The organism is Enterococcus sp. OL5, assembly GCF_006491895.1.
GTDB classification, from domain to species: domain Bacteria; phylum Bacillota; class Bacilli; order Lactobacillales; family Enterococcaceae; genus Enterococcus_D; species Enterococcus_D innesii.
The window spans coordinates 57,672-115,342 of the sequence record NZ_VHIL01000008.1 but is presented as its reverse complement, the minus strand read 5'-3'; the positions used below and the strand labels follow the sequence as shown (position 1 = coordinate 115,342).

50 protein-coding genes and 3 pseudogenes (1 of these 53 only partly in view) are annotated in these 57,671 nt (G+C 36.0%); 50 read left to right on the top strand and 3 right to left on the bottom strand.

Annotated elements, in window-relative coordinates:
• The 23 genes and pseudogenes from FJU10_RS19690 to FJU10_RS10805 form a co-directional block, all read left to right on the top strand.
• Window positions 1-579, top strand: a pseudogene (locus tag FJU10_RS19690) (hypothetical protein) (it extends 279 nt beyond the left edge of the window).
• A complete protein-coding gene (locus tag FJU10_RS10910; protein WP_140965907.1) occupies window positions 560-1,759 on the top strand; it encodes a glycoside hydrolase family 28 protein in 1,200 nt (399 codons plus the stop codon). Before FJU10_RS19690 ends, FJU10_RS10910 begins: the two are co-directional and overlap by 20 nt.
• Window positions 1,760-1,916: 157 nt before the next feature.
• A complete protein-coding gene (gene kduI, locus FJU10_RS10905) occupies window positions 1,917-2,705 on the top strand; it encodes a 5-dehydro-4-deoxy-D-glucuronate isomerase (protein WP_140965906.1) in 789 nt (262 codons plus the stop codon).
• Window positions 2,706-2,728: 23 nt separating this feature from the next.
• Window positions 2,729-3,532 (top strand): gluconate 5-dehydrogenase, encoded by an 804-nt coding sequence (locus FJU10_RS10900; protein ID WP_140965905.1) that lies wholly within the window; start codon window positions 2,729-2,731, stop codon window positions 3,530-3,532.
• 364 nt (window positions 3,533-3,896) lie between these two features.
• Window positions 3,897-5,030, top strand: a complete 1,134-nt coding sequence (locus FJU10_RS10895) for a glycoside hydrolase family 88 protein (RefSeq protein WP_140965904.1) — start codon at window positions 3,897-3,899, stop codon at window positions 5,028-5,030.
• A gap of 120 nt (window positions 5,031-5,150) precedes the next feature.
• Entirely contained in the window at window positions 5,151-5,969 is an 819-nt protein-coding gene (locus FJU10_RS10890; RefSeq protein ID WP_189372299.1) for a PTS sugar transporter subunit IIC, read from the top strand.
• Window positions 5,970-5,986: 17 nt separating this feature from the next.
• Window positions 5,987-6,820 carry a PTS system mannose/fructose/sorbose family transporter subunit IID gene (locus tag FJU10_RS10885; RefSeq protein WP_140965902.1) on the top strand — a complete coding sequence of 278 codons (834 nt, stop codon included), beginning with the start codon at window positions 5,987-5,989 and terminating at the stop codon, window positions 6,818-6,820.
• The gene (locus tag FJU10_RS10880) at window positions 6,820-7,752 is read left to right on the top strand and encodes a glycoside hydrolase family 43 protein (RefSeq protein ID WP_223273025.1); all 933 of its coding nucleotides are present in this window, start codon (window positions 6,820-6,822) and stop codon (window positions 7,750-7,752) included. The genes FJU10_RS10885 and FJU10_RS10880 overlap by 1 nt, the downstream gene beginning before the upstream one ends.
• A 281-nt stretch (window positions 7,753-8,033) precedes the next feature.
• Entirely contained in the window at window positions 8,034-8,960 is a 927-nt protein-coding gene (locus FJU10_RS10875; protein WP_140965901.1) for a carbohydrate ABC transporter permease, read from the top strand.
• Window positions 8,961-8,969: 9 nt separating this feature from the next.
• Window positions 8,970-9,770: a carbohydrate ABC transporter permease gene (locus FJU10_RS10870; RefSeq protein ID WP_140965900.1), complete on the top strand. Its 801-nt coding sequence runs from the start codon at window positions 8,970-8,972 to the stop codon at window positions 9,768-9,770.
• Window positions 9,771-9,797: 27 nt separating this feature from the next.
• Window positions 9,798-11,321, top strand: a complete 1,524-nt coding sequence (locus tag FJU10_RS10865; RefSeq protein ID WP_140965899.1) for a glycoside hydrolase family 43 protein — start codon at window positions 9,798-9,800, stop codon at window positions 11,319-11,321.
• A gap of 26 nt (window positions 11,322-11,347) precedes the next feature.
• Complete coding sequence (locus FJU10_RS10860; RefSeq protein ID WP_140965898.1) at window positions 11,348-11,713, top strand: hypothetical protein; 366 nt, start codon at window positions 11,348-11,350, stop codon at window positions 11,711-11,713.
• A 10-nt stretch (window positions 11,714-11,723) separates the two neighbouring features.
• Window positions 11,724-13,043, top strand: a complete 1,320-nt coding sequence (locus FJU10_RS10855; protein WP_140965897.1) for an ABC transporter substrate-binding protein — start codon at window positions 11,724-11,726, stop codon at window positions 13,041-13,043.
• Between the two features lie 26 nt (window positions 13,044-13,069).
• On the top strand, window positions 13,070-13,654 hold the full coding sequence (locus FJU10_RS10850; protein ID WP_140965896.1) for a hypothetical protein: 585 nt from the start codon (window positions 13,070-13,072) through the stop codon (window positions 13,652-13,654).
• Between the two features lie 163 nt (window positions 13,655-13,817).
• Entirely contained in the window at window positions 13,818-15,440 is a 1,623-nt protein-coding gene (locus FJU10_RS10845; protein WP_140965895.1) for a sensor histidine kinase, read from the top strand.
• A 24-nt stretch (window positions 15,441-15,464) separates the two neighbouring features.
• Window positions 15,465-17,087, top strand: a complete 1,623-nt coding sequence (locus FJU10_RS10840) for a response regulator (RefSeq protein ID WP_140965894.1) — start codon at window positions 15,465-15,467, stop codon at window positions 17,085-17,087.
• Window positions 17,084-17,368 carry a fibronectin type III domain-containing protein gene (locus tag FJU10_RS10835; protein WP_140965893.1) on the top strand — a complete coding sequence of 95 codons (285 nt, stop codon included), beginning with the start codon at window positions 17,084-17,086 and terminating at the stop codon, window positions 17,366-17,368. The genes FJU10_RS10840 and FJU10_RS10835 overlap by 4 nt, the downstream gene beginning before the upstream one ends.
• A gap of 284 nt (window positions 17,369-17,652) precedes the next feature.
• Window positions 17,653-20,178, top strand: a complete 2,526-nt coding sequence (locus tag FJU10_RS10830) for a sigma 54-interacting transcriptional regulator (protein ID WP_140965892.1) — start codon at window positions 17,653-17,655, stop codon at window positions 20,176-20,178.
• A 163-nt stretch (window positions 20,179-20,341) separates the two neighbouring features.
• Window positions 20,342-20,749 carry a PTS sugar transporter subunit IIA gene (locus FJU10_RS10825; RefSeq protein ID WP_140965891.1) on the top strand — a complete coding sequence of 136 codons (408 nt, stop codon included), beginning with the start codon at window positions 20,342-20,344 and terminating at the stop codon, window positions 20,747-20,749.
• Between the two features lie 15 nt (window positions 20,750-20,764).
• On the top strand, window positions 20,765-21,583 hold the full coding sequence (locus FJU10_RS10820; RefSeq protein WP_140965890.1) for a PTS mannose/fructose/sorbose/N-acetylgalactosamine transporter subunit IIC: 819 nt from the start codon (window positions 20,765-20,767) through the stop codon (window positions 21,581-21,583).
• A complete protein-coding gene (locus tag FJU10_RS10815) occupies window positions 21,573-22,382 on the top strand; it encodes a PTS system mannose/fructose/sorbose family transporter subunit IID (RefSeq protein WP_223273024.1) in 810 nt (269 codons plus the stop codon). The genes FJU10_RS10820 and FJU10_RS10815 overlap by 11 nt, the downstream gene beginning before the upstream one ends.
• A 34-nt stretch (window positions 22,383-22,416) precedes the next feature.
• Window positions 22,417-22,899 (top strand): PTS system mannose/fructose/N-acetylgalactosamine-transporter subunit IIB, encoded by a 483-nt coding sequence (locus FJU10_RS10810; protein ID WP_140965888.1) that lies wholly within the window; start codon window positions 22,417-22,419, stop codon window positions 22,897-22,899.
• A gap of 91 nt (window positions 22,900-22,990) precedes the next feature.
• The gene (locus tag FJU10_RS10805) at window positions 22,991-25,081 is read left to right on the top strand and encodes a glycoside hydrolase family 36 protein (RefSeq protein ID WP_140965887.1); all 2,091 of its coding nucleotides are present in this window, start codon (window positions 22,991-22,993) and stop codon (window positions 25,079-25,081) included.
• A 263-nt stretch (window positions 25,082-25,344) separates the two neighbouring features.
• Here the strand turns inward: FJU10_RS10805 and FJU10_RS10800 are convergent, their stop codons facing one another.
• Window positions 25,345-26,343 (bottom strand): AraC family transcriptional regulator, encoded by a 999-nt coding sequence (locus FJU10_RS10800; RefSeq protein ID WP_223273023.1) that lies wholly within the window; start codon window positions 26,341-26,343, stop codon window positions 25,345-25,347.
• Between the two features lie 224 nt (window positions 26,344-26,567).
• Between FJU10_RS10800 and FJU10_RS10795 the strand changes: the two are divergent.
• Window positions 26,568-28,553 (top strand): annotated as a pseudogene (locus tag FJU10_RS10795) (beta-galactosidase).
• Window positions 28,554-28,743: 190 nt separating this feature from the next.
• Here FJU10_RS10795 and FJU10_RS10790 read toward each other — a convergent pair.
• The gene (locus FJU10_RS10790) at window positions 28,744-29,415 is read right to left on the bottom strand and encodes a GntR family transcriptional regulator (protein WP_140965886.1); all 672 of its coding nucleotides are present in this window, start codon (window positions 29,413-29,415) and stop codon (window positions 28,744-28,746) included.
• Window positions 29,416-29,591: 176 nt separating this feature from the next.
• On the opposite strand from FJU10_RS10790, the gene uxaC reads away from it, so the two are divergent.
• The 21 genes from uxaC (at window position 29,592) to FJU10_RS10685 (ending at window position 52,295) form a co-directional block, all read left to right on the top strand.
• The gene (gene uxaC / locus FJU10_RS10785) at window positions 29,592-31,013 is read left to right on the top strand and encodes a glucuronate isomerase (protein ID WP_223273022.1); all 1,422 of its coding nucleotides are present in this window, start codon (window positions 29,592-29,594) and stop codon (window positions 31,011-31,013) included.
• The gene (locus FJU10_RS10780; RefSeq protein WP_140965885.1) at window positions 31,010-32,608 is read left to right on the top strand and encodes a mannitol dehydrogenase family protein; all 1,599 of its coding nucleotides are present in this window, start codon (window positions 31,010-31,012) and stop codon (window positions 32,606-32,608) included. The genes uxaC and FJU10_RS10780 overlap by 4 nt, the downstream gene beginning before the upstream one ends.
• Before the next feature lie 15 nt (window positions 32,609-32,623).
• Entirely contained in the window at window positions 32,624-33,700 is a 1,077-nt protein-coding gene (gene uxuA / locus FJU10_RS10775) for a mannonate dehydratase (protein WP_140965884.1), read from the top strand.
• Window positions 33,701-33,934: 234 nt separating this feature from the next.
• Window positions 33,935-35,734 carry a sensor histidine kinase gene (locus FJU10_RS10770; protein ID WP_189372297.1) on the top strand — a complete coding sequence of 600 codons (1,800 nt, stop codon included), beginning with the start codon at window positions 33,935-33,937 and terminating at the stop codon, window positions 35,732-35,734.
• Window positions 35,721-37,142, top strand: a complete 1,422-nt coding sequence (locus FJU10_RS10765; protein WP_140965882.1) for a response regulator transcription factor — start codon at window positions 35,721-35,723, stop codon at window positions 37,140-37,142. The genes FJU10_RS10770 and FJU10_RS10765 overlap by 14 nt, the downstream gene beginning before the upstream one ends.
• Window positions 37,143-37,221: 79 nt before the next feature.
• Window positions 37,222-37,911 carry an SGNH/GDSL hydrolase family protein gene (locus FJU10_RS10760; protein WP_140965881.1) on the top strand — a complete coding sequence of 230 codons (690 nt, stop codon included), beginning with the start codon at window positions 37,222-37,224 and terminating at the stop codon, window positions 37,909-37,911.
• A gap of 69 nt (window positions 37,912-37,980) precedes the next feature.
• Complete coding sequence (locus tag FJU10_RS10755; protein WP_140965880.1) at window positions 37,981-38,421, top strand: sialate O-acetylesterase; 441 nt, start codon at window positions 37,981-37,983, stop codon at window positions 38,419-38,421.
• 499 nt (window positions 38,422-38,920) lie between these two features.
• Window positions 38,921-40,228, top strand: a complete 1,308-nt coding sequence (locus FJU10_RS10750) for an ABC transporter substrate-binding protein (RefSeq protein ID WP_140965879.1) — start codon at window positions 38,921-38,923, stop codon at window positions 40,226-40,228.
• A gap of 130 nt (window positions 40,229-40,358) precedes the next feature.
• Complete coding sequence (locus tag FJU10_RS10745) at window positions 40,359-41,294, top strand: carbohydrate ABC transporter permease (protein ID WP_140965878.1); 936 nt, start codon at window positions 40,359-40,361, stop codon at window positions 41,292-41,294.
• On the top strand, window positions 41,294-42,160 hold the full coding sequence (locus tag FJU10_RS10740) for a carbohydrate ABC transporter permease (RefSeq protein WP_140965877.1): 867 nt from the start codon (window positions 41,294-41,296) through the stop codon (window positions 42,158-42,160). The genes FJU10_RS10745 and FJU10_RS10740 overlap by 1 nt, the downstream gene beginning before the upstream one ends.
• Window positions 42,161-42,235: 75 nt before the next feature.
• The gene (locus FJU10_RS10735; RefSeq protein WP_140965876.1) at window positions 42,236-42,919 is read left to right on the top strand and encodes a hypothetical protein; all 684 of its coding nucleotides are present in this window, start codon (window positions 42,236-42,238) and stop codon (window positions 42,917-42,919) included.
• Window positions 42,920-43,143: 224 nt separating this feature from the next.
• Window positions 43,144-44,637, top strand: a complete 1,494-nt coding sequence (locus tag FJU10_RS10730; protein WP_140965875.1) for an MFS transporter — start codon at window positions 43,144-43,146, stop codon at window positions 44,635-44,637.
• Between the two features lie 11 nt (window positions 44,638-44,648).
• Entirely contained in the window at window positions 44,649-46,673 is a 2,025-nt protein-coding gene (locus FJU10_RS10725) for a glycosyl hydrolase 115 family protein (RefSeq protein ID WP_140965874.1), read from the top strand.
• Window positions 46,674-46,772: 99 nt separating this feature from the next.
• Window positions 46,773-47,768 carry an ABC transporter substrate-binding protein gene (locus FJU10_RS10720; RefSeq protein WP_140965873.1) on the top strand — a complete coding sequence of 332 codons (996 nt, stop codon included), beginning with the start codon at window positions 46,773-46,775 and terminating at the stop codon, window positions 47,766-47,768.
• The gene (locus tag FJU10_RS10715; protein ID WP_140965872.1) at window positions 47,722-48,063 is read left to right on the top strand and encodes a hypothetical protein; all 342 of its coding nucleotides are present in this window, start codon (window positions 47,722-47,724) and stop codon (window positions 48,061-48,063) included. The genes FJU10_RS10720 and FJU10_RS10715 overlap by 47 nt, the downstream gene beginning before the upstream one ends.
• Before the next feature lie 2 nt (window positions 48,064-48,065).
• Window positions 48,066-48,836 carry a hypothetical protein gene (locus FJU10_RS10710; protein ID WP_140965871.1) on the top strand — a complete coding sequence of 257 codons (771 nt, stop codon included), beginning with the start codon at window positions 48,066-48,068 and terminating at the stop codon, window positions 48,834-48,836.
• Between the two features lie 116 nt (window positions 48,837-48,952).
• Window positions 48,953-49,795 carry a sensor histidine kinase gene (locus FJU10_RS10705; RefSeq protein ID WP_223273035.1) on the top strand — a complete coding sequence of 281 codons (843 nt, stop codon included), beginning with the start codon at window positions 48,953-48,955 and terminating at the stop codon, window positions 49,793-49,795.
• Window positions 49,792-50,601 (top strand): response regulator, encoded by an 810-nt coding sequence (locus FJU10_RS10700; RefSeq protein ID WP_140965869.1) that lies wholly within the window; start codon window positions 49,792-49,794, stop codon window positions 50,599-50,601. Before FJU10_RS10705 ends, FJU10_RS10700 begins: the two co-directional genes overlap by 4 nt.
• 159 nt (window positions 50,602-50,760) lie before the next feature.
• The gene (locus FJU10_RS10695; RefSeq protein WP_189372295.1) at window positions 50,761-51,228 is read left to right on the top strand and encodes a helix-turn-helix transcriptional regulator; all 468 of its coding nucleotides are present in this window, start codon (window positions 50,761-50,763) and stop codon (window positions 51,226-51,228) included.
• Window positions 51,229-51,637: 409 nt separating this feature from the next.
• On the top strand, window positions 51,638-52,060 hold the full coding sequence (locus FJU10_RS10690; protein ID WP_140965867.1) for an RNA polymerase sigma factor: 423 nt from the start codon (window positions 51,638-51,640) through the stop codon (window positions 52,058-52,060).
• Complete coding sequence (locus tag FJU10_RS10685; protein WP_140965866.1) at window positions 52,053-52,295, top strand: helix-turn-helix domain-containing protein; 243 nt, start codon at window positions 52,053-52,055, stop codon at window positions 52,293-52,295. Before FJU10_RS10690 ends, FJU10_RS10685 begins: the two co-directional genes overlap by 8 nt.
• A gap of 297 nt (window positions 52,296-52,592) precedes the next feature.
• Here FJU10_RS10685 and FJU10_RS10680 read toward each other — a convergent pair.
• Window positions 52,593-52,806, bottom strand: a pseudogene (locus FJU10_RS10680) (hypothetical protein).
• Window positions 52,807-52,915: 109 nt separating this feature from the next.
• On the opposite strand from FJU10_RS10680, the gene FJU10_RS10675 reads away from it, so the two are divergent.
• The 5 genes from FJU10_RS10675 (at window position 52,916) to FJU10_RS10655 (ending at window position 57,613) form a co-directional block, all read left to right on the top strand.
• Window positions 52,916-53,230: a helix-turn-helix domain-containing protein gene (locus FJU10_RS10675; protein WP_140965865.1), complete on the top strand. Its 315-nt coding sequence runs from the start codon at window positions 52,916-52,918 to the stop codon at window positions 53,228-53,230.
• 103 nt (window positions 53,231-53,333) lie between these two features.
• Window positions 53,334-54,512 (top strand): site-specific integrase, encoded by a 1,179-nt coding sequence (locus FJU10_RS10670; protein ID WP_140965864.1) that lies wholly within the window; start codon window positions 53,334-53,336, stop codon window positions 54,510-54,512.
• A gap of 271 nt (window positions 54,513-54,783) precedes the next feature.
• Window positions 54,784-55,392: an aminoglycoside phosphotransferase family protein gene (locus tag FJU10_RS10665; protein ID WP_223273021.1), complete on the top strand. Its 609-nt coding sequence runs from the start codon at window positions 54,784-54,786 to the stop codon at window positions 55,390-55,392.
• Window positions 55,393-55,778: 386 nt separating this feature from the next.
• Window positions 55,779-56,792: an alcohol dehydrogenase AdhP gene (gene adhP / locus FJU10_RS10660; RefSeq protein WP_077454243.1), complete on the top strand. Its 1,014-nt coding sequence runs from the start codon at window positions 55,779-55,781 to the stop codon at window positions 56,790-56,792.
• A 101-nt stretch (window positions 56,793-56,893) separates the two neighbouring features.
• Window positions 56,894-57,613 (top strand): helix-turn-helix domain-containing protein, encoded by a 720-nt coding sequence (locus tag FJU10_RS10655; protein WP_170920132.1) that lies wholly within the window; start codon window positions 56,894-56,896, stop codon window positions 57,611-57,613.
• The last annotated feature ends 58 nt before the right edge of the window (window positions 57,614-57,671 follow it).

Here is a 57,671-nt window from a genome sequence, read left to right as displayed (position 1 = left end):
TGGTTGAGAATTTATGGGGAACAAAGTATCAGCAGTTTGCATCGGCAAAGTTTAATCGCCAGACGTTGGCAACATTTTGCTTTTCGGGCAGAAACTTTATTAGACTTTTCACCAAAGAGTTTTCAGCAATTAGCAGGTTTGACTTTATTTTATGACACCGATAATTGGCACTATTTACATGTTTCTTGGGATGAAGAAAAAGAGCAACCTTATCTTCAAGTGGAAGTAGCTGATTTAAATCAAATGAGCTACACTTCTGAGCGAATTTGGCTTGATAAAACACGACCAGTCTATTTGGCAGTAGAAGTCAATTACGATCAAGCTCAATTTTATTACGCCCTTGAACCAAATCAATGGCAAGCGATTGGAGAAGTTTTGCCAACAGATCACTTATCAGATGATTAGATTAAAAATCATGGGAAATTAGCGTTCGCTGGAGCAATGGTTGGTCTTTGTGCCCAAGATATGGACGATCATAGTTCTTATGCTGATTTTGCTTATTTTATCTATCAAGAAAAGCACACACCAGTTAGTGGAAATGTACAGATGGAGAAAACAAATGACAGAACAAACTTTTAATATTCGTGATTACGGAGCAGTAATTTCGAAAGACCAATTGCAAACAAAGGCCATTCAAGCCTGTATCGATGCTTGCCATCAAGCTGGTGGTGGGAAGGTCCTAATTCCAGAAGGAACCTATTTAATCGGTAGTTTACGCTTGTATTCAAATATGATTTTGTATTTGGAATCAGGTGCAATCTTGAAAGGTATCGAAAACTATCAAGATTACGAAGATTTTCATGTGCCTAGTAGCATTCAATATCTACAAGATTCTTATTATGTGAAAGCTTGGAATTTACCTGAATATTATTTTTATGGAATGATTACCGCCTTTAATGAAGAAAATGTTCAGATTATTGGGGAGCCAGGTTCTTTGATTGACGGCTCAGATGTCTATGATAAAAATGGAGAAGAAGGCTTCCGTGGACCGATGGGAATTATTATGTCCGGAATCAAGGAGCTTCATTTACAAGGGTATACCTTTGCTAACAGCGCCAACTGGTCCCATACCTTGGATGGTTGTGAAAAAATCGAAGTGCAAAATGTTACGATTAAAGCAGGGCATGATGGGTTCAATTTGCATCACTCAAAAGATATTCTAATTGAAGAATGTCATTTAGAAACGGGGGATGATTGCTTTGCGGGCTATGATATTGAGAACTTATTGGTTCGCCGTTGCCAGTTGAATACCGCATGTAACATGTTACGAATTGGCGGAGTGAATGTCCGCTTTGAAGAATGTACTTGTTTTGGTCCGGGGCATTATCCTCATCTTTCAGAAGACAGTTACTACACCCATGGCATTTTCAAGTTTTACTCGATCGATGGGGATGAAATCAAACAGCCGGCCAATAAGATTGTTTTGTCTAAGTGTACCTTTGCGGATGCAGACCGACTGTTCATTTATGATTTTGGGCGCAAAGATTTAATGCAGAACAACTTACCATTAAAGAGTTTAACTTTGGAAGACTGTCAGATTGCACAACTACGTCGGACTTCTTCGTTTAAAGGGAACGGGGAAGCAGTTACCCTGACATTACGGAATGTTCAGATTGATTATGATAGTGAAGAACCGTTTTTGGAATTTGATGAATCAGTCACGTTAATTCTGGAAAACGTTCACTTTGTGCGTCCAACGAGCTTTAAGGATGGTACCAAAGACTTTGTTTTCTCAAATACAGTATCTATGTCAATGTAAGAAAAATACTTTCAAAAAGTGCAGTAAGGAGAAAGTTCTCGCTCTGGTAAGTAAACTAATTGCCTTTTTTGAAATCCATGTATAATGAAATTGCAATTTCCAATAAGAAAAACACGATTTCTTATTTGGGAAAAACGAAAGAAGGAGTCGTAAAACAATGCAAAATATGGAAACTCGTTACACTCACAGTCCATTAGATATCCGTAGCTATTCAACAGAAGAATTGCGTCGGGAATTTTTGGTGGAGAAAGTTTTTGTTCCTGGTGAAATTAGTCTGACTTATACTCACAACGATCGCATGATCTTTGGTGTGGACTACTTCTTGGAACGCCGTGAATTGGGTGTAATCAACATTGGTGGCCCTGGTTTCATCGAAATCGATGGCGAAAAAGAACCAATGAAAAAACAAGACGGTTACTATATCGGGAAAGAAACCAAACATGTTGTATTCTCATCTGAAGATATTGCGAACCCTGCTAAATTCTACATTAGCTCTGTTCCGGCTCACAAAAAATATCCAAACGTGAAGATTTCCATCGACCAAGTAAAACCGATGGAAACTGGCGAAGGCGTTACTTTGAATGAACGGAAAATTTACCAATACATTCATCCAAATGTTTGCGAAAGCTGCCAATTGCAAATGGGTTACACCATTTTGGAACCGGGCTCTGCTTGGAACACCATGCCGTGTCATACTCACGAACGTCGCATGGAAGCATACGTTTACTTCGGCTATGCAACACCAGACACTCGCGTCTTCCACATGATGGGCAAACCAGATGAAACCAAACACTTGGTAGTAGACGAAGGACAAGCAGTCATCTCTCCAAGCTGGTCAATCCACTCTGGTATTGGTACTTCTAACTACTCCTTCATCTGGGCAATGTGTGGGGAAAACATCACTTATACAGATATGGACATGGTTCCAATGGACGAATTAAAATAATCAAAAGAAAAGAGGAAAAAAATATGGACTTTTCAATGGATATGTTCCGTTTAGACGGAAAAGTTACTTTGATTACTGGTGCATCTTACGGGATCGGTTTTGAAATCGCAAAATCATTAGCAGCAGCAGGTGCAACTATCGTCTTCAACGATATTAAACAAGAATTCGTCGACAAAGGTTTGACGAACTACAAAGAAGCCGGCATCGAAGCACACGGTTACATGGCTGATGTTACCGACGAAAAAGCAATTGAAGAATTAGTTGCAACAATCGAAAAAGAAGTGGGCGTAATCGACATTTTGGTCAACAACGCAGGAATCATCAAACGGATTCCAATGCTTGACATGTCTGCTGAAGACTTCCGTCAAGTAATCGACGTTGACTTGAACGCACCATTCATCGTATCAAAAGCTGTTTTACCAGGCATGATCAAAAAAGGTCATGGGAAAATCATCAACATCTGTTCTATGATGAGTGAACTTGGCCGGGAAACCGTTGCTGGGTACGCCGCAGCTAAGGGCGGTTTGAAAATGTTGACGAAGAATATCTGTTCTGAATTCGGGGAAGCAAACATCCAATGTAATGGGATTGGACCTGGCTACATTGCCACTCCACAAACTGCACCATTGCGGGAATTACAAGCAGACGGCTCTCGTCATCCATTCGACCAATTTATCGTATCTAAAACTCCTGCTGGCCGTTGGGGCGAACCCGTTGACTTGGCTGGTCCAGCTGTTTTCCTAGCTTCTGATGCTTCTGATTTCGTTAACGGACACATCTTGTACGTTGATGGCGGTATCTTGGCTTATATCGGTAAACAACCTTAAATCACTGGTATTTTGTCAATAGTCTTACTTTGATTAGATCTCAAAAAAGGAAATGTTTCGGCATTTCCTTTTTTTGTGTTATGAAGTGATTTCAAGGAGCTTTTGTTGAATTCAGGGCTCTTTGTCAAATGGGATGGAAAATCTAAAAAATAAGCCTCTTTAAATAAATCTAGGTATTCAGGATGTACCATACTTGAGTGTCTTTTTTCGACACGAATTTGGCACACTACTTGCTTGTATTATAGAGCAGACATATAAGCATAGGCCAAAATTGCAAAGTTCAGAACATTTGGTGTGGTTTTTATTTTTTTAGTAGGGTCTATTCACTTATGTTAGCTAAATAACGAAATGGAGGTAAGTGGTTTTGTTTAAGGAAGAGGACAAACAGTGGGCAACAAAGATTCTCGGGAAAATTGATGGGAAACTTACAGTTGAGGCGAATCGTTTAGGAGGTAAAATCCCTTATATTCCGGATGAGAAAACTAAAAAATATGATGAAGATATGGTAAAAAAGGATCCAGTGTGGTGGTGTAATGGTTTTTGGTCTGGAATGATGTGGCAAATGTATCATGCTACCGAAAATGAATTATATAAAAAGACAGCAGAAATGAATGAAGAAGCTCTAGATAAGGCTTTTGAAATTTATACTGGTTTGCATCATGATGTTGGATTTATGTGGTTGCATACGGCAGTGGCGAATTTCCGATTAACCGAAAATGAACGTTCTAAGGCTCGTGGGTTACATGCTGCTCATTTATTAGCTGGTCGATACAATCCTCGAGGAAAATTTATTCGTTCATGGAATCGAGATCGGGCTGGGTGGGTAATTATTGATTCAATGATGAATATCCCACTGCTCTATTGGGCGAAGAAAACGATTGGCGATCCTCGGTTCAGATTTATCGCTGAGGATCATGCTGATAAAGTCATGAATAATATTGTTCGCAACGATGGTTCTGTAGCTCATATTGGTATTTTTGACCCAATCAATGGAGAATTATTAGAGACTCCAGCAGGGCAAGGATATGCAGATGGTTCATCTTGGTCAAGAGGCCAGGCATGGGCAATTTATGGGTTTGCATTAAGCTTTTATCACACAAAAAAAGAAGAATACTTAGATACGGCAAAAAGGGTAGCTCATTATTTTATTTCTGAAGTTTCAAAAACAAATTGGATTCCTGTGGTAGATTTCAGATCACCAAAAGACCCGCTAATTTTTGATACATCAGCGGGAGTATGCGCAGCCTGTGGATTTCTTGAGATTTCAAAACATGTACCTGAATTGGAAAAGGGACTTTATGTTGAAGCGGCGATAAATATTCTAAAAGCAACGGAAGAAAATTACGGAATTTGGGATAATGAACAGGATGGACTTATTGGTGGTGCGACTGCTGCATACCATTCTGATTATTGGCGCGAAGTTCCAATTATCTATTCTGATTACTTTTTTGTTGAAGGTATCTTACGTGTTTTGGAACAAGATATCTTTATTTGGTAGCAACATATTATACCAATTTATTGCTATTTAAGAAAATGATTTATTAGAAACAAAATTGCTCTAAAACGGTACACTTAAGGAAAGTGTAAAGTTTCCATTTCAGAAGGGATGAAGAATATTATGATAGTTCAGGCTTTATCGGTGGCGGCAGCTACTTACGTTATCAAGTTCTTTGGTATGAGTTTTGCAAATCTACAGTTGCGCCCAATACTTATTGGGCCAATTATTGGTTTAATTTTAGGAGATTTCACACAAGGAATTATTATTGGTACTTCATTAGGAGCGGTTTTTTTAGGGGGATTTGGAGTGGGAGGGAGTCTACCTTCAGATACCGATATGGGTGCTATTGTGGGAACTTCTTTTGCAATCTTGGCAGGAAACGATGTGAAATCTGCTGTTGCGCTTGCAGTTCCAGTAGGATTACTATCTATCTTTGTTTATAATCTTATCAAAATTGTTTGGCATAACGCTGTTGTGGCAATTGCGGATAACGCTGTTGCACAACATAACGACAAAAGGTATGAACACATTCATTACGCGGCAATTATATTCTTTGGTATACCATATGCCATTATTTCATTCACCACTATAATGATTGGCGTAGAGCCGATAAGTCAGTTAATGAATAGTTTGCCTGAAGTAGTTAACAACTTCCTTTCAATCGCATCGAAACTACTACCTGCTATGGGATTTGGAATGCTTTTAAAATCATTATGGGACAAAGACTTAGTTCCCTATTTTTTTTCAGGATTTGCGTTGGCTGCTTATTTTGGGCTAGATACGATGGGAATTGCTCTAGTAGGAACAATTTTAGCCGTGTTATATGGGTACAATTTTTTGCAAAAGCAAACACAAGACAAAAAAATTGCAGAAGCAACTACTTCTTCTAGAACATATTTAGTGGAAGCTGAAGATCCAGATGATGATTTCTTTAATTAGGAAAGGAGAATTTTATAATGGGACTTATATCGAACCTAAAAATTAGTCAGGATGAAAAAAAATTACTAAAGAAGGTTTATTGGCGTTCATTAACGCAGTCAGCAGAAATGAATTTTATCAAAATGCAAGGAATTGGGTACGGATTTGCTTCAATACCTATGCTTCGCTCATTTTATAAAGATGATAATGATGAATACTATGCAGCTTTAAGTAGAAGTTCGACCTTTTTTAATACTTATCCTGGATTTGTACCATTTATTTTAGGTGTTACTTTATCTATGGAAAAAGAAAACTCTATCGAACCAATACCTAATATGGATGAAACTATCAATGGTATCAAGGTTGGCTTAATGGGCCCATTAGCCGGTTTAGGCGATTCCTTTTTTATGGAGACACTAAGAGTTATTGTAACAGGTATTGCTCTTTCGTTAGCAAGTCAAGGAAACTTTCTAGGACCATTATTATTTTTCTTGTTGTTCCATATTCCTTTTTTTGCTGTCAGATATTATGGTACTTTTATTGGCTATTCGTTAGGTGCGAATTATATCAAAACTGCAACAGAAAGCGGCTTAATTAATGCTATCACTAAGGGGGCAACGTTACTTGGACTAGTGATGGTCGGAGCAATGACTTTTTTGAATGTGCCATTTATTTTGGACTTTAAAACTTCTATTTCAGGTCAAGAGTTTGTTTTACAAGACATATTAGACAAAATTTTAAAAGGACTGTTGCCATTATCCTTAGTACTGGCATCAACCTTTCTGTTAAGAAAAGGTAAGTCTCCTAATTTTGTAATGGTACTGATTATAGTATTATCAGCTATTTTAGCTGTTTTAGGAGTGATGAAATAGTGAAAAATAAAAATGGTGATATTTGGCTAGATGATCAGGGAAAGAAAATTCAGGCACATGGTGGTATGATTCTGAAACATGAGAATATGTATTACTGGTATGGTGAAAATAAAGAAGGCCCTAACGTGAAATCTGCTACGGATGGACGAAAAGTAGATTTTATAGGGATTTCCTGTTACTCTTCATCAAATTTGAGGGATTGGCACTATGAAGGATTAGTTCTAGAAGCCTCAAATGATCCTTCGAATCCATTATACAGAGATAAAGTTGTTGAACGTCCAAAGGTAGTCTATTCAAAATGGACCAAAGAATTTGTACTTTGGTTCCATTATGATCATGATGACTATTGGATTGCCGCCAGCGGCGTAGCAACTTCTAAAACACCTACAGGCTCCTTCGAATTAAATAAGATTTTCAAACCAAATAGAAAAGACAGTCGAGATTTTACAATTTTTGAAGACGAAGATAAATTTTATTTGGTACACAGTTCAGATTTTAATAAGACAATGTATATTTCTGAATTGACGGATGATTTAACTGATGTTACAGGGCTGTATACGAAAATATTAGTTGATCAAGAACGCGAGGCTCCGGCTGTTTTCAAGAAGAATGGAATGTACTTTATGGTCACCTCTGGAACAACAGGATGGGAGCCAAATGCGGCATTGTACTCTCGATCTAATCATTTGTTTACTCCACATAAACTAATTGACAATCCTTGTGAAGGACAAGATTATCGATATACTTTTCATGGACAGTTTAATTACGCTTTTGAAGTTAAAGGTAACGTATATATTATGATTGACCATTGGAAACCAGATAATCTGCGTGATTCAGGATATAGTATTTTGCCAGTTGAAATAATAGGTAAGAAAAAACGTGATTTAAGAATCAAATGGACAGAGGAGCCATTTGGAGGAGAGTTAGTTTAACTCTTTGTCGATTAAATAATATGAAAGTAAATTGCGATGCCCGACGAAAAAATAGAGTCGGGTATCGTTTTGTATTTTGATTTTAAAAATAGATCTATTTCATTACTCATCACAGCCAACTCATATTTAAAAGAATCTTTTTTTCAGGGTTAATCCTACAATCGCAATTGGATTGCTTTCTTTTCCAATGTAAAAACGCAAAAAAATATAATAAAAGCAAAGTTTTGTAATTAAGCGCTTTCATTTTTGCCGTATTATTAGTAATAGAAGGGGGAGAGATTATGAAGGATACTAGAATGATTTCTTTAAATGAAGTGAGGGAAGGAAAAAAACACAAACAAAGTCGTTTTAAACATCTGCAAAGTTATGCTTATTTAGCACCAATTTTGGTAGTTTCTGGTGTGTTCATCTATTACTGTATTGGTTTTACTGCATATGCTAGTTTTACAGATTGGGATGGAATTAGTGAAGTAATGAATTTTGTGGGATTGAAGAATTATATCGAGTTGTTCAAATCACCACGTTTTTGGCTGTCTATTAAGAACAATCTTATTTTTATGGTTGCCACAGTCGTAATCCAGGCAGCATTAGGTATGATTATTGCAGTTATTCTAAAAGAGAAATTGAGAGGAAGTAATGGATTTAAGGCGTTATTTTTCTTGCCAATCTCAATGGCACCAGTAATTATTGCTGCAATTTTTCGAATTATTTTGGATCCGAATGTCGGTAGTTTAAATCAAGGATTAAATAAAATTGGCTTAGGCTTTCTGGCACAGACTTGGTTAGGAGATCCCAAATGGGCGCTAATCTCAATTATCGCCGTTAATATTTTTCAGTGGATGGGCTTTTCGATGATTACTTATTATGCAGGATTGATGTCAATTCCAGATGAAGTTTATGAAGCTGCCGATATGGACGGTGCTAGTTTCTGGCAAAAATTTTTCCGAGTGACGGTTCCAATGTTAAAAGGGACAACTACTGTATTATTTGTTCTTGGAATTGTTGGCTCACTTAAAACGTTTGATATTGTCATGCTGCTGACTAGAGGTGGCCCTGGATATTCAACAGAATTTTTAAATACTTATCTTTATAAAACAGGGATTGAGCAATTTAATGGTGGGCTCTCAGCCGCTATTGGCGTGATGGTGTTAGTTATTGCATTTGTACTTTCAATAATCCAGTTGAAAGTCAGCAAGAAAGATTATTAGGTGATAGACATGAAGACGATGAAAAAAAGCACAAAATTAGTAATGTATTTGGTTTTACTTGTATTTGCTGCAATTTGGATTTTTCCAATTTTTGTAGCAGTTCAAAAGTCGGTTCAAGTAAATGGTTTTGAAAGTTATCTCTCTGTTTTAAATCATCCTAAGGTAAACTACTTCCGAGTAATTTTCAACAGTTTCTTGATTTCTGTGATAACTTCAGCCTGTGTCATTATGGTAACGACGCTGGGAGGATACGCGTTTTCAAAAATGCAGTTCAAGGGTAGAAATATTCTGTACTTACTACTTTTAGCATGTTTAGCAGTTCCTGTTTCTTCAGTAACAATGCCAATTTTTTATACTATTAAGAATTTGAATGCGCTTAATTCTTATGCAGGGGTTATCATTCCATTAATTGCGTTTAATGCACCAATGATGTTGATGATGGTTCGCAACTATTACGATGATATTCCAGACTCTCTTCTAGAAGCTGCAACTATTGATGGAGCAAATTCACTACAGATTTATTTCAAAATAATGCTTCCTTTGAGCTTTCCGATATTGGCTAATATCGGGACATTAACTTTTGTGTATAGTTGGAACGATTATTTAACACCATTACTGATTCTTCGTGATGAGGCAAAATATACTGTAACTCTAGCCGCAACTTATTTTATGGAAACTCGAAGTCAAACGCCAGAAATGGTTGCACAACTATATGCAGCGTTAATTCTGATGACTATTCCTTCTGTTGTTGTTTACCTCTTTAGTCAAAGATATTTACAAAGTGGAACGACTGCCGGAAGTGTAAAATAATTTTAATAAGAAATTTAGGTGAAAAAAATGTGTAGTCAGATTTCAGATTCGACAAAAAGAAAATATACTAATCCGTTAAATTATGTGGATAGTAGTAGTCTTCCGACAAACCCAGATCCTTTCGTTTTAAAATTTTGTGGAAAATATTATTGTTACTCTACAGATGAGTTTGGAGTAAAAGTCAGTGTTTCGAATGATTTGATTGATTGGCATTTCTTGGGGTTTGCCATGCAAGAAGATGGCAGAAAAAATTACTGGGCTCCAGGTGTAGACTATTGGGACGGACAATTTGTGATGTATTATTCGTCTGTTCCGATTGACTCACAAGATCCTCATGATGGTTTTTTACGAGTGGCTACTAGTAAGAACCCAGAAGGTCCTTTCGTTTTAAGAAAAGTTTTATTTGACAAATTCACAATTGATGCAGAAATTGTCGCTAATGAAGAAGGGGAACGTTTCCTATTTTACTCGGCAAATGATATTACAGGAACTACAGCTGATAATACAGGCACAAGTATTCTTGTAGATAAATTGTTGAAATTCGATGAACTGGAAGGGAACCCTCAACCGGTTCTAGTTCCTACAATTGAGGAAGAAGTTTTTGAAGAAAATCGTTTTGGTGATGGACGTGATTGGTATACGATTGAGGGAGCATCTTTTACTAAGCATCACGGACTTACGTATTTGCTTTACTCGGCAAATGCATATGTGAGAGAAAATTATTATATTGCCTATGCTGTGGGTAAAGATCACTCGGAAATTAATCAGATGAATTTTGAAAAATATCCTAATGATTTCACATATTATCCGTTGATGAAAAAAAATGAGAGTGTTGAAGGAACTGGACATAATTCAATTACACTGGCTCCAAACAATGTTGATCAATGGGTAGTCTATCATGGACGAGACAGTGAAGAAATCTTGGATTTTGAAAAGGAACAGCGTGTGATGCGAATGGATTCCTTGTTCTTTTTCGGTGAGAAACTAAAAATCAATGGTCCCACGCATCTTGAACAAAACGCGCCTTTTCTACCTACAGTACAAAACTATTTTAATAAGAATAATGAAACCTGGAAACGGTATGAAGAAAATGGTATTGGATTTAACATAACTACCTACAAATCACCATACTATATTTACGAGTTGGATTTATCTTTGGAAAATAAAAATACGGGTTGCCGTGGTGGGGCAGTCATTGGCTGGCTCGATGAATTAAATTATTCATTAGTATTATTAGACTCTGGTAGTAATAAGGTGTTGATTGAGCAAGTAGTCAATGGTCTGTCGACAATTATCCAGTCATCCCCAGTTAATTCTTTGAAGTTTGATCGAGTCTATCATTTAAAAATTACGAGAATTTTTAATCATTTTGAAATCATAATTGATAAACAAAGAATTGGAAAATTCTCATTAGATGTCGCAGGAGAATGCCTTGGGGTGTGTCAGAAATTCTCAACAATTGACTTCAAATACCTTGCTGTTACAGAGACAGTCGACCTTTGGGGAGAAGAATTTCGGTATTTCGGTAATTTTTTGGAACAGAGGAGATAGCATCAATTACGAACGAAAATCAAATTGTGAATTATAAGAAGGTACCACTTTGTCTAAATGGTGAAATAAGAAAAGGAAATCGTTATAAATTTGATTTTGGATTACCAAATTCTGATAGCTTGTTCCAGATTGATTTTATTGATTCTGATTTGAAAATTACCTATACAAAATCGAAGCTCATTGTTTCAAAAGATCAGGAACATTTGGTGGAAGTGAGTCTTGATGAGGGGATGACGAGTGCTGTATATTTGGATGTTTTTGACGACTATATGGTACTTAATCATTCTGCAGGACATACAATTCTTCCCATCTTAGAAGATACAAATGAGATTTCCTTAAACCTAGTTAAAGCCTTTCTTAAAGGGTATCAACAAACAAAAATTTTTTCATAGGAGGAGTATCATGAAAACAATCAAAAAATTATTGGTAAGTTCCATTGCGTTACTAACTGTAGCAATGGGATTAGCGGGGTGTGGTAGTAACAAAGATGATGAAAAAAGTAAAGCAGAAGACGGAAAAAAGAAAGTTACATTTTGGACTTGGACACCGACTGAATCACAATTTAAACAATTAAAAAAATCTTTCGATGAGAAATATCCTGATATTGAAATTGATTGGTGGCGGACGGCTGAATTATCCGATTACCAGAAAAAATTACAAGTTGCACTGGCTGGGGGAGAAGGACCTGATGTGTTTGGTGTGCAAGTGGGAAGTATGCTAGAACAGTATTCTCGATTTGCTCAACCAATGGACGAGCTTGCAGATAAGTATATGGATGGTTGGAAAGATAAAATCGCTGAAAATGTTTTGAACCAAACAACCACAAGTGATGGTACTCTAGCTGCGATGCCGGTACTGACTACTAGTATGGAGTATTATCTGTATAATAAGACGTTGTTAGAAGAAAATGGAATTACTAAATTACCTGAGACTTATGAAGAGTTAATTTCGGTTTCTAAGCAGTTACAAGATAAAGGTCTTGTTTCAATGGCAATGGGCGCGAAGGACATTTGGCATGATGTAGATTTCTTTGTTTATTTAGCTAACCAATTTGCCCCAGGAAAAATTTATGAAGCTCAAGAAGGTAAAGCTAAGTTCACCGATGAATCATTTGTGAAAACAATGGAAGCTTGGAAATCCATGTTTGATGATAAAGTCTTTCAAGATGGTGCCCTAGGAACGGGAACGTATCCAGATGCTCGAGATAACTACTTTTATGCTCGTAAATCGGCTTTCTTCCCTACAGGATCATGGCATGTTTCTGTCGTAATTCCTAATGATGAAACTAAAGGAACTGCGGTTGAAAATGATGAGTTAGGAATGGCTTCATTCCCACAGGTTGGACCTGAAAAGGCACTAGCTACTAATGGTGTAGATTTTGCAATGTGTGTGAATAAGACCTCTAAGAATACTGAAGCTGCAATGAAGTTCGTAGATTTCATGACTTTAGGTGATGGACAACAAATTTGGGTGAATACATTACAAGGTACACCGGTAAATAGCGAGATTAAAATTGAGCTGCCATCCGATGCCTCAGAAACAGCTAAAGAAAGTGTTGCGAATATTGAACAAGAAAATAAAGATTCAAAATATGATCGCAAATTAAAATATGCTGAATTGGAAGAAGCATTGGGCGTTGCTATGCAAGATGTAATCTCTGGTAAAGATATCTCTACGGTGTTGAAAACTGTTGAGCAGACAAATGCCGGTATTGAACGCTAAATTTTGATGTGCAAAGGAGCTTAACCATGGACAAGCCATTGTGGAAAATATTAACGATATCTGGATCTATTATTATTCTAGAAGTATTTTGGTTAGTTATGGCTCCTTTGCTTATTACAATCCTTCCATGTACAATCACTGTGTGGAAGGAAGTAGAGGAATTACTCCTGAAAAAAGCTCCATTAAATATTCGTAGATTTCTCTCCACATTTAAGAATATCTTTTTGCCGGTTCTGCCATACTCGCTTTTAGTGATTATTGTGTTAATAAGCATTCCAATCGTTTTAAAATTCTATTCAAACTATGGATTTGTAGGATATCTTATACAAATATTAGTAATTGGAATTGTACTCTTGATTTTGTTGGTATTGCCAAGTTTCATACAAATGATGATTAAAAGAGAACGAAATCAATCAATAGGAATAGATACTGTTTTACGATTTTTTATCGAAAGTTTTCCTATAAGTATTCTATTGCTGTTATTGAATGGCGGCATAATCTTTGGAATTTTTCATTGGCTAATTGTTTTACTGCCGATTCTTCCACTGTTGTTAATATGTTTGAATGTAATGATTTTTAATTATTCAAAAAAGAAAAAAACGCTTGATTGATAGTGAGAGCAATGGTGGAAACTTTTTTTGGAAAATCTCTTTATCGTGTTTAACGCGATGAAGAGATTTTTACTAGATTTATAGCTTTTTTACGGAGAGATTGTGGATGAATCGACTAACGAGTTATAATATTTACGAGGAAGATTAATTTTGGAGGAAGAAAATGAGAAAACTCTATTTTATGATGTCAGCGTTAGTTCTTTCTTCATTTGTAATTTCACTATCACTATTTTACTATCAGTCCCGACAAATGATTAATGAAAATATGGATGAAAAAGCTAGTACAATCACAAAAAATTTTCAAACTTTTTTCGATAATACAATTGAGACAATTGATTATTCTAATTATGTAATATCTACTAATCATGATCCAATCATAGATAATTTGAATCATTCTCCACAAACAGTTGAGGAACAATTATCCATGGATCGAAAACTGTCTGCTTATTTGACACCTATGTATTCCTATCAAAAATATATTCGAGGAATTGGAGTATACGGTTTTGGAGGGAAAAATAGATACACAATTGGGATTAGTAGGGATAGTTACTTTACAAAATTTTATCAGCCAGAAGAATATAATCGAATGAAACTATTAGAACCACTTGAAGAATCTGGTAATATTCTTATCCCACTAATTCGTCCAATTTTGAATAACGACGATTATATTGGAAATTCGGTCATACTCTTAGATTTTTCAATGTTAATAAGAGATGGACTTGAAAATTTACCTGAGAATACGAGGTATACTTTTACGATAAAAGATAAAGAAATCTACTCTACTGTGAAAAGTGAAAATTTAGCTAAAGGTTATTATGAACAAAGTCTAATTTCTGCAGATGGAACAATTAAAGCGAATTTCTATTATCCATCAACAAAATTAGTAGAGAATAGTAGTCGTCGATTAGCTTTAATCAGTTTGATTTACTTTGTAATATTTCTTAGTTTGATTACAGCTTTTCGTTGGTTGAGTAAAAGAAGTCTCCGAAATTTTAGTGCATTACAGAATGCAATGAAGCAAGTGACGCATAATAATTTAGATGTAAGTGTGGCCATTGATTCGGAAGATGACTTTGGCCAGATGGCAAAAACTTTCAACTCTATGACTGAAGAACTGAAAGAATTGATCCAACAGAACCTAGACAAAGAAATGGAGAAAAAAGAGGTTCAATATCAATTATTACAGGCACAAATTAATCCTCATTTTATTTCAAATGCTCTAAACACCATTACATGGATGGCAGAGATGCAGGGAACTGAGAACATTGCCGAGTTGTCCAATGCCTTGACTATTACCATTAATTCAATGATTCGAGGAAACCTTTCTGAAATTTCAGTAGTTCGAGAAATTGAGTATGTTCAGGCTTACGTAGAAGTTGAGAAATTTCTTCATGGGGATGAATTTGAGGTTAGTTATGACATTCAAGATAATACGAAAAATCTTATGATTCCGAGATTCATCCTTCAACCAATTGTAGAGAATGCGATTATTCATAATTTACAAGTAAATAATTCCTATATTGATTCAGTAAATATAGATATTTCATCTGAAATAGTTGATGGAAGGCTGAGAGTTACAATTGTTGATGATGGAAAGGGAATGCCTGAGTCAACAATTTCTCAAATTATAAATCAGGAGAATGAAAAAAAAGAGGGATTAAATCATTTGGGAATTCATAATGTTCAAAATAGAATCCAACTTTTGTATGGAGATACCTATGGATTAAAATTTGAAAGTGTCATTGGTGAATATACCAGAGTAGAAGTAACCTTACCTATTATATGAAGGCAATGAGCAGGGGGCGGCAGTATGATTTATGTGGGAATAGTGGATGACGAGGTTTCCGCAAGAGAAAAATTGAAAAATTTACTCGAAGATATTGGATATGTGGAAATAGTATTCAATGTGTCATCACCAAGTGAGGCATTAAATAAACTAGATCAGGTATTTGTGGATGTCTTGTTTGTTGATATGAATATGCCAGAAATGGATGGTCCCATCTTTATTGCTAGAGTCCAGCAGCACAATGAAGTAAAAAAATTTATCTCGGTAAGTGGATATGAAGATTTTGAATATGCGAAACGTTGCATCGAACTTGGGGTTCACAAGTATATTTTAAAACATGAACTTACGTTGGAATTGTTAGAGAGCCTTTTGAAGGATCTAAATTTTGGAGAGATTAAAAAAAATGAAATAGATCGAACAAGTATCAAACGCGAGATTTTTAATCACAAAGATTTGGCTGAACGCGATTATCAGAATTTGATTCAAGTTATTAATCCCGTGTTAGTGAATACTAATTTAGTTGCAATTGTTTTCAACCTAGATTTTCCAAAGGGAATTTATTCTGATCAAAAGATTCTTGAGAGGAATATCAGTGGATTCAAAGAAATTATCGGCCAAATAATCGCAAGTCGTTATCCATATATTGAGTATTTCTACAAGGAAAACAGAAGATATGTTTTATTGTTGTCGTTTGAAAAAAATAAAGAATACTCCGTTATAGATAGTCAAGTTCACTCAATAATTATGAAAGTGAGTAAATCTGCAAAACGATTGTTATCGACAGAAGTTAGGGGATACAGTAGCGACATAGTCCATCATTATGAGGATGTTTTCAAATTTATCCTTGATGATAAACGCTTTGAAGAATGGAGGTTTTATCTTAATGATAGCCCAAATAATCGAAGAGATGTTTACGATAAAGAATTTGATTTAAGTGTATTTAATGAAAAAATAATTCGTATACACGAATATCTTGCGTTAGGTCAGCTTGAAATTGGAATGGCAGATTTGGAAAAAACGCTTGCTTCATTAGGCGAACAGAGGTTGTCAAAAGCACGACTTTACGAGGTAATTCGAAATATTATCGAACAATATAATGTGTTGTTAAAAATACTTGATTTAGATTTGCCACAATTAAAAATGTCAAAACAAGATTTTTTGAAAGAAGATAGTTTTTATAGAGTCAAAGAAGCGCTCGTAAACCACTACGAAGTTATTGTAAACTGTTTGGATGAAGTTTCCTTCAGTGATGCCATGATTCAAGCTGCTGTCAAGTATATTTTGGATCATCTGGCTGAGCCAATTTCATTAGAGGACTGCGCGAATACTCTTTATGTAAATTATACCCATCTCAGTAGAACATTTAAAAGAGTGACTGGCTCTTCATTTAAGCAATATGTGAACCATTCAAAAATGATTCGTGCTCAAATTCTACTTGGATTCCAAGATATTAGCATTAGACAAGTGGCTGAAAGTGTAGGAATAAACGGGTATCCTTATTTTTTCAAAATGTTTAAAGATTATACAGATATTTCACCGAAAGAATTTAGAACTAAACTTCTCGGAGAAATGTATAAACAAGAATACTCGACTTATGAAAAAGAACAAATAAAAATAATCCAAAATAAGGGAGAAATGACGAAATGAATCTAAGCAATCGACCAACAAATTTTCATATGAAAAATGATAGTTTAAAAAATGGCAGTTTGATTTTATCTTGGAATCCACCACAAAATCAATCTTTTCTTACGGGAGTTGTCATTCAGAAAAATGGTCTTGATTTTTTAGAAGTTGAGAAAGAGGTGACAGAGATAAAAATTGAGGGGCTAAAAAGAGGATTAGAGTATCTTTTTCAAGTTTTTCCGATTTATGGTAATGTTCTAGCACGAAATGCCGCTTCTACCTGTTTATCAATAACAATAAAGTGAAAAATGAAGTATTTACTTGTATTAAAGAGTATACGATATTCATTTTTGTTTATGGTACATATTTACTTTTACTATGATAACGATAATAAAAAATACATGCTGGAACGAAATTATAGTATTTAGTAGTGTGCCTTGGTGACAACTTCTTATTAGTTTTTTACTATTTAAAAATAGACAAGTATTTAGTTAGAAGTGGGTGGCTGTCATAATTTGGGAATTTTGGTATTGTTTGCTTATAGGTTTTTTGGTAAATTTTTATAAACAAGTTTGATTAGGTGGAATATATGAACATTCAAAAAAAAATTTTAGATTGGGCTCGAGGGAACGAAAAGGATACCTTTACAGCACTTGAATTGAGTAGTGTACTGGAAATAAGTCGCAATGCAACTAGTCATCATTTGAATCGTCTAGTAGATGAAGGAGTATTACAAAAAACTGCCACTCGCCCAACATTATTTTTCCTTTCTAAAGAACCTAGTGACCCTTTCGGCAGAGTTGTTGGCAGTCGCGGATCTCTCGCTACAATCATTAGTAAATGCCAGGCAGCTGTAAACTACCCGAAAGGATTGCCAATTTTATTACACGGTAATAGTGGAACGGGAAAGAGCTTTTTAGCAAAGGAAATATATGAATATGCTAAAAAAGTTGGAGTTATAGAGCAAAAGGCTCCTTTTATTGTATTAAACTGTGCAGACTATGCTAATAATCCTGAATTACTATCATCTGCCCTTTTTGGTCATATAAAGGGAGCTTACACTGGAGCAGATAAGGAAAGAAATGGGCTATTGAAGGAATCTAAAGGAGGGTTTATATTTTTAGATGAGGTTCATAACTTAACACCTGAAAATCAAGAAAAATTATTTCTTTTTATTGATTCTGGTAAGTTTCGTCAATTGGGTGATAATGAAAGTTGGCAGACGAGTGACGCCCGACTAATTATGGCGACTACCGAGAATATCAGTACTACCTTCCAGTCTACATTTATCCGCCGAGTTCCATTCATAATTGATTTGCCTGATTTTTCAAAGCGTCCTCATCAAGAAAGACATCAATTAATTGATACATTTTTTCTTGAGGAATGTAGAAAAACTGATAAGGAAATTCTAGTAAATAAGAAAGTGATTCAGCACCTGATTACGGAAAATAGTGATGGAAACGTTGGTCAAATAAAAAATGATATTAAGGTTATGGTTGCCGAGAGCATCAACAAGTCAGAGAAAAAAATTATAATTCCTAAAGATTCGAATTTAGATCAAATCATTTATTATTCAAAAAATATGGATTTTTCGGCCTCATCAAAGGTCATTGATGAATCTGAAATTGCTAAGTTTAACCATATAAAGTGTTACCAAGATCTTTGCAATGAAATTGAGCGAATTTTATTTTTGATTAAGCATACTATCTTGAATAATCACGGTAGTTTTGCCACTTTTATTAGTGAAATGGAACGGACTTTTCTCGAATCACCATATACTGTTATTCAGAAGATTTGCCAAAAATATGGTTTATTCCTTTCAGACGGTGATCAACAAGACTTGTTGTTACTGGTTCTTTTTCTATATCAATATGGAATTGTTTTCCCGTTTTCCTTCCAATTACAACAGACTGAGAAAATTAAAAGCTTTAAAGAACACTCGTTGGCTGAAAAAATCGTTAAGAGTGTGATGTTTTCAAAAGAAAATAATCAACAACAATTAATGATAGCAGCTTTTCTCCATGAAAAAATGCAGATACAAGACCAAATACCTGCCATTGTGGTCATGCATGGTGAAAACAATGCCACAAGTATTGCTTATACCGTCAATCAATTACTAAGTGCCTATATTTATGATGGCTTTGATATGCCATTGGATGTAAATAATGAAGAGCTTATTCAAGAAATCATCGATTATATTAAGAAAGTTGATACGAATAAAGGAATTGTCGTTTTGGTAGACATGGGGTCGCTAGGAGATATGTATAGTGATATTGCTAATTATGTAGAAGGAGACCTTCTCCTTGTCAATAATGTATCTACCTCTTTAGCTTTAGACATCGGGCATAAATTGGCACAAAGAGAGCCAATGGAAACAATTCTGAAATTCGATGAATCTCGTTTTTCGGTGGAAAAGAAATATTTTGAAGGATTTAGTCAAAAACCAAATATTTTAATTAGTTGTATGAGTGGAGAAGGAATCGCTGTTAAGATTAAAGAAATTTTACAGAATTATGTTGACCCTAAAAATATCGAATTGCTGACGATGGACTATAGTAATATTAATCAACAAATCAAAAAGTCAGATCATCAAATATTTAGGAATACTATTGCTATTTTATCTACTCCAGGGTTCAAAGAGAATCAGTTGCCAGTAATTACGATTGAAGGGATAGTAAATGGGTCAGAAAACCTTAGTTTACTAAATGAGTATTTATCTGAGAGGTCGCAAAGGCAGTGTGAGAAGGATATTGTCAAGCTTTTCACTATCGAAGGAGCTGGGGCAAGATTGACCTTTTTGAATCCCGAAATGGTAATAAATGAGATATCGGAAGTCATTAAAGCTTATGAAGATTATTATCATATAGAGATTGCTAATTTTTTACGAATCAATCTTTTCTTGCACTTATCTACTATGATTGAGCGGATTCTTAAACAAGATGCTATCGAAGACTTTATCCCAGAAATAGTGGAACAGGATGAGGAATTTCCAGAATTCATCTCCTTCTCTAATGTAGTTTTTTCAAAAATCCGAAAGAAATATAATATTCAGATTCCTCAATATGAATATGGATTAGTGTTTCAGTTGATTAAAGAGTTAGCGGATAACGAATAGAAAGCGACACAAAAAAATAGTGTCTGGGATTTTCCAGACACTATTTTTTTTATGTAAAGTAAGGTATATCAAGCTAATGTACAATTTTTTTGAATTGGCACGATTCTTGCTTAATATAATTATAGAAGCAAGAATTAACATGTAAACAAAGAGGAGAAAGCAGATGACAAATATTATTATTACTTCCCATGGCAATTATGCTGAAGGGATTAAAGACACCTTAACTTATTTTTCGGGAGATTTGAGTAATGTTTATACAGTATGTTTAGCAGATAAAAGTGTTTATGATTTTCAATCAGAATGCCAGAGGCTTCTGACAAATTGTGAAGGAGAGATTGTTGTCTTGACTGACCTTTACCAGGGAACACCATTCAAAACATTTCTAACCTTATTATTAGGAAGGAAAGATGCTTTTATTATCTCAAATGTTGGCTTTAGCCAAAGTTTGACCGCTATTTTGTCTAAAGAACGAGATCTAAAGACAGTTGTTGCTGAAGTTACAAAAGCAAGCAATATTGAACTTACAGATGTATCCAATATTCATGTGGAAATATCTGATGAGGATGAATAAAAGGAGGAATAGAAAATGGAATTATCGGCAATTCAAGTAACATTGGTAGTGATTTTTGGTTTTTTAATGAACTACGAACGTTGGATCACTACAATAGGTCTTTGGCAAGCTTTGATGTGTGGTATTATTACAGGCTTCATCGTGGGAGATGTTCAGACAGGACTATTTGTCGGAGGAACCTTGCAACTGATGACATTAGGAATCAGCAGTTTCGGAGGAGCTTCAGTACCTGATTATCCTGTAGCAGCAATCGTAGGTACCTATTTAGCTGTTGCAACTGGACAATCTGGTTCAGTTGGGGTAACAATTGGCATTCCTGTAGCCATTATTATGGTTCAATTAGATGTCCTAAATAAGACTGTTAATATCTTTTTCCAGCATCAAGCTGAAAAAGATGTTGCTGAAGGAAAGTTTGATAAAGTGGTGTTTTGGCAATGGGCAGGAAATATTTTAACAATGATTTCGACTGGAGTCCCAATTTTGTTGGCTGTCATTTTTGGTCAAGGACTAGTGAATAAGATATTTGAAGTAATTCCCGATTGGTTGCTTACTGGTCTGCAAGTTGCTGGTGGTATTTTACCAGCTGTCGGCTTAGGTTTATTATTAAAGACTATGCCTGTGAAGTCTCAATGGCCTGCCCTATTGGTTGGGTTTGTATTAACCGCTTACTTAAAAGTACCGGTGTTAGGGGTTGGCCTTTTAGCAGTTGCTTGGGCATATATTACCTATCAAAACCATAAAAAAATGCAAGTTTTGGAAGGGAAAATTACAAACGCTGGGCCTGTTTTGAGTCATATGACAAATGAAAGTGGGGTAATTGATGATGATGAATAATCCAACAAAAGTACCGGATAAAATTAAAAACAAGGCGTTATGGCGCTATGTCTTGGCAGGCGGTTGCGGGTCATTGAACTACGAAAAAATGCAGGGGCTATCTTATTGTTATTCCATGTACCCAGTTTTGAAATTTTTATATAAAGATGATCCAGAAGCTATGCAACTAGCAATGACAAAACATTTGGAATTTTTCAATACTAATTTAATGTTTACGCCGTTCATTATGGGGGTTGACATTGGAGTGGAAGAAGCCCAAGGTAAAGAATCGTTAGAAACAATTCCTTCATTAAAAACTGGTTTGATGGGGCCTTTAGCAGGTTTGGGGGATACTTTGCTACTATCTACACCAAGTGCCATTTTTGGTGGTATCGCGGCATCTATGGCTGTTAAGGGCAATATACTTGGAGCTGTGATATGGTTAGCGGTTATGTTGGCAATTAAGTCCTTGGTAATTCCATTTTTCAGAGCTGGATATAAATCTGGTGTTGCTCTGGTCAGCAATATTAAGGATCAGCTACAAGCTGTTACCGGATCAATATCAATTATAGGGTTAATGGTGGTAGGTTCCTTAGTATCCACGGTAATTAACGCACCAGTCAAAGCAACTTACCAGTCCGGTGATTTGGTAATGAAAGGTCAAGAAATCCTTGATACTATCATGCCGGGGATGATTCCAGCTTTATTGGTATTAATGGTATACTGGTTACTAGGACGAAAAAAAATGACTCCTGTACGCGTGATTTTAATTCTGATGATACTAGCGATTGTTTTATCCGCTGTTGGAATTTTAGGATAGAAGAAAAAATGAATTGAAGGAAGGATGTCAATAAATGAATGATGTAGTAGAAATTCGAGTTGATGACCGATTAATCCATGGTCAAGTAGCTGGTTTATGGACAAATGCTTTGAAGGCGACTCGTTTGATGGTGATTGACGATGCTGTTGCCGGAGACGAGACTCAAAAGCAGTTGTTGCGAATGGTCGCGCCTGCCTCAGTAAATACATCTATTATCACTGAAGACAAGGCCTTTGCTAATCTTCGTGATAACAAATATGCCGGTCAACGTGTTTTTATTCTTGTAAAATCACCAACGGTTTTAAAACGTCTAGTAGATCGTGGATTATCAATTAGTAGAATTAATTTAGGGAACCTTTCTGGTCGTGAAAATACAGATTCAATTCGTGCAGGGATTGCAGTTACTCCTGAAGAAAAACAAGCATTGATTGATCTTTTAGAGTGCAATGTCACAGTAACGGCAATTAAAACACCTAATGATCCTGAAAGCTTCGTGAAACTTGAAGAATTAAGATAATATATAGGTCGGCACTTTAAGGTGTCGACTTTTTAATGTGAATTGTTATTGGCAATAACTTAGTAAAATAATTTAGAAAGGATTTGAAGAAATGAGAAGAATTGCAAGCTATCAGCTGGGAAAAACTACGATTCTATACTATAAAAATCCTAATGGAGGTTGTGAATGGATAATTGTCCCAACTGAAAAGAAGACGGTGATTAATTTGCCGGAGCGAATAAAATTTGATTCATTAGTCCAAGCAAAATTGATGGGAGATGATTTTCCAAAAGGGTTTGTGACCGGAAGTACTATGCGTAACAGCGCCACAGTCCAAGGCTTGTCTTATGAGACACAAAATATTCAGAAGCTTGGAAACGGTCAAGTGGAGATTTGTACTACCTTAAAAGATATTCATGGAAATAGCTATGAACATATTTTGAAAGGCCAAAGTGATGGTGATGTTTTTGAGACTTACGTGAGGTTTCTCAATACAACAAATCAGAAACAAACATTGGAGATGTTGAGTACTTTTTCACTTTCCAATTTATCACCATTCAATACTCGCAACAAAGTAGGAAATATATTAATTACTCGCTATCAAAGTAAATGGAGTTTTGAGGGGCGTAAAGAACAACGACCGATTGAGGAATATCAATTAGAGCCTTCATGGAAACCATCTGGAGTAGGACTAGAAAAAATTGGTCAAATTGGTTCAATGCCTGTAAGGAATTATTTTCCAACTGCTGCCATTACAGATGTTGCAGAGAATGTTACTTGGGGTGTACGGTTAGCTCATCCTGGATCTTGGCAAGCGGAATTTTATCGATTAGATGAAGATTTGTGTTTCTCGGGAGGGATAGCAGACCGCGATTACGGGGATTGGAGTAAGACGCTAAAGCCAGGAGAGTCATATCAGACGCCATCTGCTTTTATTACAGTTTGTATTGGTTCTGAAGAAGAGTGTGGGAATCAGTTCAATAATTACTTCTCTGACTTAGTTACTCAATATGGACATGAATCTGAAGAATCAATGTCAGTAATGTTCAACGAGTTTTGTACCACATGGGGAAAACCTTCTGAAGAATCAGTGACAGCTGCAATTCCAATTTTGCAACAACATGATATAGATTATTACATCATTGATTGTGGATGGTATGCTGATGCTGTCAAAGGTTGGGAAAAAAATATGGGGGATTGGATACCTAATCCGCAGCAATTTCCTAACGGTGTGAGACCAGTTATTGAGCATATTCAAGCATCCGGTATGTTACCTGGTATTTGGTTTGAAATTGAAACTGTTGGACGTGATGCGATAGCTTTTAGCTTAGTAGACCATCTATTGAAGAAGGATGGAATTCCTATTACAACGGGCGATCGTCGTTTTTGGAATATGAATGATCCTTGGGTAATAAGTTATTTATCTGAGCGGGTGATTGACTTTTTGAAGGAAACCAAAGTAGGATATTTAAAAATTGATTATAATGATAACTTCGGAGTGGGTTTTGATGGAGAAGATTCCTTTGGGGAAGAAAATCGTAAACAGCTAGAAGGAACTCAACGTTTTTTCGAAAAAATTCGTAAAGAGTTACCAGACTTAATAATTGAAAATTGTTCTTCTGGGGGGCATCGTTTGGAACCATCTTTAATGATGCGAACGGATTTATCCTCGTTCTCAGATGCGCATGAATCATTATGTATTCCAATCATCGGTGCAAATATGCATGAGTTGATTCCACCACGCCAAAATCTAATGTGGGCAGTGTTACGAAAAGAGGATTCTCTCAAACGAATTTATTATTCTTTGACTGCCAATTTTTTAGGACGCTTGTGTTTATCTGGAGATATTACTGAATTGTCGAAATATCAATGGGAAGCAGTAGATGAGGGCATCGCTTTCTATCGAAGAGTAAGTAGTATTATTAAGTCAGGTTATAGTCGCCGTTTTGGCAAACGTGTTTTATCTTATCGTGATCCTGAGGGAAGTCAAGCAGTGATTCGTTACGCAAAGGACGGTTCAGAAGCCTTGCTTGTACTCCATGGATTTAAAAAGGCTGAGAAGGTAATTGTGTCTATAGAAGGTGATTATGAGATCATTGATTGCTATGGTTCACCAATCGGCATTGAAAAGATAAATGGAGGGTATGAGTGCTGTTTCACAGAAGATTTCCAGGGAACAGCTTTCTATTTGCAAAGCAAGTAAATCGAATTTGGTAGATTGGAAACTTTAATGGGGAAAAGGAGAGAATTGAATTAGTCAAATTGTTGAAGAAACAATTTGACTAAAGTCCTAAGAATTCGAATAATTGATAGATCTCTATAATAAAAATAAGGAAACATCATTTAAAATATTGAACTTCTTGATGTAACCTCATATAGATCAAATGGGGGACGTACTGGGAGCAAGAATCCTACTCTTTATTCTTTTTGCATAGGGAATTTAATGAAAAATGCAATTTGATGCCATTACTCTTCACCTCGCCGAAACTTTCTTGGCGTACTCCCATTTTTCTCTCGAAAGACCTGTACAAAACGGCTGGCGCTAGCAAAGCCAACCAGCCCCGCAATATCTTGTACCGAGAGTTCCTGATGATTCATCAGGAGCTCTTTTGCTTTGTTTAGGCGAAAATCCAGCAAGTATTGTTGCGTGGTTTTGCCGGTGAAACGGCGAAAGAGCCGGGTCAAGTATTGGGGGGTGATGAAGCGTTCGGCTGCCAAGGCATCCACGGTCAAATCTTCGCCAAATCTGGTTTCAATCTTTTCAATCGTGGGTAAGACAAACTGTTGAAACAACGGATGGCTGGTGGCAAGTTGATTTTCGTAGCCTTTGGAGAGGTACATCAAAAAGCGGTAGCAATCCGCCGATGCCTGAGCGGGATCAAGGGTCCGGGTGGTGAGGTCGCTGACGACAGCATCAATCCAGCGGGAAAAGGAAAACTCGCGGGTATTGGTGGAAAATAGCACCCGATTGGTACCGAGGATTTCAGCGAAGTGATCCTCTAAAAGACCATTGAAAGTGACAAAACGAGTTTGCCAAGTGTTGCTTGTGGCAGTGTTTCCGGTGGCAATTTCTGCAGGCTGTCCCCCTGAAACTGATGTCGCCCCACCTTCTGCTAGCTGTTCTAGAGTTGCCACGGTATCGTTCGTTGTATCTTTTGGTTTTACATGATCTGAACGGATTCCATATTCTCGCAAAGTTTGTGGTCTTTCCAACCGTTTGCCGCGGTGATCCGTATCGGCAAAATAAGCATGGGGCGTATAGGGCGGGAGCAAGACGCCTTCTCCCGGGCGAAGGGGTACGAGTTTGCCTTCTACTTGAATTTGGCCTTGGCCGGATTCTGTTTGGAGCCAGTGGTAGTGGGCATAGCCTTGTTTTCTTGAGATGCTTTCTTGTCCCCAGTGATTACCGATGGATTCTAAAGAGAAGGGAAGGCTTTCACTGATGGGTTGAAAATAGATGGGCATGGCTGGACACCTCTTGTTTCGATTTCTGATATTTTTTGTTTGTGGAATCTATACTAACATCTTTGGCTAGCGTTTACAATAAAGGGGTCATGAGGGCTCGCGACAAATCCGAGTCCTCAGCAACAATTTAGATATTAAGAAGAGCTGACAACTTTGGCAAAGGCTGCTTTTTATGAGCCTCAAGGACGCTAAAAGCCTGTCAGTATCAAAAAGGAGCGAAACTTATGTTTGATCGTATTTTATATGGTGGGGACTACAACCCTAACCAATGGGAAAAACCTGTCTGGTCTGAGGACATGCGCATTTTCAAAGAAGCCAATATCAATTCTGCTACTATCAATGTGTTTTCTTGGGCGAAGATTTAGCCTTCCGAAAATGAATATTACTTCGATGAGCTAGATGAAGTCACCGAGATGTTATACAAGGAAAACTACGATATCGTCTTAGCGACATCAACGGCTGCGATGCCTGGCTGGCTGTACAAAAAATACCCAGAAGTAGCCCACGTGGATTATGATGGTCTCACCCACAAATTTGGAGGGCGCCACAACAACTGTCCATCTAGTGAAATCTTCCGCAAATACTCTTCTCGGCTAGCGGGGAAATTAGCCGAACGCTATGGCAGCAATCCTCATGTGACTTGCTGGCACATCAATAATGAATACGGCAACTACTGCTACTGCGAAAAATGTGAAGCGGCTTTCCGAGTTTGGGTCAAAGATAAATACCAGACGATTGCAGCCGTGAACAAAGCTTGGAACATGGAATTCTGGGGCCACACCTTGTACGACTTTGACGAGATTGTGGTGCCAAATGCTTTGTCTGAAGGCGTTGGTTACGATAAAACGGCTTTTGCTGGGATTTCCATCGATTATTGTCGCTTTATGTCAGATTCTCGGTTAGAGACCTTCAAATTGGAAAAAGCAGCGATTCGTGAGCATGACAAAGATACTGCTATCACCACCAATTTGATGGGAACCTACAAAGGCTTGGACTACTTCAAATGGGCCAAGGAACTGGATATCGTTTCTTGGGACAATTACCCAGCCTACGATACGCCTTGGAGTCAAGTTGCTATGACCCATGATTTGATGCGGGGAGTGAAAGACCAACAACCATTTATGTTGATGGAACAAACACCTTCCCAACAAAACTGGCAAGCTTACAACTCGTTGAAAAAACCTGGTCAAATGCGAGCGCAAAGCTATCAAACCATCGCTCACGGGGCTGATACGATCCAATTTTTCCAATTGCGTCGGAGTGTCGGTGCGTGTGAAAAATTCCATGGTGCGGTGATTGAACATGTGGGCACTGAAAATACGCGGGTCTTCCGGGAAACCGCCGAACTTGGTGAAGAATTGACTCGCTTGTCTGAAATCATCGGAGCCATTGCACCATCTGAAGTGGGGATGATTTTCGACTGGGATAACTACTGGGCCTTGGAATACACTAGCGGACCTTCTGTTGATTTAAAATACGTGGATCAAATTCACAAATACTATCGGTACTTCTACGACCAAAATATCTCCGTGGATATGCTGGCGGTGGATGCAGATTTCTCTAACTACAAAGTCATCGTCGCACCGGTCTTGTACATGGTGAAAGAAGGCATGAAAGAAGCCTTACAAGCCTTCGTGGAAAATGGCGGTACCTTGATCACGGGCTTCATGAGCGGGATTGTGGACCAATCCGACAACGTGCATCTGGGGGGCTACCCGGGGCCATTGCGGGAAATGTGTGGGATTTGGGCGGAAGAAATCGATGCCTTGGCACCAGAACAAAGCAATACTGTCGTGTTAGCAGATGGGACGACCGGGACGAGCCATCTTTTGTGCGACATCATTCACTTGGAAGGTGCTGAAAGTTTGGCAGATTACACTAGCAATTTCTACGCCGGCGCACCAGCGGTTACGAAAAACAACTTTGGTAAAGGGCAAGTCTACTACTTCGGTACCCAACTGGAACCGACCTTGTTGGATAAAATCTTGGCTGAAGCTACCGCTGCTGTAAAACCAGTTTTGGCGGAACCAACAAAACTAGAAGTTACTGTCCGGGAAAAAGACGGCCACCGCTACTTCTTCATCATGAACTTCACTGACGAAGAATTGCCATTGCCAGCTGAATTTGTCGGTAAAACCGATATCTTGAAGGGCCATGTTTTGGAAGCTCATGACTTAGCGAAATACACCACTTATTTGGTGAAGATGTAATCAGTAAATAAAACAACAGCGGGAACATGAGATAACTCTTTTGGTCCCGTTGTTTGAGTGAAAGATAGAAAGATATTAGCAAAACAGGAATTACATGATTTTAAATCCTACTCAAAAAAGTACAAAATGATGTTGCAAAGAAAAAATCACAGAAACGGTAAGTGGATACTTCCGTCTGCTGTGATTTTTTTTAAAGCTCTTTAACGAAGTAATCAGGAAACATTTTTATTACGGCTGTTGAATCGTCATTTACTTTGTGAATGTGGGCCGCCACTGCAATACTCAATTGAGCTTTATCCTTTTTTTTGATTAAACTTAGAATGTGCTTATGTTCTTCTAAAATATTCTTCCAACTTAGTTCTTTGACTTCTAGACGTAAAAAGCGGTAGCGATTCAAGGCAACATTTAACATCTGTAACCATTCCCAGATATGCTTTTTGTTTGCGATATGATAAAAGAAGCGATGGAATTCTTCATCTAATTGAAAATACTGTTCAATATTCTTTGATTCAAAGTAAATTTGTTGAATTTTAATCATTTGTTCTAACTGTTGGAGCTGCTCAGTAGTAATAAGATCGATAACTTGATTCATTATGCTAGTTTCTAGAGTTTCTCTTACAAAGCGAGCTTCCGAAACTTCTTGAAGATCAATGTAGGAAACATAAGTGCCACTTTGAGGAATAATTTCAAGTAATCCTTCTTTTTGCAAACGAAGAATAGCTTCTCTAACAGGGGTATCTCCAATTCCTAGCGTTTTCACTAGTGCATTTTTTGAAATTTTTTCGCCAGGTTTTAGCTCAGCTTTCATTATTTGTTCCTTGATTCGTTCGTAAGCTTGTGTCTGATTATTAATTTTCTTCATTAAAACACCTCGATTTTGTTGCTCGTAATGATTTTACCCTAAATTCCTTGATTTGTGGAAATTACTTTTCTCTAGTTTTCGACAAATGTTGAGGTTGAAAAGAGAAATATTCTATTGTAAAATACTAATATATCAGTTTGCGCTGTTGGAATTTTCACTTTTTTAAGGAGGACATCATGTTTATTCAAAAAGATTTTTTGCTTCGAAGCCAATTAAGTCGCCAATTGTACCACGATTTTGCAGAAAAAATGCCGATAGTTGATTATCACTGTCATTTAGAACCTAAAGATATTGCGACAGACTATCGTTTTACTTCTATCACAGAGTTGTGGCTAGGGGGAGATCACTATAAATGGCGAGCGATGAGGGCTAACGGTATCCCTGAGGAATACATTACTGGAAATGGGAATGATAAAGCCAAATTTTTGGCTTGGGCCGATACGGTAGAAAATGCAATTGGTAATCCGCTCCATCATTGGACCCATTTGGAATTGAAACAATACTTTGGTATTACCGATCTTTTGACAAAAGAAAATGCTGAAGAAATTTATAATCAGTGTAACCAGTATTTACAAGAACATGAAGTCACCACAGTAAATCTGATTCAGCAGTCTAATGTAAAATTTATAGGTACGACTGATGATATTTTAAGTGATTTGAAATATCACAAAGAGCTAAAAGATAGATATGATTTTACAGTGGCACCCTCTTTTCGACCAGATCCTGTACTTTCAATTACGCAGGGATTTGGTGAGTATATAAAAAAATGTGCGACTGTGGCTGGAAATGACTTGGTCACTTATGATAGTTTGAAACAGTTTTTAATAGAACGAGTACACTTCTTTCATGAGGTTGGGTGTAAAAGTGCAGATCATGGCTTTGGAGAACTTCTTTATGCTGCTGCCACTAAAGAAGAAATAGAGGCCATTTACCAAAAAGGGCTACAAGGATTACCTTTAACTCGTCAAGAAATTGCAAAATGGCAAGGACGAGTGATGGTGGATTTAGGTCGCGAGTACGCAAAATTGGGATGGGTAATGCAAATTCATTTTGGTGCCATTCGAAGTGTGAATACTCGTCTGTTTGATAAATTAGGTCGAGATATCGGATGTGATTCGATATTAGATCAAGGGGATGTAGCTATTCAATTGAATAGCTTGTTGGATGCTTTGGACAGAACGAACGAACTTCCTAAAACGATTCTTTATAACTTGAATCCAAGTATCAACGAGCTAGTTGCGACTGCTTGTGGAAATTTTCAAGAAAATGACAAAAAAATTAAAAGTAAAGTTCAGTTTGGTGCAGGCTGGTGGTTTAATGATCAATATGATGGAATGCTAGCTCAAATGCAAACATTATCAAATCAAGGTTTGTTGATGAATTTTGTAGGAATGCTAACGGATTCTCGAAGTTTCATCTCTTATCCTCGCCATGAGTATTTCCGACGAGCGTTGTGTGAAATGATTGCTCAGAAAGTTGAAGCTGGCTATTATCCTAATGACCAGAAGCTTTTGAAAAAGTTAATTCAAAATGTTTGTTATCAAAATGCTCATGAATTTTTTGAGCTAAAATCCGAGAAAGAAGCGATAGAGAAATGAACTTAATGAGTGATTTACTGACCAATGAGCAGCTAATTGCTTCAGGCTATCAAATGCCCAATTATGATGTATCTGAAACTACTAGAAAAACAGCGAGTGATGCCAAATGGGTACATTTTGGAGCTGGAAATATTTTTCGCGCTTTTTTAGCAGTTCATCAACAGAAGTTGTTGAATCTTGGTTTAACTGATACTGGAATTGTGGTAGCAGAAGGTTATGACTATGAAATTATTGATGTTTTAAAAGGCTATGATAATTTGACTCTTAATGTGACTCTTAAAAATGATGGTCAGGTAGAAAAAGAAGTTGTTGCCAGTATTACTGAGTACTTGAAGATGGATGCTTCATCCTCTGATTATACTGCTTTGCAGGAGCTTTTTCGAAAACCATCATTAGAAATGGCCTCCTTTACCATTACTGAAAAGGGATATAGTTTGGTAGATGGAAATGGAGATTTATTAACGGCTGTTCAAGCGGATTTTGAAAAGGGTCCGAATAAACCAGAAAGTTATCTTGGAAAAGTGGTTGCCTTGCTATTTGAACGTTTTCAAGCAGGAAAACTTCCTTTAGCATTGGTATCTATGGATAACATGTCCCATAATGGAGAGAAATTACAGGCTTCTGTGATTGCGTATGCAAATAAGTGGGTTGAAAAAGGTCTAGTTCCTGAAGATTTCAAAGCATATCTTGAAAATCAAGAAAAAGTGACCTTCCCATGGTCTATGATTGATAAGATTACTCCACGTCCAGATACAAGTGTTCAGGAAATGTTGGAAAAAGATGGGTTGGAAAATATTGCTCCATTTGAAACGGCTAAACATACTTTTGTAGCACCTTATGTGAATGGTGAAGAAACAGAATATTTGATTATTGAAGATTGTTTTCCAAATGGTAGACCAGCACTGGAGCAAACTGGCATCATTTTCACAGATAGAGATACTGTGAATCGTGTCGAGACGATGAAAGTTACGACGTGTTTAAATCCTTTGCATACATGTTTAGCAATTTTTGGTTGTCTCTTGAATTATCAGTCTATTCATGAAGAAATGCAAAATCAAGACTTGGTTAAATTAGTGAGGACTTTGGGGTACAAAGAAGGATTACCGGTGGTGGTCAATCCAGGAATAATTGATCCAAAACACTTTATTGATGAAGTGGTTGAAAAACGTTTCCCGAATCCTTTTATTCCAGATACGCCACAGCGAATCGCTTCTGATACTTCACAAAAGTTATCAGTAAGGTATGGAGAAACTATTAAATCTTATTTACAATCAACTACGCTAGATGTGCAGTCCTTAGAAGTTATTCCCATGGTAATTGCGGGTTGGTTGAGATACTTGACTGGAATTGATGATAGAGGAGAACGGTTTACCTTATCTCCAGACCCATTAATGCCAACGCTTTTACCATTATTTGCGCACTTTGAATTTGGAAAGAATAATGTAAATTCTAAAATCTATGCCTTACTATCAACTAAGAAAATTTTTGGCGTAGATTTAGTAGAAGTAGGACTTGCAGAAAAAATTGTTGCATATTTCAATGAAATGTCTGTTGCACCAGGAGCAGTCGCAAAAGTTATTCAATCAATCAAATAGAAGGAGTAGTTGACTATGAAAATGTCATTCCGCTGGTATGGTCGAGGCAACGATCCCATTAGCTTAAAAGAAATCCGCCAAATTCCCGGGGTGGAGGAAATCGTGTGGGCATTACACGACAAACAAGCCGGAGAATTGTGGACGGAAGCAGAAATCAAAGACGAGATTGCCTATATTGAAAGTCAAGGTCTGAAAGCCACCATCGTGGAAAGTGTCAATATCCACGATGATATTAAATTGGGCTTACCGACTCGGGATGCTTATATCGAGACTTACAAAGAATGTTTGAAAAACCTTGGCAAAAATGGCGTGAAAGTGGTCTGCTATAATTTTATGCCTATTTTTGACTGGACCAGAACCGATATGTTCCACCCGCTAGAAGATGGTTCCACTGCCCTTTACTTTGACAAAGAGAAAATTATGTCTTTGGATCCGCAAGAATTGGTGGATATGGTGGAAAAAGAAAGCAACGGCCTAACCTTGCCTGGCTGGGAACCGGAACGTTTGGCGCGAATCAAAGAATTGTTTAAAGCCTATGAAGGGTTTGATGATGATCGCTTGCGGGAAAACTTCGCATACTTTATGAATGCGATTATTCCGACTTGTGAGGAATACGATATTAAAATGGCGATTCATCCCGATGATCCACCGTTCTCCATTTTTGGCTTGCCACGCTTGGTAAACACTCAGGAAAATATCGAAAAACTATTAGCGGTCAATCCAAGCCCATACAATGGCCTAACGTTTTGCTCGGGTTCTTTAGGATCAGATCCTAATAACGATTTAGTCAGCATGTTAAAAGCTTTCAAAGAGCGAATTCCATTTATGCATGTGCGTAATGTACGGGTGGAAGAAAGTGGGAGCTTTAGTGAGGTTTCTCACCGGACTCAAGATGGAACGGTAGATATTACCGGTGTTATGGAAGCTTTGGCGGAGATGAATTATGAAGGGTATATTCGTCCGGACCATGGGCGCCACGTCTTCGGAGAAAATGCTACGAATGTACGACCAGGCTACGGGTTGTATGACCGAGCGATGGGCGCAATGTACTTGACCGGCAGCTGGGATATGGCGAAACGACTAGCTAAATAATTTATGAAATGACAAAAGACTTATGCTTGAGCAGTGAATCAACAGTATTTTTAATTTGCTGGTTGATATATGCTTTCGTCTTTTGTCATTTTTTAATTTATACCATTATTTGTCTGTAATTTTTCAGTGAAAAAAACTTCTACCGGGTAGGGCTACAACTTTGATCGTTCTTTTGGAGAAGCGATTGATAATCGAAATTCAACTGATACAATTAGGATAAGGATGGTGTTAAAGATGATTAAGCAGAGAAAACTTATAAATGACTATTACTCTAACCTTTCTTATCGTGGCAAATTTAGAATTATTTTTAATATACTTCTTTGCTGCATCTTTGTATTTTGTACAGTGATGGCTGTTTACTTTGCTAATCTTTTAACTGATGAAATATATGAGAAAAATCGAGAGCGACTTATATTTTTGACCAATAAAATTGAAAACGATTTTACGAATATTGAAGATATTACCACTGATATTCATCAAAACTCAATAATTCAGGATGCACTAGTAAAAAGTGCAGACCCAGATGTTGATATTACGACCAGTTGGAATGCTCAAGTACTAGCTAATAGTGAGATTAATTGGTTGTTATCCGCTCAAAAGGATATATCCAAGATGATTCTACTGAATAACGAGGGTGAAAATGTCTCTAAAACCGTTTTTAATAAGAATGATCTTTTTAATAATCAGTCATTGGAAGAAATTTTACGTGGTAGAAGTGGTGAAGAAAAACGAGGAAGATGGATATTTCAAAATGATTTAAGCCAAGCACTTTATATTCAAAATATCTTTAATGTTAAACAAATGAGCATGAAAAAAATTGGAACAATGATTCTATTTGTTAATACGTCATTCATTTCCTTATTGGTAGAGGAGGCAGATATTCTTTCTAGCGATGATTATTTTTATTTACAAGACAGTAATGGTCTTTATAGCACAAGTTCAGAAGCAACTAGACTAAGTCAGAAAATGATTGATTTGGTAGAGAAACAGAAACGAAATAGTGATGAACTTAGTTTTGTTTCAAATAATTTTGGCAAATATCTGGTCTTTTCAAAAGAGTTTGAGACTAATAATTCATCGTTTAGAATTTTTTACTTCTTAAAAAACAATCAGGTGATAACTAAGGTAGTATCCACCTTAATTTTGATTCTTTTTATTCTGATTTTATTTGTATCATTATCCTATTTGTTAGTAAATCGACATATTGATCGTTTAATTAAACCGATAAATCGGCTAGTGTTGACTATGAAGCGGTTTGGCGGAGAAAATGATCTAAAAAGTTTACAAGAAGTCGATCGGCCATTAGCCTCAGTTATCAGAAATGATGAAATTGGTGAGTTGTATTCAAGTTTTCATGCACTAATCAGTCAAATTGAGGAGTTGATTATTAAAGATTATCAATCAAAGTTATTAGCACAGGATATGGAATTTAAATATCTTCAGGCACAGCTAGATCCACATTTTCTCTATAATACTTTGAATTCTATCAATGGTCTGGCGATAGAAGAAGGAAACTTTGATATATCTGAAATGGTAACGTCGCTCGCAAAATTGCTGCGTAAGAGATTAGAAGTTCATAATCGATTTGAATCAGTGAATGAGGAATTACAGATTGTCCATGCTTATATAAAAATACAATCTGTCCGTTTTTCAAGTCGATTAATATATGAAGAAGATGTGGAGAGCGACGTAAGACCATTATTGATTCCACAACTCATTATTCAGCCTTTGGTTGAGAATGCAATGAAGTATGCTGTAGAAAAAGTCAACCGGCCAATCACAATTCGATTATCTATAAAACGTATGAAGTCTAACCTTGAAATTAGAGTTATTGATAACGGACCTGGTTTTGATCCGAATAGTGAAGTATCAAAAAAATCTACAGGTTTAGGTATGAATAATATACGAGAACGTATCAAATCAATTTATGCTGATGCTGGATCATTAACGATTACTTCTGTTGCTGATTATAAGACAGAGATTGTGATTATTTTACCGATACAAGAGGGGGAATCTGAAGATGAAACGATATAGGACAATCATTGTTGATGATGAACAGATAAGTATTAAAAGTATATCTAAAATAATTAGTCATAGTCAGCTGCCCATTGATATTGTAGAGACGTTTTTATCTAGCAAAGATGCATTGCAATTTATTCAGGAGAATTCTGTTGACTTGTTAATCACTGACATAAATATGCCAGAATACAGTGGTATTGATCTTTTGAAGAGAATTTATGAAATTGACACAAGTGTGAGTGTTATTATTATTACTGGCTTTGGCAGTCTGGATTATGCTAGAGAAGCAATGGAATATGGTGTAAAACATTTCTTGCAAAAACCTTTTACCTCTTCAGAATTGATTGATAGCATTTCAAAAAGTATTCAAAGAGTGGATGAAAAGCGAGCCTCTGTTTTACTTTGGAGAAAAGAGCTTGTAAAGTCGAAAATTTGGGGAGAGACATTGAACGAAACCTTTCCTCAACCGTTCACTATGATGACCTATCAGGAGAACCAATTTCCTTCTTTTCATACTTTGTTTGATCAGTATTTCCGGGATAATGGAGTTGAGTACGTTTATGGAATACTCCAAGGAACTGTGATGTATCTTATTTTTAAAGAAGAGAGTGCAAAATTAGAAATACCCAATAGCTTGTCGCAAAAAAGAGGGATAGTAGTGGTGCAGCAAGAGATAATTCTGGAGCAGGCGAAAGAAACTTTTTATAGAGCTTTTCCTTTCTATGAAAAATATTTTTACTTCAAGAATTTAAAATGTTTTAAAAAAAAAGATCTTGAAGAAGAGATACAAAGTCTGTCAATCTCATCAATTATTTCTGAAGCACGAGGACTTGTATCTGAAAACAATTATCAAACACTAGAACGGCTGATACTCGATTTGTTTTCAACAGCGGTTAAACAGCTACAAGCAGTCTCACAGCTCAAAAAATGTAGTTATGAGCTTGCCAAAATTTTGATTGAGGATGGCAAACTTGATATTAATGTTAACGATTTGTCTCATACAGTTGAGCAGTTGGACTATTACCTAGACATAGAAGAATGGTTAATGAAAATTTTACGCCAATCAAAAGCGCAGAAAGAAGCTGACTTAATCGGGAAATCTATTTCAGATAGTATCAATTTAATTGTGGAAAATAATTATCAGGTAAGTGATTTATCTTTAAAGTGGATTTCGAAAAACAAGTTGTTTTTAAACCCCGAATACATGGGGAAAGCATATCAGAAAGAGATGGGAAAAAGATTTACAAATCATTTGCTAGAAGTTCGAATGGAAAAAGCCGCGGATTTGTTGAAACAAGGAATGAGAGTTTACGAAGTTGCGGAGAAGGTGGGGTATGAGAATAATCCCGATTATTTTGGGCAGCAATTTAAAAAGTATCACGAATTATCTCCTAGCCAATTTTTGAAGAATCTTAAAAAGTGAGTTAATTTCCAGTTTTGGTAAACATTTGATAGCCTTATGTAAGGGTACGTTTTTTTATAGGAAATGGAGATGGACGTAATTGTCTAATATTGAACAGCTTTGTAAAGAAAAAATGGTATATTCTTTTGGGGATAGTATTATTGCCGGGCATACTTTTCCATTAGGATTTGTAGATTATGCTTGCAAAGAGGAGGAGATGAATCATCAAAAATATGCAATCAACGGAGCAACTGTAATTGATCTAAGACCCGATAGAAGATATATTTTAGATCAAATAAGACAAGCTCCTTCTGCTCAGCCAGATTTTGTAGTTTTCGATGGTGGAACAAATGATGCATTTGAAATGATGAAATATTCGAACGAACAAGTTTTAAAGAATGATGTAGAAAAAAATAGAAGTTTAGAGTCACAGTTTGAAAATAGCTTTGAAACCTTATTAGTATTTATGAAAGAAAAGTGGCCAAATGCGAAAATTATTTATGTTGTTCCTCATAGTATAGCAGGTCTTAGTATTGATATTCAGGAAAAAATGATAGATTTAGCATTGGCTTTATGCGCCGAATATAAGATTAGTGTTGTTGATATTTATCATGATAGTTGCTTAAATACACACGAAAATAATCAGAGAGTAAAGTATTCGTTTGATGTACTTGGGGATGACGGGTTACCAGGAAATAATGGTTCAGGAACGCATCCTAATTTGCAAGCAATTGATGAGTTATATTTACCACTTTTACTAAAAGCTTTGCGAGAACTTAATACAGACTAAATATCTGATAGGAAAAGTAAAAGATGAACTCGCGAAAATTATCTAGATAAAAAAGAGGAAAATAATGTTATGAAAAAGAAAGTTAGTCTTTTGATATTTGCAGGACAGTCAAATATGGCAGGGAGAGGGCAATTTGAGTTAGCTCCTAAAATTGAAACAAATCGTGCTTTTGAGTTTCGAGCAATTTCTGACCCAACGAGATTATATCCAGTTGAAGAACCTTTTGGTGTTAATGAAAATAGTCCGAACGGAATTTATGAGCCAGATATGAAAAAAGGAAGTATGGTAAGTAGTTTTCTGAATTCTTTTGTGCCAAAGTCCGATAGTGATGTAATTGCGCTATCAGCAAGCAAAGGAGGCTCGAGTATTGTAGAATGGCAGCCTGAATCTGCTTATTATGAGGATTTGCTTGAACTTATCAAAAGGACAAAAAGATGGTTGCAAGAAAATAATTACTGCATTGAAAATACTTTGTTTTTTTGGTTACAAGGGGAAACTGACGGAGATTAGGGGAGAACGAAAGAAGAATACCGAGAACTAACAAACAATTTTTTTCTCTTGTTTACTTAAAACGGAAGTTGATGAAGTTTTTGTTTTGGAAATTGGTAATCATTGAGATGAACCAAATAAATACGTACCATTTCGTCAAGCACAACAAGAGCTAGGAAACATTGAACATGTTACGTTTGTTCCCACGTCACTAAAAAAATGGCAAGCTTGAATCACATGATTGACCAATTTCATTATGATCAGCTAGCTTATAATCAGTTGGGAAATGAGACAGCCCAATTCATTTCTAACTATATACATTCAAATTGAGGTTTAGTTTTTTTGACTACTATTTGTATCGTTACTCTTTACCTAGAGTTAACAATACAGATAGTAGTTTTTTTGTGAGGAGTATTAGATATCCGCTTTTTCATGATTTGTATCCGTTTTTTCCATGCTAAAAAAAAAAGAATTGCGGTTATCATAATATTGTAAGCGATAACAGAAAGGGAGAGAATGAATGAAAAAAATTGGAAAAGTCTTAGGATTTGTCGGTGTTACATTAATGGCTACATCACTGCTTACTGCTTGTGGAGGCAGTAAAGATGATGCGAGTGGTGAAAAAGATGGGAAGGTAACACTGCGTATCTCCTGGTGGGGAAATGATGATCGGCACAAGGCAACAAATGAAGCTATAAAAAAATTTCAAGAAAAGTATCCTGACATTAAGGTGAAAGCGGAGTATAGCGGTTGGGATGGAATAGTTGAAAAGATGGCAACACAGATTGCCGGTGGGACAGAAGCTGACGTAATGCAAATTAATTATGATTGGTATCAGACCTATTCACCAGATGGTACAGGGTTTGCTGACTTGAATGATTTTAAGGATATTATTGATATGTCAGGTTATTCAGAAGATACTCTAAGTGCTGCTAATATTGATGGAAAACTCAATGGAATTCCTCACGGTGAAAATGCGTACGTTTTTGCTGTTAATTCTACAAAATTTGAGGAGTTTGGAGTTGATCCTACATCATTGAAGACCTGGGACGATTATAAAGAGGCTGCAAAAAAATTCCCAGAGGGTTATTATCCGATGTCGTTTAAGAGTTTTAATGAACCAATGATTTATCTGACACAGAAGTATGGTGAAGCTATGTTAGATGAAGAAGGAAACATGAATTATTCAGTAGACCAAATTGAAGAAGGATTGGAATGGTACCAATCAATGGTCGACGCAAAAGTTGTACCATCACCTAAAACAATGATTGAAACTGTAGGGACCTCTCACCTATCAACTGTAAAAGAGTATATTGAAGGAAAATACGACGGGGTTTACGATTGGACAGGCGGTTTGGCTTCGTATGCATCAGTTTTAGAAGAAAATCAAATGAAGCTTTCGATTCCATCTTATCCAGTGATTAGCGATGGCGATTCTGCAGGGGTCATTAAGAAACCAACAATGCTATTTTCAATCTCAAAAAATTCGAAGCATCCTAAAGAAGCAGCGAAACTTTTAGATTTTCTACTAAATGACCCTGAAGGCGTTAAAGCTATGGGAACTGCTCGAGGACTCCCTGTCAACACAAAGGCACAGGAAATTTTAGAAGAAGCTGGGTTAGTTGATGATGTTTCAAAACAGGCATCTGAGTATACAAAAAATACTGAGGGAGTTATGGAAAGTCCTTATTATGAAATGTCACAGGTTGTAGAAGCCTACAATGTACCTTTTGAAAAATTTGGTTTAGGACAAGCTACTCCTAAAGAAGCGGCTAAAGAGATTAAAGCTAATGTAGAAGATGCTATAGCACAGTTGAAGAAGCAATAAGTATGTAGGGGTGGTGCTGTTGTTAACTATAACAGTTGACAACAGCAGCTAACTCTCCAGATTTTTGAGAAAGAATATTTTAGATTTATTCGAATCGTTCTCTAAAAATCAAGTTACGAGGAGGAGTCAAATGGAAAGCGCAGAAAGTAATAACACAAGGAATACAAAATTAAAAAGAAAAACTAGAAATAAAAATAAATACACCGGACTAATCTATTTATTGCCGTGGCTGATTGGCTTGGGGATATTTACTATCTATCCCTTTGTTAGCTCATTAGTCTTGAGCTTTACCGATTACAACTTAATTTCAGCGCCTTCATTTGTTGGATTTCAAAATTATGTTAAACTTTTCACTTCAGATAAAGAATTTGTCAATTCTCTATTAGCAACTTTGAAATATACAGTTATGACTGTGCCTGTTCAATTGGCATTTGCACTGTTTGTTGCATTTATTCTGAACTTTAAACTTAAGGGTATTAATATGTATAGAACTGCATATTACATTCCGTCGATTTTAGGTGGTAATGTAGCGGTAGCTGTTTTATGGCGCTTTCTATTTTCTGCAGATGGTCTTATCAATCAGTCAATACAATTTTTTGGTGGTGAACCAGTTGGATGGTTGTCTGATCCAAACGCTGCAATGTTTGTAATTGCCTTATTAAAAGTATGGCAATTTGGTTCGGCTATGGTGATTTTCTTGGCTGCATTAAAGGAAATCCCGGTTGAACTTTATGAAGCTGCCCAAGTAGATGGAGCTAAAAAGTGGACAATTTTCTTTAAAATCACTTTGCCACTAATTTCACCAACTATTTTCTTCAATTTAGTGATGCAGATGGTGAATGCATTGCAAGAGTTTAATGCGCCTTATTTGATCACTAATGGTGGTCCTTTAAAAGCGACAGACTTGACAAGTCTAATGATTTATAACAATGCGTTTAAGTTTTTCAAGATGGGGTATGCAAGTGCTATGTCATGGATTTTATTCATCATTATCATGATTCTTACTATTACGCTATTTAAGACACAGAGTAAATGGGTATATTACTCAGATGGAGGTAATGAATAATGGAGAATGTATTCAAAAATCATAAAGTTCGGAATAACATTAATTCTGCTATTCGTTATATCCTTTTAACGCTTGTCGGATTTCTTATGTTGTATCCAATATTGTGGTTAGTTGGTGCTTCATTTAAGACAAATGCGGAAATTTTTACATCAATTGGCTTTATTCCGAAATCTTTTGACTTTACAGCTTATATCAAAGGATGGGAAACAGGTACGGAGTTTACTTTTGCTACTTATTTTGCAAATACTTTTAAAATCGTGATTCCTAAGGTGTTATTTACCGCAGTATCTTGTACCTTGACAGCCTATGCTTTTGCTAGATTTGAATTCCCTGCAAAAAAATTGCTGTTCGGAATCTTGATTTCTACACTATTTTTACCGGCAGTGGTTACTCGTATTCCGCTATATCTGTTATGGAAACAGTTTGGATTTTTAGATTCATATGTTCCTTTAGTAGCAAATACTGTTTTTGCCCAAGAACCATTTTTTGTTTTTATGTTGGTTCAGTTTTTGCGAAGTATTCCACGTGATTTCGATGAGGCGGCAACCATCGATGGATGTAATTCTTTACAAATTTTGACAAAAATTTTGCTACCGATTCTGCGGCCTGCGATTGTCAATGTTTGTCTCTTCCAATTTATTTGGTCTATGAATGATTTCTTAGGTCCATTGATCTATATTTCTAGTGTTGAAAAATATCCTGTTGCCATTGCTCTCAAAATGGCAATGGATGCCTCAGCTGGGGTAACCCCATGGAACCAAATAATTGCCATGTCACTAATTGGTCTGCTTCCTTCAATCATTTTGTTCTTTGCAGCTTCGAAGCAGTTTGTAGATGGAATGTCTGCAGGGGGAATCAAAGGATAAATTTGTCTATGCCTCCTTGCTGGGATTTCCAACAGGGAGGCATAATATGTTTAACAATAAAAGGGGATTTAAATTATGAATAGAGTAAAGCAGTTGTTTAGTTCTCAAAGTGTACAAGATAAAAATAAGTTGATATATCGATATATTCTATTAAATCTTTACTTTTCTATTTGTACTTTACCATGGCTGTTGGTTAATTCCTTGATTAGAATATCTCCTCAAACTTTTCTTATTTATGCGATTGTTGCAGTATGGTTATTCCCCAATATTCAGACGCTAATGAAATATTTTAGCCAAGAAAAGATGTCGGAGAATATTACTCTTAAAGATTATATTCGTGAATTGAAGGGGCATCTAAAAAGTGGTTTATTTATTGGGGGAGGCACCATGACCATTTTAACAGTACTTTTATTTGACCTAATGATTGTTCTAGCTAACGAACAAATTAAAGGAATGTTTCCTATTTTTTTCATTGGAATTATCACGATCAGTATATCGGGTTTGTTTTTACTAAAGTTAAATTTGGAAAAAAGCTCTTCATTCAAAAAGAATATTAAATTTTCACTTGTTCTTGGATGGCATAATTTTTTTAAAACACTGATATGCTTTTTGATTCTTTCCATGTGGTTAAGTGTTGGTTACCAAATCCCTATACTTAATTTCTTAATTGGAAATGTCGCATTTGCATACATTCTTGACAAAGTGATGACGAAGTTTTTGACAAAGTATATTTCAAGAAGACAATCGTTTTCTAGATGATAACTATACTACCAAAATAATTATTTAGACTTCTTCTTATTCATTAAGAGTTTTATTTTTTCAACGAATGAAATTCGCTATATCCGTTTTGTGCAGATTTTTATCTGTTTCTTTATCTGTTTTTAACTACTTTGATGACTTAATATTTGTCTGTAAACAGTTTCATTGTGAATGGTTTCTCAATGATGAATAAGTTCAATCAGATAAAGAAGGAGTAACTAACGATGCAAAAACAAGGAAGAAATAGAAAGATTACTGCTATAACAAAATTATCATATGGTATGGGAAATTTGGTGGGATCAGGGCCACTAGCTTTAACTGGAGCATGGTTGTTGTTTTTCTACACATCATTCTGTGGTTTAAGTGCGACACAGGCTACATTAATTTTTTCAGTAGCAACATTTTTAGACGTGATTTTGAATCCTTTGATGGGATTTATCACTGATAATTTCTATAAAACTAAAATTGGGCGTAAGTTTGGGAGACGTAGATTTTTCATTTTAATGGGGATTCCATTAATGATGGTTTATCCAGCTTTGTGGGTCACAGGGCAAAGTTTTCTATACTATTTTATCTCATATATTGCCTTTGAAATGGTATATACAAGCATTATGATTCCTTATGAAACGCTGGCAGTAGAAATGACAGACGATTTCAGTGAACGAACATTTTTAACAGGATCAAAAGCGGTTTTTGGTGCAGTAGCCAACTTTCTAGGTTCATCAATTCCTGGAATTTTCTTTGACCTAGTTGGTAAGGATGATCCGAAGTCATTATTCTTCTCAGGGTTAACTTATGCGTTAATTTTTGTGATTTCACTGACTATGCTTTATCGGAATTCTTGGGAGCGAGATGCTTCTGAAGTGAATGAAGTGCATACAGATGGATTAGTGCACACAATTACTCATTTGTTTACAGATCTTTTCTCTACTTTCCGTATTAAGACATTTCGGGCCCACATTGGGATGTATCTTTTTGGCTTTGGAACTTTGTGGTTGTTTACTGCTGTTTTCACATATTATTTAATTTTTGTACTAGGTTTATCTACTACAACCGTAGCTGCTCTAAACAACATGCTGTTTGTGATTCAATTTATTTCTACATTTAGTTTTATTGCTATTTGTTCGAAATATGGTTTTGCTAAACCTTTTATTGCAGCATCATTACTTGCCATCTGTTCATTTTTAGGATTCATTGGGCTCTACTTCTTCCATTTTGAGAATGTATCTTGGTTATTGTATCTACTAACAGCAATTTACGGATTTGCGATTGGGGGAATTTATTATATTCCTTGGACCACTTATACATTCTTAGCAGATGTAGATGAAGCTGTGACGAATCGTCGACGCGAAGGAATTTATGCTGGATCAATGACTATGAGCGGGAAGTTAATGCGAGCAACTGTAGTCTTTATCCTAGGTATTATTTTGGATCATGCTGGTTTTGTTTCAGGAGCTAAAACACAGCCAGTATCAGCAATTCATGCAATTATTGGCATAATTGCTATTGGAGTCATTGGATTGAGTACCCTGGGTATTATAAGCGCACTGCGATACAAATTGAATAAAGAAAACCATTCAATTTTGATTCATGAAGTAAACAGAGTCCACGAGGGTGGAGAAAAAGAAAAGGTTGGAGTCAAAGAAAAGCTCGTAATGGAAATATTGACAGGATTTTCATACGATAATTTATTCGGACATAATAAGGTAGAGCACTAGGAGGAAAAGCAATGACTGAATTTAAACTTTCATTATCGACAAAACTTATTAATCAACATCCAGAAGATAAGGTATTAATTAATGCTGCCAAAATACTTTTCCGAGATATCCATAAAGTATTAGTAGGAAATGATACAGGAAATACAATTCGACTGATAAAATCAAATGATTTCGATTTAGAAGGGGATAATTTTCTAATTCGACAGTCTCAAGAAGGTATATTAGATGTTATTGCAGAGACTTCTTTAGGCGTTATGTATGGAGCTTTAGCGATTTCTAGAGAATGTTTGGGTATTGATGATAGTTGGTATTTTCTTGATTCAGTACCACCTAAGTTGGATATTGCTACAGTTGAAGGAGAAAAGCTGACATTGCCAAATTACCATGTTAAGTATCGTGGATGGTTTGTTAATGATGAAGTCATGATTTCTCGATGGAAAGATCGCGATTCTCAGGAATACGTCTGGGAACGTATCTATGAAACATTATTACGATTTGGTGGCAATATTATCATAGCTGGGACAGATAAAAACAGTCATTTAAATCGAAAACCAGCAAATGCTTTTGGTTTAATGACAGCCCATCATCATGCAGAACCGTTGGGTGCGCAAATGTTTGCCCGAGTGTATCCTGAATTAGAAGCTTCGTATTTAAAGTATCCAGAACTTTTTCAAGCTTTGTGGCAGGATAGCATTAACGAACAAAAGGGTGGTAAGGTAATTTGGAGCCTAGGCTTCCGTGGACAAGGCGACCGTCCATTTTGGGATGATGATAAGTCAAAAGTATGGACAGAAAAAGATAAAGCCGATGTGATCAATGAAGTGATAAAATTACAATATGATATGGTGAAGGCCGCTGATCCAGAAGCTGTTTGTGCAGTCAACATATATGGCGAGTTAACAAAAATGTTTAATGAAGATTTGTTAGTGTTACCGTCTGATGTTATTGAAATTTGGGCAGATAATGGATATGGAAAGATGGTTTCCAGACGTCAAGGAAACAGTGATCCGCGATCTCCTATTCTTTCAAGTGATAACAAACTAGGTAACAATCGAGGTATTTACTATCATGTTGCGTTCCATGATTTGCAAGCTTCCAATTTTTTGTCCAAATTGCCTAATTCACCGGCTTTTGTTTCAAATGAATTGTGCAAAGTGAGACAAGTCGGTTTGGATACGCTTGTAGTTACAAATACAGGCAATATTAAACCTCATATTTTGTTTTTAAGAGAAGTAGCTAAATCATGGCTAGAGGATTATCGTCCAAGGAACAATGATGAAATTTTCAGTGAATACATGAATTACTTTACCGATCCTGAACAAGACAATATTAAAGATGCCTATGAAACCTTGTTTGATTGCTTTATTCAATACGGTGAACATGAAGATCAGAAAGCTGGAGATGAGTTTTACACTTATACCATTCGCAAAATCATTCAATCTACACTTCGTAATGATCATTTACTGGAGGAAATGGAGTGGCTTAAAGGTACAGCTACTGACATTGACACACAGGTGACAATAATAGAAGATCTTGTAAATACCAAAGTGGCTGATTGGATGAACTTACACGAAAGAGTTCAATTAATCTACAAGAAAATCCAAAATGATGTGATTGCAGAGCGTTTTTATAACGATTTAGTATTAGACGTGGTTAATCACTATCGAGGGTCAAAAGCGTTATTAGCTACCATTTCTGCCTTTAAGGCTTATCGCCAAGGAAGGATTCAACAAGCTTTTATTGAATCCTTCAATGCTAAAAAAGAAATTGAAGAAGTCTTAAATGCTCGAAAAGAAAATCCATCCAAGAAATGGATTGATTTTTACAATAATGATGTATTTACTAATATGGGATTGACACATAGAATGCTAGATAGTTATATGCAGTTCTTACGTATAGTTGGAGATAATCATGAGCAGTATCAATGGGAACGAGACTTTTTGATGGAACCCGGTGATTCAAAAGTAATGTTACTTTCGAATACCCATGATGCATTATCAAATGATTACTTGGGCACAAAAATGCAAGAAAAATAGCCGATTTGAGGACGCAAGTGTGATAAAATACTTGCGTCTTATTGGTGCTTTCGTGGACAGAATAATCAACAAAGCTGGTGAAAGAATGAAAAAATAGTAATGGTAGTTTTTGGCGTCATGGTTTCATCCATTGCTTTAGTAGTCGTTTTACTTAACTTCGTGGACAATCAAACTCAAGGAAACCCCGAAACGATTAGATTTACTTGGTGGGGAAATAGCGATAGAAACGATGCATACATAGCAGCCATTAGAAAGTTTGAACGTGCTAATCCAGAATTGAAAATAGACTATGAATACTATCCTTGGGAGGATTACTTCGAAAACTTGTTTAGTATGGAGGCCAGTGAACATTTACCAGATGTTTTTCAAATGGATATTATGTACCTTTCCGAGCTAAATCAGTTAGGCGAATTAGCTGATTTACAACCATATATTGATAATGGAACCTTGGATTCAAAAGATATCTCCAATCAGATTTTGGAAAGCGGACGAATTGATGACAAGTTAGTTGGTTATACAGCAACAATTAACGCGATTGCTTTAATTGTTAATTCCAGGTTAGTAGAAGATGCTGGAGAATCCTTGCTAGAAGGAGAGTATTCTTTTGATGATTGGGTGGCTCAAATGATTAGGATTACTGGAAAAACTGGAAAAATTTCCTATGTGGATAATGGAGATGTCTATGTGCCACTTCAATATTATTTACAAACATTAGGACAAAGTTTAGTTGCCCAAAAGGAAAATAAATCAGTTATCGGTTTTACAGATGAAGCTTTTTTACATTTTTTTGATAGTTTTCAAATCTTGGTAAAAGCTGGTGGAATTGCTACACCAAATGAAGTGGCGAGTTATAAGAGCATGGGAGAAAATCCATTAGTCAACGGCAAAGGGGTTTTTCAATTAAATTGGGCTCAGATGGTAGATAGAATTAGTGGTGCTGCTATTAAAAATGGACAAAATTTGAGAATAACTAAGCCTTTTTCCGGTAGTAATCAAGGAGAGCTTACTCTTCATCCAGGAATTCAGTTTTCTGTAAGCAAGCATAGTGGTGTCAAAAAAAAACGCAATAAAGTTTCTTGGTTTTTTAGTCAATGATCAATCTATTGCAGTTGATTATTTTGGAATCGAACGTGGGCTATCTGCAAATAAAAAAGTTCTAAAGAAAGTTTTACCGACATTATCTGATAATGACAGAAACGTAGCTTCTTATGTGGCAGAAGTTAAAATGAATCCTCAATCCAATAGTCAAATTCCTCCAAATGGAATGCCTCAAATGTATCAATTACTAAATAAATTATTTAACCAGTGTGTATCTGGTGACATTACAAGTGAGGAAGCCTTATCAATTTACAAAGATTCTTTCAACGAAACGATAGGTGGAGGTGTCTAAGTATGAAAAATGCAGATAAGGTTCAAAGTGTTTCATTCCGTAGCAAAGTAATTTTCCTAATCAATCTGATTTTCTTGATTGTTTTGAGTTTAGTTATTTTGATAACTATTTTTTTCGGGCATATCTGGTCGGAGCAAATTGTAACTAATGCTGATAACCATCTTCGGACAGTCACTCAGCAAGTAGAAGATCGGCTAAAACGAGTAGTATCTATCTCTCAAGCTGTTTTACAGAACCGCTCCTTTTTAGATCGATTAGAGCAAACCAGTGTGACTGACGAATTAATCGAAAGAATAGATTTACGGAATGATTTACAGCAAGAAATGGATGCGATTAGACACAATAATAGTACGATTAAAGAAATATATGTGTTGAACGAACATCAAGAGAACCAAGTAGGTTTCATTTACGATGGGGATGATATAGGGAATCAACTTTCAGTATCAGAAATTATCAATCATCTTGGAGATTCTCGGAAAGGTCAGTGGTTTTTTGATCAAGGTTTAAATACTGGTATTTATGCACAGCAGCTTTTTCGCACAGATAGTAGTTCTTATCAGCAGATAGGGACAATTATTTTAAAGGCTGACCTTGGATTCATTCACGAAGCATTAAGTAACTATTCAAATAATGAGGAACTCAATTTTTTTGGAATCCACTACAATGACGCCCTTTTTTTAAGTGACCAAAAATATGAAGTGTCTGATATTATTCCAAACAGAAATGATACTCAGCTTCAAAAAAGCGTATTAGCAATACAACTTTTTATATAGCTAGAAACTCTATCGGAGAAGTAAATTTATTATATTTTATTACTACTGATCAAAGTATAAAAAAAATACTCTTTGTAGAGGGAGTATTACTGATTTGGTGTTTGTTAGTACTTTTGATGCTGTTTATTTACTCATACAAGAGTGTGGGACGTCTTCTTTTTCCAATTGAAAGACTCTCATCAATCTTAAGCTCTTTCAAAGAAGAAGGGGACATTAAACGTATTAAAAGTGAACTTAATCAATTCAGTACAACTTATCAAGATGCTGAGACAGAGACCCTTTATAAAAGCTCAACTCACTTATTATCACAACTAGATGAGTCCGTGGTGCAAAATTATCAATTACAATTAATGAACCAGCAGAGTGAGTTTCAATCTCTGCAAGCACAACTAGATCCTCACTTTTTATACAACACTTTAGGTTCTATCAATTGGTTAGCGGTAAAAAGTAATGAACCTAGAATTGCCGAGATGGTTTCATCGTTGGCATATCTATTCCGAAAGAAGCTCAATAGTGAAGGGACTTTTATAACAATCCGTGAAGAATTGAGTACTATACAATCTTATGTGAGTATTCAAAAAATTCGATTTGAGAATAGATTACTATTTAAAACACAAATTGATAAATCATTAATAGACATAATGATCCCCAAAATGATTATTCAACCCTTAGTTGAGAACTCTATGAAGTATGCCTTAAGTATGATGGATGAGACTTGTATTATCGAATTATCTATTAAACAAAAATCTAATGATGTAGTAATTTCAGTAACTGATAACGGTCCTGTATTTGAAAATACGAAGGGTATAGATTCGTCTAAAGTTGGTTTAGCAAACATTGAATCAAGAATTCGACTTTTATATAAAAATCAGGGGAGTTTGAAGATAAAATCAGAGCCCTATGACACTACGACTGTGATAGTAACCATTCCCTTATTAATGGAGGCAAACAAAGAATGAACAAAGTTGTCATTGTAGATGATGAGCCAATTATTTTAGAAGGAATTTCTTCTTCGTTAAAGCGTATGTCAATAAATATTGATATCGTGGAAAGTTTTACCTCAAGTGTAACTGCATTAGCTTTTTTGAAGGACCATCAAGTGTATATCGTTATTACGGATATAAATATGCCTCAATATACAGGAATCGATTTAATCAAGCGAGTGAAACAACTTAGCCCGGCAACAGAAATTATTATTTTAACTGGGTTTGGCTCATTGGCTTATACTACAGAGGCAATGCGATATGGTGTGAAGTTCTTTTTAGAGAAACCAGTGGATGCAGGACAGCTTGAGTTGGCGATTCGTGAGAGCATTGTAGGGGTGAAAGAAGCTAAAAAGAGTATAAGGTATCGTAAAAAAGCAGAGATTGAACAAATGATAATGAATCGTAATTATCATTCTGAACTAATTGAGGGTAATTTTACTCTTATTATGTACGATGCTTTATTGTTTTCGGTGATTGATGAAGTGTTAACCAGAGTTATAGAATCATCTTCTTCTGAAATTATAAGTGGTTCTGCAAAGGGTGCTGTCTACTACATAATTTTCGATGATGGCGAAACATGTGATGATTGTTATCAGTTATTGGAAAAGAGAAAATTTACACAAGGTATTTTATTTTTAGGGAAAAACATATCTAGTAAAAGCTTATATAATCGCTTTACGTATGCGCAAAGTCTTTTTGCTTTTAGTTTCTATTACGAACGCTTAACTTGCTTTTTTGTTGAGGATATTGAGGAAAGAAAAAAAAGTGATTATGCGTAGATTGTTGAAAACTTTAAATCAGATGTAACTGAATTATTAGACAATAATCAATTTACTGCTTTGGATAAAATCATCACTAGTTTTTTTGAAAAAGCAAAAGAGGGACTATTTCCAGTAAACTTCCTGAGATTTCAAATCCAAATTTTTTCTGAGGAAATATTGGAGAAACGAGCTACCAAAAAGTTGGATATGGATTCCGAATTAAGTGTACGAATATTAAATGCTACTTCAAATAAGGAACTACACTATTTATTTACAAGCATTACAAATCGGATTAAAACTGAAAGCCAACTAGATAATACAAAAGATATTGTTGCCAATTTAAATTTAATTATTGAAAATGAATTCCCTAATGAATCGCTCTCGCTTCGATGGATTTCGAAAAAAAGATTATTTTTAAATCCAGAATATCTAGGAAAAGTATATTTAAAATCAACCGGGAAAAAATTTAATCAAAGGTTACTTGAGAAACGGATTGAAGTTAGCAAAGAGCTGATTATACAAAATAAAAAAGTATATGAAGTTGCAGAAGCCGTTGGATTTCACGATAACCCAGAATACTTTACAAAAAAATTTAAAGAACTTGTAGGACAAACACCTAAAGCCTATCAGATGAGTCAATTATAGCGATAAAGAACTGATAATTGGTTTGTTTTATTTGCTAAGTGGATATCCTAGATTATGTTTAAAATTCAAGCAGTAAAACGTGTTGTCTAAGGGAAACTACTATTGTTGCATTTTATCATGTTAGTACTTGAATATATTACGGCTGATTTTTCCAAATTGTTTCAAGAATTGTAATCAGTAAGTAATTGAAACACTTAGTTAATTCGAAAACATGAATAAGTAGAAAGACGAAGATTCAAAAAAATTATGGATCTAGTCGTAAGACATACGGACAATTTTTGTCTGTATGTTTTTTTTGAAAAAATTAGGATTTTTCGAAAAAAAGCCTTGTTCAAATTGTTTTAGTAGTGGAAAGGGGAAAGCAGTGAAGATGCAGAATCTTGGCTTAATCATATTAGGAGGAAAGATTATGGACCATTCATTGGATTTCCAGATTGTTAAAATGTTTGATAGCTTCTGTAAAAAAGTTATCCGTAATGAAGCACGAAATATCAAAAAGAGATATGCCAGACTTCGTGAACAGCAAATTTCTTTTACGGAATTACCAGAATCAGTTCTAGATTCTTGTCAAACGTTCGATATTTCTGCTGAAAATAGTGAAGTTTTTCTAGCTCAAGGAATGAAACTAATAGTTGCGAATCTCGAGTTAGCAGAGGTAATTAATCAGCTTAGTGAATCAAAACAGATAATTATTTTGCTGTATTATTTTGCGGGTTTTAATGATCGTGAAATAGGGGAAGCAATTGGAATGAGTATTGGAGGTGTATGGTACCAACGTAAAAGGGCTGAAGAAGAACTAAAACAACGTTTAGGAGAGAAAAGCTATGAGTAAGCTAGAGAAGCATGAACCTTCATTATCGTTAGAAACCATTACAGCAGCTATCGCAGGAGACTCCATAGCAATGACGGAAATTTTGAAACATTACGAAAAATATATAATCAGTCTTTCATTGCGCACTAGGTATGAAGACGGTTATGTATCGTCAGTATATCTAGATGAATTTTTGCGCCGTAACTTGGAAAGTACCTTAATTGAAAAAGTTATGACATTTGAATTTTACTTGTAAAAAACACTTTCCTCTTTCCATTTTTCATTCTATGAAAGTTTTGTAGATTTTACATCTAGAAGATTGCCATAGGCTGAAAAAGCCTATGACCTTTGAAAACTAAATATAAATCTATCAGTACGTTGATATTTAGATTATTTTGTTGAAGCGCCATGACTTATCTAAACGAGCGATTCACTTCGATATATAACTTCATATCTGATAATGAGACTTCCGTAACTAAATTGGCCCGCCATTACTGGGGGGAGGTGAAATTCCTATGTGCTTTGCAAAGCAGCTGATAGATCAGAAAAACTACTATTTCCAAATTTCGATTTTGGTTGGCATATTTTTCATGCCAAATTCTGTGATTTTAATAGCATCAGCAAGATTTAATTTTTCTACAGCTCTCTCCACTTTTGAGTTTTTTTACTATACTCAAGTTGATTCCTGTTCCGGATTCTATTGCGTTAGCTGTAGATTTTTCAAGAACTTCTTTAATTATTTTTATGTCTGCAATTCCTTGTTTCATAAGAAAAATTCCTATTATCTAGTCCAGTTTGATGGGGTACTAGAGTGTTTTTTTTTTTACAATTTAAAGAGGTACTGTGGTGGTCGTTTGGATTTGATAGAGAAGGGTGATGGAGTTGGAAGTTAAAACAAATGTTAATTCTCTGGAAATTGAGTTCTATTCAATTTTACAAAAAAGACTGGAAGATTACACGGAAAAATTGCTTGCAGTTAGTCATTTACCTATGGTTTTAACAAACGCTGATTTAAAGCGACTATTTCAGATAAGTGACAGCACATTGAACCGTTTAGTAAAACTTGGTGAGTTTCCTCCCTGTTGGTATGGGATTCGAGGACACTATTTTCGTGATGATGTTTTAGAATGGATGAGAAAGAGTGATTCGGATGACTATCGTGAACAGCTTCGCATATTGCGTTCCTTATAATATTTCATTTTTTCTATACTTGCGGTACAATTCATATATAGAGAATAAGAGATTTTATTTTTTTCCGCTTAAGGGGTTCTTCTCTCAAGGGAGGAATCTGTAAATGGAAACAAAAGATCGGTTCAAGAAGCAAATCAGTTCTACAGGTAGGATTACGTGGTACTTCCAAGCGTATCGAACAACAAGACGTGGCTTTAAGTCAAAACGCGAGGCACAACTCGCCTATCTTGAAATGGAGGAACAACAAAGAATTAAGAAAAAAATTGTTGCAAGCAATGACAAGTTTAGTGTTGTAGGTGAGCAATGGTTCCAATATTACCGTTCGTTAAATGAGCAAAAGGAAACAACCTATGATAAGCGAGAAGAACAATTAAAAATTATTGTTCGATGGATTGGTGATAAAAAGTTGTCTGATTTGTCACCAGAGTGTCTTCAAGAACTGCTTTTTACTTTAAAGGAATGTGGTATTAATGGAACAAATATGGGCTATGCCAAAAACAGTTTACAATCACTTATTCAAGTTTTGAATATGGTTTTCAAATATTGTCAAAGAAAGAATTTGCTAAGTGAAAACCCAATGAAGTCTGTGAGAATGCCAAAATATCAGTTAACGGTAAGTGATTTAAAAGAAGCCGTGAATAATATTGAAGACAAATTTCTTACTGTCGATGAATTGAGAACTTTTTTGAATTATGGCATTGTTCATGAGGAATTACCAATGTCTGTACTTTTCCATGTTCTATTTTACACTGGCTGCCGTGTCAGCGAGGCGCTTGCTTTACAGCCTGGAGATATAGATTTCAAAAGAAATGAAATTCTATTCTATAAGCAAACGGCAGTTAAAGGTAAGAGTAAGGAGTTTCGGATTGAAACTACTAAGACAGTTAGTTCTGCTAGACGAGTTTTAGTAACTCCTCTAGTCATGGAAAAACTACAACAGTTGATTAAGGCTTTGGATGAGATGAGGCAACATTATCGGTTTACTATAGAAGAAACATATTTGTTTGTGTATCTTGATTCTAGTAAACGTGGAGTTCCTTATCGTCGAGAGTATGTAAATGATCACGTCAAACGGTGTGTTAATCGCTCAGGAATTAATAAGCCATTTCATACTCATCTGGCTCGTCACACAATGGCAAGTTTGGTGGCTGAGTATTGTAGCTGGGAGGTTTTAAAGGATCGTTTAGGCCATACTGACCAAACTACTTCGAAAATTTATCGCCATTTAACATCAACTGAAAAGGTAAAACCTCTGATTGCTTTTAGTTCTTTAGAGAGTTAAAAAAGCGGTGAAAGCACTGGTATTTACAGAATTCTTGAAAAATGTTTTTTAGCAAAGTAGTCAATATGTAGTCAGAGGTAATAAAAATCTTTTTATATCAATATTTTAACGACTTTTCACAAGTATCAAAGAAATTCGTCGTTAATCATTTATTATCAGATGAAGCAAAAGCCCTTGATTTCAAGGGCTTTTTTCTTTTGACTAAGGGGAAAGAAACTTCTATTTGTTGTGATAAAATGAAGAAACGACTATACAAATAGGAGGGGTTTCATTGAATGAAAGAAGTAACAATCTTGGACGAGAAGAAATAATCATCGAAAAGGAGTTCGTCAGACGGCCAAAGGTTCCATGGTCGAAGGACGTTCAACGCTTTTTACGTTTTTTGCATGATCAGCAGATAAATTATGTGCCGAAACCATTAGGGTTTGATCAGGAAGAACATGAGTTAGTTTCTTTTGTTCCAGGGGAGGTATATGATCAGCCATTGCCGGATGAGCTTTATACAGATGAGGTTCTTTGTTTAGTAGCTGAACGATTAAGAGATTTTCATGATCGAAGTGTTGGTTTTCTGGAAAGGTTAACTGGTGAGGAACAGTGGATGTTGGATTACTCTGGCCCAATACAAGTGATGTGTCACAATGATTTTGCTCCGTATAATATGACGATCGTGGATGGGGAGCCATTTGGTCTTTTTGATTTTGACACAGTAAGGCCAGGAAGCAGGTTGTGGGATGTTTCTTATGCTGCTTATCGCTGGGTACCCTTGTACTTTGATGGGAAAAGTCATCTGAGTGAAACACAATGTCATCGATTGGAAATTTTCAGAAAAACATTGACGAGGGACATCTCGTTAAATACCAACATGACATTCAGCGCCTGAAAGAAAATAAATCCCAAATCATCGACTTGATAAAAAAATAGAAGGATAGGGAATGATTTAAAAAAAGTTTACATGATAGTGGAAGTCTCTCTTGATATTTTTTATTATAGAATCGTTATTTATATCGGTGATTTCACTCATTTTTTCGTCTTCATCTTTTATCTAATTCGGTATTAAAGAAAAAAAATTGAATTATTTCATTATTTTTTCTAATAAATGATTACAGAAAAAAAGCAATATATTCCCCTTTTTCCGATGATTTCTATGGTAATCTTCTCGATAGAGAACTTTCTTTTATCTAGCTATTACTGACCTCTATGCGTTAGTTAATTACTTCACAAATAAAAGGAAGTTCTTTATTTAAACGAATTGAAAGAGGTGTCTTTGTGAAAGCAGCTGTAGTATCAAAAGATAAGGTTGTAAAAATCGAAGAAAAAGAATTGAGAGCGCTTCGTCCGAATGAAGCATTATTAGAAATGGAGTGTTGCGGTGTCTGCCACACTGACTTGCATGTAAAAGATGGCGACTTTGGCGATGCGTCTGGAATCGTACTTGGTCACGAGGGAATCGGTAAAGTCGTTGCGATCGGTGATGATGTTACTTCTCTAGCAATTGGTGACCGTGCAAGTGTTGCTTGGTTGTATGAAAGCTGTGGATCATGTGAATACTGTGTGAACGGGAATGAGTCATTATGTCGTTCTGTTAGAAATGCCGGCTATTCTGTAGATGGTGGTATGGCTGAAGAGTGTATCGTTGTAGCTGACTATGCAGTGAAGGTGCCTGAGGACTTAGGTTCTGCTGAAGCCAGTAGCATTACTTGTGCAGGCGTAACGACATATAAAGCGGTGAAAGTTTCTGATATTAAACCAGGTCAATGGATCGCCATCTATGGTTTAGGCGGATTAGGAAACTTAGCCTTGCAATATGCAAAAAATGTCTTCAATGCAAAAGTGATTGGGATCGACATCAACGACAAGCAGTTGGACTTTGCAAAAGATCACGGCGCTGATCTTGTGATCAATCCTGCGAAAGAAGATGCAGCGAAAGTCATTCAAGAAGCAACCGGTGGCGCACATGCAGCTGTTGTAACTGCTGTTTCAAAAGCAGCCTTCAACTCTGCTGTCGATGCCGTTCGTGCGGGCGGTACGATTGTAGCAGTCGGTCTTCCACCAGAAAGCATGGACTTGAACATTCCGCGGCTTGTATTGGACGGTATTAAGATTGTTGGCTCTCTTGTTGGAACACGAACTGATTTAGCAGAGGCTTTCCAATTTGCAGCTGAAGGAAAAGTCGTTCCTAAAGTTGTTATGCGTCAGTTAGAAGAGATCAATGATATTTTTGATGAAATGCTCTCTGGCCAAATCAAAGGGCGGATGGTCATAGATTTTCAAGAGAAATAAATGGAAAGAGAAATACCAACAGATAAATTTTAAACGAAGGAGAAAAATTCGTGTGTAATTTATTGATCATTGACAGCAATGAGCGAGGAGCAGTTAATGATATGATTCGTTTGATCGATCGTCATTTCCCAAATGTCATCTTACTTCCGACGGTTGATTCGAAAAAAGCGCTTCAGCGAACATGTCTTGAGCAAACGGTTGAAATTGCAGTGATCAATGCGGATGGCGAAGGAGACTGTTTTGAATTATACAAAGAATTGCTCTCTTTTTGCCCGAATGCAAAAGCAATTTTGTATTCTGCAGTAGAAAGCTTTGCTATCGCTCAAAAAGCGTTGCGTTACGGCTTGATCGATTATTTAGTGGAACCGATCACCAATGATTTTGTTTATGCATTAGACCGGGGGATTCAATCCATCAATCAGATTTCCTTGCTGCACGTCGAGAACAACAATGAAGCTTCTCCTTCGCTTTCTTTAAGACATAAGATATTGCGCTATATTCATGAAAATTATAGAGAACATATTACGTTAGACACTTTAGCAGATCACCTGCATTTAAGCCGGTATCACACCAGCCGTTTGATCAAGAATACCTTAGGAATGACCTTTTCATTGTACTTGATGATTTATCGTATTGAAGTTGCCAAAAAAGAAATCTCAACAAGTGATCGATCAATCAATGAAATCTCTGTCAGAGTGGGATTCAATGATCCAAATTATTTTAGTAAGAAATTTAAAAAAGCAACTAGTTATACGCCCAAAGAGTATCGAAAAATTTATCGTGGGAAAGCTACCGTGATCGATTCAAGACTTGAGTATTGAGTATTAAAAAAAGTAGAGTAGCTTGCGTTGAATTGATCAGCGAAAAAATGGCTTCTAT

What these genes read in the sequence shown, in the direction of transcription:
- FJU10_RS10770 (WP_189372297.1), top strand. Translation starts at nt 33,935, where the DNA reads ATGATTAAGCAGAGAAAACTTATAAATGACTATTACTCTAACCTTTCT.
- FJU10_RS10710 (WP_140965871.1), top strand. Translation starts at nt 48,066, where the DNA reads ATGAAAAATGCAGATAAGGTTCAAAGTGTTTCATTCCGTAGCAAAGTA.
- kduI (WP_140965906.1), top strand. Translation starts at nt 1,917, where the DNA reads ATGCAAAATATGGAAACTCGTTACACTCACAGTCCATTAGATATCCGT.
- FJU10_RS10720 (WP_140965873.1), top strand. Translation starts at nt 46,773, where the DNA reads ATGGTAGTTTTTGGCGTCATGGTTTCATCCATTGCTTTAGTAGTCGTT.
- FJU10_RS10835 (WP_140965893.1), top strand. Translation starts at nt 17,084, where the DNA reads ATGAATCTAAGCAATCGACCAACAAATTTTCATATGAAAAATGATAGT.
- FJU10_RS10875 (WP_140965901.1), top strand. Translation starts at nt 8,034, where the DNA reads ATGAAGGATACTAGAATGATTTCTTTAAATGAAGTGAGGGAAGGAAAA.
- FJU10_RS10855 (WP_140965897.1), top strand. Translation starts at nt 11,724, where the DNA reads ATGAAAACAATCAAAAAATTATTGGTAAGTTCCATTGCGTTACTAACT.
- FJU10_RS10735 (WP_140965876.1), top strand. Translation starts at nt 42,236, where the DNA reads ATGAATAGAGTAAAGCAGTTGTTTAGTTCTCAAAGTGTACAAGATAAA.
- FJU10_RS10865 (WP_140965899.1), top strand. Translation starts at nt 9,798, where the DNA reads ATGTGTAGTCAGATTTCAGATTCGACAAAAAGAAAATATACTAATCCG.
- FJU10_RS10840 (WP_140965894.1), top strand. Translation starts at nt 15,465, where the DNA reads ATGATTTATGTGGGAATAGTGGATGACGAGGTTTCCGCAAGAGAAAAA.
- FJU10_RS10780 (WP_140965885.1), top strand. Translation starts at nt 31,010, where the DNA reads ATGAACTTAATGAGTGATTTACTGACCAATGAGCAGCTAATTGCTTCA.
- FJU10_RS10740 (WP_140965877.1), top strand. Translation starts at nt 41,294, where the DNA reads ATGGAGAATGTATTCAAAAATCATAAAGTTCGGAATAACATTAATTCT.
- FJU10_RS10690 (WP_140965867.1), top strand. Translation starts at nt 51,638, where the DNA reads ATGGACCATTCATTGGATTTCCAGATTGTTAAAATGTTTGATAGCTTC.
- FJU10_RS10725 (WP_140965874.1), top strand. Translation starts at nt 44,649, where the DNA reads ATGACTGAATTTAAACTTTCATTATCGACAAAACTTATTAATCAACAT.
- FJU10_RS10900 (WP_140965905.1), top strand. Translation starts at nt 2,729, where the DNA reads ATGGACTTTTCAATGGATATGTTCCGTTTAGACGGAAAAGTTACTTTG.
- FJU10_RS10755 (WP_140965880.1), top strand. Translation starts at nt 37,981, where the DNA reads ATGAAAAAGAAAGTTAGTCTTTTGATATTTGCAGGACAGTCAAATATG.
- FJU10_RS10765 (WP_140965882.1), top strand. Translation starts at nt 35,721, where the DNA reads ATGAAACGATATAGGACAATCATTGTTGATGATGAACAGATAAGTATT.
- FJU10_RS10655 (WP_170920132.1), top strand. Translation starts at nt 56,894, where the DNA reads ATGATTCGTTTGATCGATCGTCATTTCCCAAATGTCATCTTACTTCCG.
- FJU10_RS10870 (WP_140965900.1), top strand. Translation starts at nt 8,970, where the DNA reads ATGAAGACGATGAAAAAAAGCACAAAATTAGTAATGTATTTGGTTTTA.
- FJU10_RS10845 (WP_140965895.1), top strand. Translation starts at nt 13,818, where the DNA reads ATGAGAAAACTCTATTTTATGATGTCAGCGTTAGTTCTTTCTTCATTT.
- uxuA (WP_140965884.1), top strand. Translation starts at nt 32,624, where the DNA reads ATGAAAATGTCATTCCGCTGGTATGGTCGAGGCAACGATCCCATTAGC.
- FJU10_RS10910 (WP_140965907.1), top strand. Translation starts at nt 560, where the DNA reads ATGACAGAACAAACTTTTAATATTCGTGATTACGGAGCAGTAATTTCG.
- FJU10_RS10685 (WP_140965866.1), top strand. Translation starts at nt 52,053, where the DNA reads ATGAGTAAGCTAGAGAAGCATGAACCTTCATTATCGTTAGAAACCATT.
- uxaC (WP_223273022.1), top strand. Translation starts at nt 29,592, where the DNA reads ATGTTTATTCAAAAAGATTTTTTGCTTCGAAGCCAATTAAGTCGCCAA.
- FJU10_RS10885 (WP_140965902.1), top strand. Translation starts at nt 5,987, where the DNA reads ATGGGACTTATATCGAACCTAAAAATTAGTCAGGATGAAAAAAAATTA.
- FJU10_RS10825 (WP_140965891.1), top strand. Translation starts at nt 20,342, where the DNA reads ATGACAAATATTATTATTACTTCCCATGGCAATTATGCTGAAGGGATT.
- FJU10_RS10730 (WP_140965875.1), top strand. Translation starts at nt 43,144, where the DNA reads ATGCAAAAACAAGGAAGAAATAGAAAGATTACTGCTATAACAAAATTA.
- FJU10_RS10675 (WP_140965865.1), top strand. Translation starts at nt 52,916, where the DNA reads ATGGAGTTGGAAGTTAAAACAAATGTTAATTCTCTGGAAATTGAGTTC.
- FJU10_RS10810 (WP_140965888.1), top strand. Translation starts at nt 22,417, where the DNA reads ATGAATGATGTAGTAGAAATTCGAGTTGATGACCGATTAATCCATGGT.
- FJU10_RS10815 (WP_223273024.1), top strand. Translation starts at nt 21,573, where the DNA reads ATGATGAATAATCCAACAAAAGTACCGGATAAAATTAAAAACAAGGCG.
- FJU10_RS10670 (WP_140965864.1), top strand. Translation starts at nt 53,334, where the DNA reads ATGGAAACAAAAGATCGGTTCAAGAAGCAAATCAGTTCTACAGGTAGG.
- FJU10_RS10850 (WP_140965896.1), top strand. Translation starts at nt 13,070, where the DNA reads ATGGACAAGCCATTGTGGAAAATATTAACGATATCTGGATCTATTATT.
- FJU10_RS10820 (WP_140965890.1), top strand. Translation starts at nt 20,765, where the DNA reads ATGGAATTATCGGCAATTCAAGTAACATTGGTAGTGATTTTTGGTTTT.
- FJU10_RS10890 (WP_189372299.1), top strand. Translation starts at nt 5,151, where the DNA reads ATGATAGTTCAGGCTTTATCGGTGGCGGCAGCTACTTACGTTATCAAG.
- FJU10_RS10700 (WP_140965869.1), top strand. Translation starts at nt 49,792, where the DNA reads ATGAACAAAGTTGTCATTGTAGATGATGAGCCAATTATTTTAGAAGGA.
- FJU10_RS10750 (WP_140965879.1), top strand. Translation starts at nt 38,921, where the DNA reads ATGAAAAAAATTGGAAAAGTCTTAGGATTTGTCGGTGTTACATTAATG.
- FJU10_RS10800 (WP_223273023.1), bottom strand. Translation starts at nt 26,343, where the DNA reads ATGCCCATCTATTTTCAACCCATCAGTGAAAGCCTTCCCTTCTCTTTA.
- FJU10_RS10790 (WP_140965886.1), bottom strand. Translation starts at nt 29,415, where the DNA reads ATGAAGAAAATTAATAATCAGACACAAGCTTACGAACGAATCAAGGAA.
- FJU10_RS10745 (WP_140965878.1), top strand. Translation starts at nt 40,359, where the DNA reads ATGGAAAGCGCAGAAAGTAATAACACAAGGAATACAAAATTAAAAAGA.
- FJU10_RS10830 (WP_140965892.1), top strand. Translation starts at nt 17,653, where the DNA reads ATGAACATTCAAAAAAAAATTTTAGATTGGGCTCGAGGGAACGAAAAG.
- FJU10_RS10805 (WP_140965887.1), top strand. Translation starts at nt 22,991, where the DNA reads ATGAGAAGAATTGCAAGCTATCAGCTGGGAAAAACTACGATTCTATAC.
- FJU10_RS10705 (WP_223273035.1), top strand. Translation starts at nt 48,953, where the DNA reads ATGCTGTTTATTTACTCATACAAGAGTGTGGGACGTCTTCTTTTTCCA.